Here is a 54,830-nt window from a genome sequence, read left to right as displayed (position 1 = left end):
ACCAGAGCAGCTATCCGGCCCGGCTGGTCGGCGCCTTCCCCGACCGCGACCTCGCCGTGCTGCGCATCGAGGCGCCGGGCGCCAAGCTGCCGGCGATCGCGGTGGGCACCAGCCGCGAGCTGCAGGTAGGCCAGAAGGTCTACGCCATCGGCAACCCCTTCGGCCTGGACCAGACGTTGACCACCGGCATCGTCTCGGCGTTGAACCGCGAGATCGAATCCGTCACCCGCCGCACCATCAAGGGCGCCATCCAGACCGACGCGGCCATCAACCCGGGCAACTCCGGCGGCCCGCTGCTGGACTCGGCGGGGCGGCTGATCGGCGTCAACACGGCCATCTACAGCCCCAGCGGCGCCAGCGCCGGAATCGGCTTTGCCATTCCGGTGGATGAAGTGAACCGCATCGTGCCGCGGCTGATCCGCGACGGTCGCTTCATCCGGCCGGCACTGGGCGTCACGTCGGGGCCGGCCAACCTCGCTCAGGCGCTGGGGGCGCCCAAGGGCGTGCTGCTGCTCAACGTGGCGAACAACAGCCCGGCCGCCGCCGCCGGCCTGCGGCCCTTTGGCCGCGACCGCAGCGGCCGCATCGTGCAGGGCGACGTCATCACCGCCGTCGACGGCCAGACGGTGGCGGACCTGGACGACATGCTGTCCCTCATCGAGCTGCGGCAGATCGGCGAGAAGGTGACGTTGACGGTGTGGCGGGCGGGGCAGACAAGGAAGGTGGTGGCGACCTTGGGCAGCTCCGACTGAGGTCGACCTCGTGAGCTGAGCAGCTCCATGGCGTTTTCTTTGCCAACCTCAGAGAGCCTTCATGCGCGCCGGCAAGGCGCCGCAGATCATCCAGGCCGAGTGCAGCATGTTCGCAGGCCAGGGCTATGCCACGGTTCGCGCCTTCGACAAGCACATGAACAAGATTGCGTCTGCGAGCACGGATGCCTTGTCCAACAGGCGCTGCCAACCCGGGTACAGCTGCGCTTGGACGCACCTGTCGCTGGATACACCCTTTACCGCCTACTCCATCGAAGTCGATGGTGCTGCGTTCCTGCAGTTCGTCGACGACCTCAGCTTCCTGTCGCTGGGGATCGCCCCGGACAGCTCCGAAGGTACGGTGCCGGAGCCCGGTTGGCTGGCACTGAGCCTGGCCGCGCTGGGCGCGTTGGGCTGGACGCGCCCAGCGCCTGGGGCGCGGCCTGCGCGCCGGAGCTCCGCCGTTGTGATTGCGTGCAAGGTCGCAGTCCTCGCAGCCCTTTCCATGGGCGGGGCATCGGCGGATCCCGCCTCGGCAGGATCGGCCTCGACCTTGTCCAGCCACACAATTCCCGCATCCAAGCTGAACATCTAGGCGCCCCATGTCTTCACGCTCGCCCCATCCACTGACGCCGCATGTCGTCCGGACCGAGACCGAGTTGCGGGCTCTGATTGGCGAGCCAAGCGAGGCCGTCTGCGCCAAGATCGCCGACCGCCTCAACGCGATGACCCGCCAGTTCATCGAGCGCTCGCCGCTGGTGTGCGTGGCCAGCAGCGATGCCCAAGGGAACTGCGACATCAGCCCGCGCGGCGACGGGGCGGGCTTCGTCCGCATCCTCGACGACAAGACCTTGTTGATGCCCGAGCGCCCGGGCAACCGCATTGCTGACACCCTGCGCAACATCCTGGCGAACCCACGCCTTGGCCTGCTCTTCACGGTGCCCGGCGTCACCGACAGCTTTCGCGTCAACGGCCGCGCCACGATCACCACTGACACCGACCTGCTCAGTCCCTCCACCGTGGAGGGCAAACGCCCGCTGCTGGGCCTGCTGATCGACATCGATGAGGCCTACACGCAATGCTCCAAAGCCTTCATGAGGTCCAACTTCTGGGACACGAGCCGCTTCGTCAATCCGGCGGTCATGCCAACCGGAGGGCAAGTGCTGCGGGCCATCCGAGGCGAGTCCTTCGATGCGCAGGCGTATGACCGGGAGCGCAATGAGCGCTATAGGCAGCGGGTGGGGTTCTACTAGGACGACCGTTGGTCGATTGGCGGGGAAGAGCTGCAGCAGCTGTACACGCCTGGACAGGTTCGAGGCAGGACACAAAGTGCACCCCGTAAAGTAGCGCCCCCGCCCAAGCCTCCCCATGGCGCCGGGCTCACCCGACCTACAGACAGGATTCCCCATGGGCGCGCAATGGAAAGCCAAGCACAAGGACATCGCCGCCAACGCCAAGGGCAGGCTGTTCGGCAAGCTGGCCAAGGACATCATGATCGCGGCGCGCAACGGCGCCGACCCCAAGGACAACGCGCGGCTGCGGATGGCGGTGGAGCAGGCGCGCAAGGTATCCATGCCCAAGGACACGCTGGACCGCGCCATCAAGAAGGGTGCAGGCCTGACCGGCGAGACCATCCATTTTGAGCAGGCCATCTACGAAGGCTTCGCGCCGCACCGCGTGCCGGTGATGGTGGAGGTGCTGACCGACAACGTGAACCGCGCAGCATCGGACATGCGCGTGCTGTTCCGCAAGGGCCAGCTCGGCACCTCGGGCACGGTGAGCTGGGACTTCGACCACCTGGGCCTGATCGAAGCCGAGGCCGCCACGGCCGGCGCCGATGCCGACAGCGCGGCCATCGAGGCCGGCGCGCAGGACCTGGTGCCCGCGGACGAGGATGGCGTGACGCTCTTCCTCACCGACCCGGCCGACCTGGATCTCGTCAGCCGCGCGCTGCCCGCCCATGGCTTCACGGTGTTGAGCGCCAGGCTGGGCTACCGACCCAGAAACCCGGTCGACCCGGCCAGCCTCACCGCCGAGCAGTTGGAGGAAGTGGAGAGCTTCCTCGCGGCACTCGACGACAACGACGACGTGCAGTACGTCTACGCGGGCTTGGCCGGCTAGCCTCCCGGCGCGGCGCACTGCGCCAGAAGCCATCGCTCGAAGGCCTTCACCGCCGGCCGCGACTTGGCCGCCGGGTCGACGATGAGCCGGTAGGCTCGCGCGGACGCGATACCTGCGCCGAACGGCGTGACGAGCTGACCACTGTCCAGCAGCCCATCCACCAGCGGCCGACGCCCCAGCGCCACACCCTGCCCCGCCACGGCGGCGGCGATGGCCTCGGCATAGCTGGAAAAGCTCAACCGCGCCGCCGGTCGCAGGTCGGCCAGGCCCCAGGCGTTGAGCCAGGGCTCCCATTCGGCCGGCATGCCTGGGCTGTCGCCGTCCATGGCCAGGTGCAGCAGCGTGTGACGGGCCAGGTCAGCCGGCGCGCGCAGCGGCAGGCCCAGCTCGCCCACCAGCAGAGGGCTGCAGACGGGCAGCATGGATTCGGCGAACAGCTGCGTCCCCAAGGCCGCGCCCACCGGGCTGTAGCGGATGGCGACGTCGAAGCCCTCGCTGGCCAGGTTGCGGTTGCCCAGGCCCGCGTCCAGCCGCACGTCTATGCCCGGGTGGGCCCGCGTGAAGGCCGTCAGTCGCGGGATCAGCCACAGCGACGCGAAGCCCGGCGTGGTCGTCAGCGCCAGCACCTGGCGCTGGTGCGGTTCGCGCACCGTGCGCACCGCCACGCGCAACGTGTTCAACGCGGCCGAGCAGGCGGCGAGCAGGCGCTGGCCGTCCTCGGTCAGCACGAGCGCGCGGTGACGTCGCTCGAACAGCGCCACGCCCAACTCCTCCTCCAACGCGCGCATCTGCCGGCTCATGGCCGACTGCGTGACGAAGCGTTCCTCGGCGGCCCGCGTGAAGCTCAGATGCCGCGCCGCCGCCTCGAAGGCGGCCAGCAGCTGCAGCGGCGGGAGATGGTCGACGGGCTTGTTTGCCATGCGCTGGAGGAATGCGAAGCCTTCCGAATCATCGTTTGTCTGCTCTGGAGGATGGCAGCACTATCCACGCCATGCGGCCCCAACGCAAGCATGCCAACCCGGCATGCCAACGGCGCGCAAGGCCGCCCGAGGAGCACACCATGCTGATCGACCCGCCCCTCACCCGGCTGCTTCTGCAACGCGGCCAGACCTCGCGCCTGCCCAAGGCGCACGCCACCCACCTGTGCAGCGCCGCCGGCACGCTGTGGGTCACCATAGACCGCGACCCGCGCGACATCGTGCTGGAGGCCGGCCAATGCTTCACGGTGCGAGGCCGCGAGGGCATCACCGTCAGCGCGCTGAGCGGCCCCGCCGTGCTGGATCTGCGTCCGGCCGCCGCCGGAGCACGGGCGTGAACACGGAGGTCGAGCAGCGGCCGCTGCTCGCCGCGCCGGATCATGAGGCGTGGCCGCTTCGCGGCGGCCGCGCGATCCGGCTGCGCCCCGTCGCCGCGGCGGACGCCGGTGCCGAGCAGGCCTTCTTCCGCGGCCTGTCGCTGGACTCGCGCCACAAGCGCTTCCACGTCGGGCTGCGCGAGCTCAGCCCCACGTTGCTGAGGCTGCTGACCGATGTAGACCAGCGCCTGCACCTCGCCTGGGTGGCCGAGGCACTGGAGCCAGATGCACCGGTCGTGGCCGACGCACGCTATGTGCGCGAGGCAGGGCGGCCCGAGCACGCCGAGTTCGCCGTCGCCGTGGCGGACGACTGGCAGGGCCTCGGCCTGGGCCGCCGCCTGATGGCCCATCTCTCGACCCATGCGCGCGCCCATGGCGTTCAGAAGCTGTATGGCGACGTATTGACAGACAACCGGCGCATGCTGGCGCTGATGCGCGAGCTGGGCGCCCGCTTCACGCCACACCCGGACGGGCCGCAGTTGGTGCGTACTGTGCTGGACCTCGGTCCCGGAGAAGCGGCGATCATGCCGGCATGCGACAACTCCTGATCGGCGGCTGCCTGCTAATGGCCGGCCTGGTGATACTGGGCCTGGTCGCCGGGGAATTCCTGACGCGCCCGGCTCGCGCGACCCTGCCCCAGCTGCCTGCCGGCGTCCGGGCGGAACAGGTGCGCATCCCCTACGGCAACGGCCAGCAGGTCTGCGGCTGGCTCCTGCCCGGCCGTGCCGGCGAGGGCGCCGCGTTGCTGCTGCACGGCGTGCGCGGCAACCGGCTGCAGATGCTGGCGCGCGCAAGCTGGCTGCAGCGCGAGGGCATCGCCAGCCTCCTCGTCGACCTGCCGGCGCATGGCGCGAGCAGCGGCGATCGCATCACGTTCGGCCGCCGCGAGGCCACGGGCGCAGACGCCGCGCTGGCCTGGCTGCGTAACAGGCTGCCCGGCGAGAAGATCGGCGCCATCGGTGTGTCGCTGGGCGGCGCCGCGCTGCTGTTTGCCGAACGTCAGCCCGAGCTGGATGCACTGGTGCTGGAGTCGGTCTACCCCACCATAGAAGACGCCGTGCAGGATCGCCTCGCGATGCGCCTGGGGCAGCTGGCCGGCCGGCTGCTGGCGCCGCTGCTGCTGGTGCAGTTGCCGCTGCGGCTGGACCTGAGCGCGGCGCAGCTGCGGCCCGTGGACGCCATAGCCATGGTCCGCGCGCCGCTCCTGATCGCCGCCGGCACCGCAGACCGGCACACACGCTGGCCCGAGACCGAACGGCTCTTCGACGCCGCGCCGCCGCCCAAGACGCTGTGGCCCGTGAACGGCGCGGCCCATGTCGATCTGCACGACTTCGACGCCCAGGCCTACCAGGCTCGCCTCGGCCCCTGGCTCCACGCACGGCTGCGCAAGCCCCTGCCCTGACGGGGCCAAGGGGCTGGCGGCAAGATGCCGCCATGTCTACCCTGCCCCCGCTTTCCATCCTCGATCTGGCCCCTGTCGTCGAAGGCGCCACCACCCGTGAAGCGCTGCTGAACAGCCTGGACCTCGTGCGCCTCGCCGACGAGCTGGGCTATGCGCGCTACTGGGTCGCCGAACACCACAACATGGAGGGCGTGGCCAGCTCGGCCACGGCGGTGCTGATCGGCCAGCTCGCGGCCGCGTCGCGCCGCATCCGCGTCGGCGCGGGCGGCATCATGCTGCCCAACCATGCGCCGCTGACGATCGCCGAACAGTTCGGTACGCTGGCCGAGCTCTTCCCCGGCCGCATCGACCTCGGGCTGGGCCGTGCGCCGGGCACAGACCGGCCGACGATGCGCGCGCTGCGCCGCAGCCTGGAGAGCACGGGCGAGGACGGATTCCCCAACGACGTGCTGGAGCTGCAGGCCTATCTCGCGCCGGTGGCCGCCGAGGCGCAGGTGCGCGCCGTGCCGGGCCAGGGCACGGAGGTGCCGATCTGGCTGCTGGGCTCCAGCCTCTACAGCGCGCAGTTGGCGGCCTACCTGGGCCTGCCGTTCGCGTTCGCGTCGCACTTCGCGCCGGAGCTGCTGATGCAGGCGCTGCAGATCTACCGCGCGACCTACAAGCCCGGCGTGCGCCACCCCAGGCCGCATGCGATGGTGGGGCTGAACGTCGTCGTCGCGCCGACGGACGAGGAGGCACGCTGGCTGTTCACGTCGGCCCAGCAGCGCTTCCTTGGCATGGTGCGCGGCCGTCGCGGCAAGCTGCCGCCGCCGGTGGCGAGCATGGAGGCGCTGTGGAATCCGATGGAGGAGGCGCAGGTGCAACGCATGCTGTCCGAATCCGTCGTCGGTTCGCCGGAGACGGTACGTGCCGGCCTGGCCGCGACACGCGAGCGCACGCAGGCGGACGAGTTCATCGTGGCCTGCGCGGTGCACGACCACGCGCTGCGGCGGCGCAGCTATGAGCTGCTGGCGCGGCTCGCTACTTGATCCGCTGCTTCTCGAGCTTGCGCGCCAGCGTGCGCCGGTGCATGCCCAGGCGTCGCGCGGTCTCGCTGATGTTGAAGCCGGTTTCGGCCAGCACCTCGTGGATGCGCTCCCATTCCAGCGTCTTGATGGACGCGGTCTGGCGCTCGGTCACCTCCACGTCGGCGTCGCCCTGGCGACGCGCGAACGCGGCCTCGATGTCGTCGGTGTTGGCCGGCTTGGCGAGGTAGTGGCATGCACCCAGCTTGATGGCTTCCACGGCGGTCGCGATGCTGGCATAGCCGGTCAGCACGACGATGAGCACCTCCGGGTCCCAGCCGTGCAGGGCCTGCACGCAGGCCAGGCCCGAGGCGCCGCCGGCGAGCTTGAGGTCCACGACGGCATGGCCAAGTTCCTCGTCCTCGGGCAGCGCATCCAGCAAGGCCTTCATGTCGTCCAGGCCGGTGGCGCGCATGACGCGCCAGCCACGGCGCTCGAAGGAGCGGGTCAGCGTGCGGGCGAAGCTGTCGTCGTCCTCGACGATCAGCAGGAAACGGTCTTCTTCAGCGGCGAGCATCGGGAGGGGATTGTCGAGGCAGCAGCGACGCCAACGGCAGCGTCAGCACGACCTCGGCGCCGCCGCCGTCGCGGTTGCGCGCCTGCAGCCGGCCACCCAGGGTGCGCGCGACGTTGACCGACAGGAACAGGCCCATGCCGCGACCGGGCTGGCCCTTGCTGCTCTGGTAGGGGTCGCCGAAATGCTTGAGGCGCTCGTCGTCGAAGCCGGGACCTTCGTCGAGCACGCTCAGCGTCAGCGTCTCCTCGTCCGGGCAACTGGCCAACAGCGTCAGCGGCGTGCCGGGGGCGGCCTCTGCGGCATTGTCCAGCAGGTTGCCGATGACCTGCTGCAGCGCGCTGTCCGAGATGATCTGTGCATCCGGCAGGTGTTCGCAGCGCACCGCCAGTTCGGCCATCGGATGGGCGGCGCGCCAGCCGTCGGCCAGGCCGTCAATGAAGACCTGCAGCGTCGTCAGTTGCGGCGCTTCGCCGCGCATCTCGCCGGCCGACATCAGGATGCCGGTGACGATGGCCTTGCAGCGCAGGATCTGACGCTGCATCTCGTCGATCTCCTCGCGCAGCTCGGGCTCGGCGGCGAAAGGCGCCATATGGGCCCAGTCGCCCAGGATGACGCTGAGCGTGGCCAGCGGCGTGCCGAGTTCGTGCGCCGCACCGCTGGCAAGCAGGCCCATGCGCAGGATGTGCACCTCCTCGGCCGCGCGCTGTTGCAGCTCGGCCAGCTCGGCATCGCGCTGGCGCAGGTTGCGGTTGATGCGCACGATGAAGACGCTGAGCAGGCCCACGTTGAGCACGAAGCACAGCAGCAGGCCGCCGAGGTAGTTGGGCGACAGCGTCGTCGGCGTGGAGGCGTCCAGCAGCAGCGGGCGGTGCCACTGCATCAGCAGCACGAAGCCCGACACCGTGCTGACGATGACGGCCAGCAGATAGCCCGGCCGCAGCAGCACCGAGGCGACGGCGACCTGCAGCAGATAGAGGTAGATGAAGGGGTTGTCGCTGCCACCAGCCAGGTAGAGCTGGCCCGTCAGCACGCCCACGTCCACCAGCAGCGCGACGCAGAGCTCGATCTGCGACACCGGCTGCGCGAGCCGGTTGCGCCACAGGCTGAACAGGTTGAAGGCGACGAGTATGCCCAGCAGGCTGAGCATCTCGGCCCAGGGCAGCGCGATGCCCAGGCCAGCATGCACGACCAGCACCGTAGCGAGCTGGCCGCCGACGGCCAGCCAGCGCAGCTCGATGAGCTGGCGCAGGTTGGCGCGGCCGGCGCGGCGCTCGGGGGCGACGCCGACGGCTTCGGCGGCAGGCTGGGCGATGACGGGGGCAGGCGTGGTTTTCAAGACGGCGCGCGCCGGCGCTCCTCGCGGACCAGGTAGACGGCCGCGGCGGCGGCCATGGCCGCAAGCGCCAGCCAGGTGATGGCGTAGACGGCGTGATTGTTGGCGAAACGCAGCACCGTCAGGCCGGGGCGCGGCCAGCGCCGCGGCTGGGCGGGGTCGGCGGACTCGTCGACAAAGAAGGGGGCGACCGGGCCGGCAAGGCCCAACTGCGCCGCGATGCCGGCCACGTCGCGCGAGTACCAGCGGCCCGCGGCCGGCTCGTTGCGGCGCAGCGGGCCGCCGCCGGTCTCGGTCAGGCGCAACAGGCCCACCAGCTCGATGGGACCGGCAGGCGCGGCATGGCGCTCGGGCGCGCGCTGCTCGGGCGGCACGAAGCCGCGGTTGACGAGTACCACGCTGCCGTCGTCCAGGCGCATCGGCGCCATGACCCAGTGGCCACCACCCAGCTCCGTCGTGGCCTGCACCAGCACCTCGCTCGGCTCGAAGCGGCCATGCAGGCGCAGGCGGCGGTATTCGTCGGCCTGGGCCACAACGGCAAAAGCCGGTGGCGGCGCCACCGGCTCGGCCTGCAGCCGCCGCTCGACGCGGGCGATGAGGTCTTCCTTCCAGGCCAGGCGCTGGAACTGCCAGGCGGCCAGCGCCAGAAATCCCAGGCTGGCCAGTGCCGCGCTGACGATCAGGACGACGCGCGCGGCACGACCCATGTCAAGGCATGTTGCGCATCGCCGCGGGGTCGGGCGTCGGCATCATGTTGGTGTTCATGTGGAACATGACCCAGACCGAGCCGGCCAGCATGATGGCGACCAGCGCCACCGTGAACAGCAGGGCCAGCATGGACCAGCCGCCCTCGACCTTGGCGTTCATGTGCAGGAAATAGATCATGTGCACGACCATCTGCACGGCCGCGAAGCCGAGGATGACGAAGCCGGTCATCTTGGGGCTGGGCAGCACCTTGCCCATGACGAGCCAGAAGGGGATGGCGGTCAGGATGACGGACAGGATGAAGCCGATCGCATAGCCCTTGAAGCTGACGTGGAAGTCCGCCTCGCCGTCGAGATGGTCATCGCCGTGGTGGGCGTGGTCGTGGTTGGCCGCCATCACAGCGCTCCCATCAGGTAGACGAAGGTGAAGACGCCGATCCAGACGACGTCCAGGAAGTGCCAGAACATCGACAGGCACATCAGCCGGCGGCGGTTGGCGGGCGTGAGACCCAGCTTGCGCACCTGGACCATCAGCGTGACCAGCCAGATGCAGCCGAACGTGACGTGCAGGCCGTGCGTGGCGACCAGCGTGAAGAAGCTGGACAGGAAGGCGCTGCGCTGCGGGCCGGCCCCCTCGTGGATGAGGTGGGCGAACTCGTACAGTTCGATGCCCAGGAAGCCCAGGCCGAACAGGCCCGTGACGGCCAGCCAGGCCAGCAGCTGGCCCTTCTTGCGGGCCTGCATCGCGATCATCGCGAAGCCGTAGGTGATGGACGAGAACAGCAGCAGCGCGGTGTTGGCGGCCACCAGCGGCAGGTCGAACAGGTCGGCGCCCGACGGGCCGGCCGCATAGCTGCGGCCCAGCACGGCGTAGACGGCGAACAGCACCGCGAAGACGAGGCAGTCGCTCATCAGGTAGAGCCAGAAGCCCAGCATGGTGCTGTTGGGCGGGTGGTGCTCTCCACTGCGGTCGTAATAGACCGGCGCGCCGTTCACATGGGTGGCAATGGTTGCAGACATGTCGGGTTCTCCCGGTCAGGCGGCCGCGGCGAGGGCGCGCGTGCGCTCGTCCTCGGTCCGGGTCACCGCGTCGGCCGGGATGTGGTAGTCGCGGTTGTAGTTGAAGGTGTGCACGATGGCGGCGATGACGGTGGCGGCGAAGCCCACCGCGGCGATCCAGTACATGTGCCAGATCAGCGCGAAGCCCATGGCCGTGGCCAGCATGCCGATGACGAAGCCGGCGCCCGTGTTCCTGGGCATGTGGATGGCCACGAAGCCCTTCGTCGGACGCTCGACACCGCGCTGCTTCATGTCGTGCCAGGCGTCCATGTCATGGGCGATGGGCGTGAAGGCGAAGTTGTAGTCCGGCGGCGGCGAGGCCGTGGACCATTCCAGCGTGCGGCCGCCCCAGACGTCGCCGGTCGTGTCGGCCAGCTCCTTGCGGCGCAGGATGCTGACGCCGATCTGGATCAGGAAGGCGGCGATGCCGCAGGCGATGATGGCGCCACCGATCGCGGCGACGATGAACCAGATCTGCAGCGACGGGTCGTCGAAGTGGCTCACGCGGCGCGTGACACCCATCAGGCCCAGCACGTACAGCGGCATGAACGCGACCCAGAAGCCGATCAGCCAGCACCAGAACGACACCTTGCCCCAGAACGCGTCCAGGCGGAAACCGAAGGCCTTCGGGAACCAGTAGTTGATGCCGGCGAAGGCGCCGAACACCACGCCACCGATGATGACGTTGTGGAAGTGGGCGATCAGGAACAGGCTGTTGTGCAGCACGAAGTCCGCCGCCGGCACGGCCAGCAGCACGCCGGTCATGCCACCGATGACGAAGGTGACCATGAAGCCCACGGTCCACAGCATCGGCACATCGAACTTGATGCGGCCGCGGTACATCGTGAACAGCCAGTTGAAGATCTTCGCGCCCGTTGGGATCGAGATGATCATCGTCGTGATGCCGAAGAACGAGTTCACGCTGGCACCCGAGCCCATCGTGAAGAAGTGGTGCAGCCAGACAAGGTAGGACAGGATGGTGATGACCACTGTCGCATAGACCATGGACGCGTAGCCGAACAGCTTCTTGCGGCTGAAGGTGGACACGATCTCCGAGAAGATGCCGAACGCCGGCAGCACCAGGATGTAGACCTCGGGGTGGCCCCAGATCCAGATCAGGTTCACGTACAGCATGGCGTTGCCGCCGAGGTCGTTCGTGAAGAAGTTGGTGCCCAGATAGCGGTCAGCGGTCAGCAGCGCCAGCGTGGCGGCCAGCACCGGGAAGGTTGCGACGATGAGCACGTTGGTGCACAGCGAAGTCCACGTGAAGACGGGCATCTTCATCATGGTCATGCCGGGCGCGCGCATCTTGATGATGGTGGCGACCAGGTTGATGCCCGACAGCGTCGTGCCCACCCCCGCGATCTGCAGCGCCCACACGTAGTAGTCCACCCCCACGTCAGGGCTGGCAAGGATGCCGGACAGCGGCGGGTAGGCCAGCCAGCCTGTCTTGGCGAACTCGCCGATGAACAGCGAGATCATCACCAGGATGGCGCCGCCAGCCGTCATCCAGAAGCTGAAGTTGTTCAGGAACGGGAAGGCCACGTCGCGCGCGCCGATCTGCAGCGGCACGATGTAGTTCATGAAGCCAGTCACCAGCGGCATGGCGACGAAGAAGATCATGATGACGCCGTGCGCCGTGAAGACCTGGTCGTAGTGGTGCGGCGGCAGGAAGCCGGCGTTGTCACCGAAGGCCATGGCCTGGTGGGCGCGCATCATGATGGCGTCGGCGAAGCCGCGCAGCAGCATCACGACGCCCAGCACGATGTACATGATGCCGATCTTCTTGTGGTCGATGCTGGTGATCCAGTCACGCCACAGCGGTCCCCAGAGGCGGAACTTCGTCAGCAGCGCCAGCACGAAGAGGCCGCCCAGTGCCACGGCGGCAAAGGTGCCGACGAGGATGGGCTCGTGGTAGGGGATCGCGTCCCAGCCGAGGCGGCCGAGGATGGGGTGGAGCTGCTCGACAGCAGCCTGGTGTTGTGCAGTGGACATCGGCAGACTCAGTTCTTCGGCGTGGCGGCGGAAGCCGTCTCGATGGGCAGGCCCAGCGGATTGGTGGGCGTGCACAGCCCGGCGACGACGGTGCGCTCGCGCTGCACGCCGTCAGCGTCGCGCCAGGGGCTGCGCATGGTGCTTGCCACGCCGCCCTTGCCGGCACCGCCGGCGGCGTCGATGGCCATCATCTGGCTGGCGCACATCTTCTTGCCGTCGACGCAGCGGTCGACGATGGCGCTCCACAGGCCGGGCTCCACACTGGCGAAGCGGCGCACGGGCTCCTTGGCGCTGGGCTGTTCGAGCTGGAGGTAGTCGGCACGGGTCAGCGCGCTGCCGCCGGTCTTGTTGCCATCGACCCAGCGCGCGAATTCCTCATCCGACAGGCCGTGGAACTTGAAACGCATGCCCGAGAAGCCCGCGCCGCTGTAGTTGGCCGACAGGCCGTCGTAGACGCCGGCCTTGTTGATGACGGCGTGCAGCTGCGTCTCCATGCCCGGCATCGTGTAGATCATGCCGGCCAGCGCCGGCACGTAGAAGGTGTTCATCACCGACGTGGACGTGAAGCGGAAATGGATGGGCCGATCCACCGGCGCAGCCAGCTCGTTGACGGTCGCGACGCCCTGCTCCGGATAGATGAAGAGCCACTTCCAGTCCATGGACACCACGTAGACCTCCAGCGGCTTCACGTCGGCGGCCAGCGGCTTGTCTGCAGCAATGCGGTCCAGCGGGCGGAAGGGGTCCAGCTTGTGCGTGCTGATCCAGGTGATCGCGCCCAGCGCGATGATGATCAGCAGCGGCGCCCCCCAGATGATGAGTTCCAGGCGCGTGGAATGATCCCAGTCCGGCGTGTAGGTCGCCTCGGTGTTGGACTGCCGGTAACGGTATGCAAAGAACAGCGTCAGCGCGATCACCGGGACGATGATCAGCATCATGAGCAGCGTCGAGGTGACGATGAGCTGGGCTTGCTGTTGTGCGATGTCGCCGTGCGGCTTCATCACGACGGCGTTGCAGCCGGCGAGCAGCAGGCCGGCCATCAAGACCGGAATGCGACAAAGGAGAGTCTTATTGGGGTACATCCTGAGAGGCGCGCGAGGGTTAACGATCTTGCGTGCTATGACGGAATGTAAGTTGATTGCGCTAAATCAACGATTGGACATTTTGTCCTAGGCACAGACGGAGACAAGCCCAAATGGCAACCGCAAGCAGTACCCTCCACAGCCCCCAATCCGGGCCTGCAGCCCCCCACGCGGACGAGGACCTGGCCCCCGGCGACATCGCCGTGGGCGTCATCATCGGCCGGGCGTCCGAGTATTTCGACTTCTTCGTCTTCGGCATCGCCTCGGTGCTGGTCTTCCCCCACCTCTTCTTCCCCTTCGCCGACCGCCTGACTGGCACCCTCTACGCGTTCCTGGTCTTTGCGCTGGCGTTCGTCGTCCGACCGGTCGGCACGCTGATCGGCATGTCCATCCAGCGCCATTTCGGCCGCTCGACCAAGCTCACCGCCGCCCTCTTCCTGCTTGGCTGCTCCACGGTCGGCATGGGCCTGCTGCCCAGCTACGCCGATGTCGGCGGCATGGCCATCTTGCTGCTGGCGCTGGCCCGTGTGGGCCAGGGCCTGGCCCTGGGCGGATCCTGGGACGGCCTGCCCTCGCTGCTGGCCCTGAACGCCCCGCCGCACCGGCGCGGCTGGTACGCCATGCTGGGCCAGCTCGGCGCGCCGCTGGGCTTCTTCGTTGCCTCGGGCGTGTTCTTGTACGTCTACGGCAGCCTGGATGCCAAGGACTTCCTCTCCTGGGGCTGGCGCTTCCCGTTCTTCACGGCCTTCGCAATCAACGTCGTCGCACTGTTTGCGCGGCTGCGCCTGGTCGTCACGCACGAGTACGAGAAGCGCATGGAGGAGCATGAGCTGGATCCCGCCTATCTGCGCGAGCTGCTGCCGGCGCAAGGCCACCACATCGCCATCGGCGCCTTTGCCGCGCTGGCCAGCTACGCCCTCTTCCACCTGGTGACGGTGTTCCCGCTGTCCTGGGTGGCGCTGTTCGCCGACCAGGGCGTCGAGGACTTCATGAAGATGGAGCTGCTGGGCGCCGCCTTCGCTGCCGCGGCAATGCCCATGTCCGGCCTCATCGCCGACCGCATCGGCCGGCGCAGCTTCCTGGGGGCACTGGCCGTCGCCATCGGCGTGTTCGCGCTGTTCGCCCCCTTCATGCTGGGCGGCGGCAAGCCGGGCCAGGCAGCCTTCATCCTGGTCGGCTTCGTGCTGCTGGGCCTGTCCTACGGTCAGGCGGCGGGCTCGGTGACGTCCAACTTCCTGCCGCATTTCCGCTACACCGGCGCCGCGCTGACGGCCGACATGGCCTGGCTGCTGGGCGCAGCCTTCGCGCCGGTGGTCGTGCTGTTCCTGTCGTCGCGCTTCGGCCTGGTGTCGGTCAGCGTCTACCTGCTGTCCGGCGTGGTCTGCACGCTGCTGGCGCTGCGGGTGAACAAGCGGCTGCAGGCGGCGGCGGTGGTGCAGGACTGATCCGCACCCCAACCCGGGGCGGGCACATGCCCGCCTTTCTTTTGGCCAAAAAGTTTCCTTTCAAAGAAAGTTTTTATACACTTAGCCGTCAAGGAAACTTTTGAGGCACCATGCCACTGACCCTGCACTCCCATCCGCTGTCCTCCTACTGCTGGAAGGTCTTGATCGCGCTGCACGAGAACGGCACACCGTTCGAGACCCGCCACGTCAACCTGGGCGACCCGGCCGAGCGCGCGGCCTATGCGGGGCTCTGGCCCACCGCCAAGATCCCGCTGCTGGTCGACGGCGAACGCGTCGTGCCGGAGACCTCGATACAGATCGAATACCTGGATCACCACCATCCCGGCCGGCTGCGGCTGCTGCCCGAGGACTTCGATGCGCGCCTGCAGGTCCGCCTCTGGGACCGCATCTTCGACCTGCACGTGATGACGCCCATGCAGCGCTTCATCGCGCAGCAGCTGCGGACGCAGGCCGAGCGCGACGCGGCCACATTGACCGCCACCGTCAACGACCTCGGCATGGCCTACGACCTCATCGAAAGCCGCCTGGGCGAGCGCACCTGGGCCGCAGGCGACGCCTTCACGATGGCCGACTGCGCCGCCGCGCCGGCGCTGTTCTACGCTGCCATCGTGCGCCCCTTCGCGCCCGGGCACCAGAAGCTGGCCGCCTATTTCGAGCGCCTGCTGGCCCGCCCCTCGGTCTGGCGCTGCATCGTCGAGGCCCGCCCCTTCTTCCAGTACTACCCCTTGCGCCATGCCCTCCCCGCACGCTTCCTCGGCTGAAGGGCTGGATCGCCTGTTCGCGGCGCTGGCCGACGGCAACCGCCGCGCCATGGTGGACCAGCTCAGCCGCGGCCCGGCTTCGGTGAGCGACCTGGCCAGGCCACTGGCACTTCGCCTGCCCTCTGCGGTGAAGCACCTGGCCGTGCTGGAGGCCGGCGGCCTCGTGCTGTCCGACAAGGCCGGCCGCGTGCGCACCTATCGCATCGCGCCGGACGCCTTCGGCGGACTGGAGGCCTGGGTGGCCCAGAGAAAGGCCATGTGGCACCACCAGTTCGACGCCCTTGCCGCCCTTCTCGCAGGACAGGACGAATCCAATCCATGACGACGACGCCCACCACCCACACAAGCTTCGTGCTGGAACGCCGCTTCAAGGCCTCAGCCGCCCGCGTGTTCGCCGCCTGGGCCGACCCGGCCACCAAGCTGCGCTGGAACGACTGCCATGCGCAGACGCATGTTCCCGAGTTCAGCATGGACTTCCGCCCCGGCGGCCACGAGATCTACCGCAGCAGGCTGCCGGACGGCACGCGGCTGGCCGTGGACAAGGTCTTCCTCGACATCGCCGAGAACGCCCGCATCGTCTTCGCCTACTCGATGGCCGCGGACGGCCGCGCGCTGTCAGCATCCCTCGTCACCGTCGAGCTTGCGGACACGCCGGGCGGCTCGACGCTGAAGCTCACCGAGCAGCTCGCCTACCTCGACGGTCACATGGACATCGAGCAGCGCCGCCGCGGCACCGAAGAGGGCCTCGACCGGCTGATGCTCGAAGTGGACGCGACCTAGCCCAGCGCCTTGCGCGCGTTCTGGAACATGCGCAGCCACGGGCTGTGCTGTGCACGGTCGCCGCTGGTCCAGCTCATCTGCACATTGCGGAACACGCGCTCCGGATGCGGCATCAGAGCCGTGAAGCGGCCGTCGGCCGTCGTCACCGACGTCAGGCCGCCAGGGCTGCCGTTGGGGTTGAACGGGTAGGCCTCGGTGGCCTTGCCGTGGTTGTCCACGAAGCGCATGGCCGCGATGACCCTGGACGCATCGCCCTGGCGCGCGAAGTTCGCAAAACCCTCGCCATGCGCGACGGCGATGGGCGCGCGGCTGCCGGCCATGTCCTTGAAGAAGACGCTGGGCGAATCCAGCACCTCCACCAGCGCAAGACGCGCCTCGTACTGCTCGCTCTGGTTGCGCGTGAAGCGCGGCCAGGCCTCGGCGCCCGGGATGATGGGCGCAAGCGCTGCCAGCATCTGGCAGCCGTTGCAGACGCCCAGCGCCAGCGTGTCGGAGCGCGAGAAGAAGGCGCTGAACTGCTCGGTCAGCACCGGGTTGAACATGATGCTGCGCGCCCAGCCTTCGCCGGCGCCCAGCGTGTCGCCGTAGCTGAAGCCGCCGCAGGCGACGAAGGCCGCGAAGCTGTCCAGCTTGACCGCGCCGGACTGCAGGTCGCTCATGTGCACGTCGAAACTGTCGAAGCCACCCAGCGACATCGCATAGGCCATCTCGACATGCGAGTTCACGCCCTGCTCGCGCAGGATAGCCACCTTCGGCTTCGCGCCGGTGGAGACGAACGGCGCCTCGGGCGTGAAGGTCAGGTGCACATGCAGGCCCGGGTCGTCGGCCTTGCCGGCAGCGGCGTGCTCGGCGTCCGCGCCGGCCGGGTTGTCCCGCAGCTTGGCGATGCGCCAGCTCACCTCGTCCCAGGTCTGCTGCAACGTCGTCAGGTCGGCGCCGAAGACCTTCTTCGCGTCGCGCCAGACTTCCATCTGCCGCGCCGCGTTGGGCTTGGCAACGACGTGGGAATGCCTGGACAGGCCATGCGTGCGCAGCACCTGCATGACGGCATCGCGATCGGCCGCGCGGACCTGGATCAGCGCACCCAGCTCCTCGCTGAACAGCGCGCGCAGCGTCAGCTCCTCGCGACGGGCGCCGACCTGGGTGGCCCAGTTCTTGGAGTCGCCCATCTCGGCGCGGCTGTCGCTGATGCCATCGCCTTCGGTGACCAGCATGTCCACGTTCAGGCTCAGGCCGGTCTGGCCCGCGAAGGCCATCTCGCAGGCCGCCGCCCACAGGCCGCCGTCCGAGCGGTCGTGGTAGGCCAGCAGCTTGCCGGCGGCGCGCAGCTCGTTGATGGCGTTGACCAGCGACACCAGCAGCTGCGGGTCGTCCAGGTCGGGCACATCGTTGCCGAACTGGTTCAGCGTCTGCGCCAGGATGGAGCCTGCCATGCGGTGCTTGCCCTGGCCCAGGTCGATGAGGATGGCGCACGAGTCCTCGCGCTGCCACTCGGGCGTCAGCGTGCCACGCACGTCGGCGATGCTGGCGAAGGCCGTGACGATGAGCGACACCGGCGCCGTGACCTGCTTGTCATCCCACTTGGTGCGCATCGACAAGGAGTCCTTGCCGACAGGAATCGACACGCCCAGTGCCGGGCACAGTTCCATGCCGACGGCCTTCACGGTGTCGAACAGCGCGGCGTCCTCACCGGCCTCGCCGCAGGCGGCCATCCAGTTGGCGCTGAGCTTCACGCGCGACAGCTCGATGGGCGCGGCCAGCAGATTCGTGATCGCCTCGGCCACGGCCATGCGGCCGGAGGCCGGCGCATTGACGGCGGCCAGCGGCGTGCGCTCGCCCATGCTCATCGCCTCGCCGGCAAAACCCTTGAAGTCGGCCAGCGTGACGGCGCAGTCCGCCACGGGCACCTGCCAGGGGCCCACCATCTGGTCGCGGTGGTTGAGACCGCCCACGGTGCGGTCGCCGATGGTGACGAGGAAGCGCTTGTTGGCGACGGTGGGGTGGCGCAGCACGTCGAACGCGACCTGTTCAAGGCGCGCGCCGGTCAGCTCCAGTACCCCGCCATCGCGGGTCACGCGGGTGACGTTGCGATGGGTCTTGGGCGGCTTGCCGAGCAGCACGTCCATAGGCATGTCGATGGGGTGGTCGTCGCCGGCCAGTTCGTCGACGAGCTTGAGCTCGCGTTCCTCGGTCGTCACACCGACGACGGCGAACGGGCAGCGTTCGCGGTCGCACAGCGACTTGAACAGCTCCAGGCTCTCCGGCGCGATGGCCAGCACGTAGCGCTCCTGGCTCTCGTTGCACCAGATTTCCTTGGGCGCCAGCCCGGACTCTTCCAACGGTACCTTGCGCATGTCGAAGCGCGCGCCCCGGCCCGCATCGTTGACCAGCTCGGGGAAGGCATTGGAGATGCCACCCGCGCCCACGTCGTGGATGGCCAGCACCGGGTTCCCGGCGCCCAGGCCCCAGCAGTGGTTGATGACCTCCTGCGCACGGCGTTCGATCTCGGGGTTCCCGCGCTGGACAGAGTCGAAGTCCAGGTCGGCCGTGTTGGTGCCCGCCGCCATCGACGAGGCTGCGCCGCCGCCCATGCCGATGCGCATGCCGGGGCCGCCCAGCTGGATCAGCAGCGTGCCGGCCGGGAACTCGATCTTCCTGGTCAGGTCCGAGCGGATGGTGCCCATGCCGCCGGCGATCATGATGGGCTTGTGATAGCCGCGGCGCAGGCCGGCCACCGTCTGCTCGAAGACGCGGAAATAGCCCGCCAGATTGGGCCGGCCGAATTCGTTGTTGAAGGCAGCGCCACCAAGCGGGCCGTCGATCATGATCTGCAGCGCCGACGCGATGTGGGCGGGCTTGCCGACCGGGCCCTGCTCCCATGGCTCGTTCAAGCCCGGCAGGTGCAGGTTGGACACCGAGAAGCCCGTCAGGCCGGCCTTGGGCTTGGAGCCGCGGCCGGTGGCGCCCTCGTCGCGGATCTCGCCACCCGCGCCGGTGGATGCGCCCGGGTGGGGCGAGATGGCCGTCGGGTGGTTGTGCGTCTCCACCTTCATCAGCACCTGGGCCTGCTCGGGGCGGGCGACATAGGCCGCGCCGGCCTGGGGCGCGGGCATCCAGCGCTCGATGGCATGGCCTTCCATGACGGCCGCGTTGTCCGAGTAGGCGATGACCGTGTGCTGCGGGTTCAGCTTCTCGGTGTTACGGATCATGCCGAACAGGCTCAGCGGCTGCGCCTCGCCGTCCACCGTGAACGACGCGTTGAAGATCTTGTGCCGGCAATGTTCGCTGTTGGCCTGCGCGAACATCATCAGCTCGACGTCGCTGGGATTGCGGCCCAGCTTCTTGAAGTTGGTCTCGAGATAGTCGATCTCGTCGCCCGACAGTGCCAGGCCGAACTCGACGTTGGCCCGTTCCAGCGCGGCGCGGCCGGCGCCCAGCACGTCCACATGGGCCAGCGGCTCGGCGGTGCGCTCGTCGAACAGATGCTTTGTGTCTTCGCGGCTGAAGCAAGCCGACTCGGTCATGCGGTCATGCAGCAGCGCGGCACAGGCGTTCAGCTCGTCGGGGCTCAGCGGCTTAGCGCCACCCAGCAGGCCGCTCTTGGTCGCGATGCGGTACTCGACGACGCGCTCCACGCGGCGCAAGTCCAGGCCGCAGTTGCGGGCGATGTCGGTCGCCTTGGAGGCCCAGGGGCTGACGGTGCCGAAGCGCGGCGTGACGACGACGAGGTCGCCCTCAACGCCGGCCGCCGCCGGTTCGCCATAGGCCAGCAGCGCGGCAAACCGCTCTTGGGCCTCGGCCTCCAGGGGCTCCTGCGTCCAGACCCAGTGCACCGCGCGGGCGCTGATGCCGGTGATGCGGGCACTGACCTCTTGCAGCCGGGCCAGCAAGGCCTGGGCGCGGAAATCGGAAAGAGCGTTGCCGCCCTCGAAACAGGTCAGATGCGGGTTCAGGGCCATGGGATCCGGGGAGGCTGGGCGCGGGCGGGCGCGCGGGTCTCGGAAGGCACGGCCCCAACGGCGAGGGGCGGCGTGCGGAAGCACGGGATTCTACTGAGGCCCCTTGCACCAGCGGGAAATCAGGGACGGGGGCGCCTGATGCGCCGACTACGATGAGCCGGTCCGACCATCCCATGCCTCGCAGCCATCCCGCCCCCCTGCATCCGCCCGCCGCCGAGTCGGCGGTGATCATGGGGGTCGCCGGCTGCGGCAAATCCACGCTGGCAGCAGCCGTCGCGCAGCGCCTGGGCCGCGACTGGCTGGAGGGCGACCTGCTCCACAGCGAGGCCAGCCGCCACAAGATGGCGCGCGGCGAGCCGCTGACGGACCAGGACCGGTCAGCTTGGCTGGCCAGCCTGTGCCAGCGGTTGCAGCAGCACCCGGGACTGCTGCTGACCTGTTCGGCCCTGAAGCGCAGCTATCGCGACCGGCTTCGTGAAGCCTCGCCCGGCCTGCGCTTCGCCTTCCTCGACATCGACAGGTCCGAGGCCCATCGGCGGGTGTCCACGCGCACGTCGCACTTCTTTGCCGCCAGCCTCGTCGACAGCCAGTTCGAAACGCTGGAGCCGCCCACAGGGGAGCCCGGCGTGCTGCGGCTGGATGCGCAGTGGCCTCCGGGCGAACTGGAAGCCCGGGTGTGCGGCTGGCTGGAGAGGACATGGACATCGCCCGGCGCATGCCCGTGACCCCTGCCGCCACCGCCCCGGCCTTGCGCGCGCCGGCCACGCCGGCGGCGTGGCCGCGAGCGAAGCCGCGTCCTCAGCCCGCCTGCATGCGGCCGACGACGTCGCGCACCTCGGCCAGCAGGCCGGGCACGTCGATGGTCGTGGGCTGGCGATCTCGCAGCAGCTGGCGGCCGCCCACCCAGACGTTGCTGACCTGCTCGCGGCCGGCCACGTAGACCAGTTGGGCCGCCGCGTTGTAGACCGGCTGGCATTCGACGCTGTCCAGCGACACGGCCACGCAGTCGGCCAGCTTGCCCACCTCCAGCGAGCCCAGGTCGTCGGCGCGGCCCATGGCCTTGGCGGCGCGGATCGTCGCCATCTCCAGCGCGGTGCGCGCCGAGGCCACCGTCGGGTCGCCGGTGATGCCCTTGGCCAGCAAGGCCGCCGAGCGGATCTCGCCGAACATGTCCAGGCGGTTGTTGGACGCCGCACCGTCGGTGCCCAGGATGGTGTTGACGCCGGCAGCTTCCAGCGCCTTGAGCGGCATCACGCCAGAGGCCAGCTTGAGGTTGGAGTTGGGGTTATGCACCAGGTGCACGCCCTTCCTGGCCATCAATTCGATCTCGGCCTCGTCGAGGTGGACCATGTGCACGGCGATCATGCGCTCGTTGAACAGGCCCAGCTTGTCCAGCCGCGCGATGGGGCGCATGCCATGGGCCTTGAGGCCGTCGGACACCTCGCCCGCCGTCTCGTGGATGTGGCAGTGCATCTGGATGTCCAGCTTCTCGGCCAGGTCGCGCAGCTTGATGAAGGTCTCGTCCGACACGGTGTAGGGCGCATGCGGAGCGCTGGTCCAGTCCAGCAGCTTCTCTCCCTTGTACTGCTCGTAGGCAGCCACGCCCTTGGCGATGTAGTCGTCGGGACCCGAGGCATAGCCGGTAGGGAAGTCGATGACGTTCATCGACACGGCGGCGCGCACACCCGAGTCCACGGCGGCACGGGCCATCGCGGTCGGGAAGAAGTACATGTCGTTGATGTAGGTCGTGCCGCTGCGCAGCCCCTCGGCGGCCGCCAGCTTGGAGCCGAGGTAGGTCCAGCCCTCGCTGACCCACTTCTTCTCCAGCGGCCAGATGTGGTTCTGCAGCCAGTCCATCAGCGGCACGTCGTCGGCGACGCCGCGCAGCAGCGTCATGGCCGAGTGCGCGTGGCCGTTGATGAGGCCGGGGATGAGAATCTGCTCGGGCAGCTCGACGCGCTCGGCCTGCGGGTACTTGGCGATCAGGTCGGCGCGCGGGCCCACGGCGGCGATGCGCTCGCCGTCGATCAGCAGCGCGTGGTTCTCCAGCGTGTTCTCGCCGGGCTTCATGCTCAGCAGCCAGCGGGGCAGCAGCAGGGTCTGGGACATTTCTCGTTCTCCTGGTGGGATTCAGTTCATTGCGAGCAGTTGCTCGACTTCGGCGCGACGCGGCATCGCGTCCTGCACGCCGGCGCGCGACACGGCCAGCGCCGCGGCCGCCTGGGCAAAGGCCAGCGCGTCGGCAATCGGCTGGCCCTCGGCCAGGGCCGTGACGAGGGCGCCGACGAGGGTGTCACCGGCACCGACCGTATCGACGGCCCTCACCTCGCGCGCGGGCACGCGGCGGGCGCCATCGGCGTCGACCCAGCACAACCCTTCGGCACCCAGGGACACGAGCACGGCCGCCGGGCCCTTGGCCCGCAGGACATGGGCCAGGGTCTCGGGCGAGGCCGCAGCGCCGCCCAGCGTCGTCACCAGGGCCTGGGCCTCCAGCGCGTTGACGACTAGCAAGTCGACATGGGGCAGCAGGGCCTCGCAACCGGGACGGAAGGGTGCGGCGTTCAGCAGCGTCTTCACGCCTGCCGCATGGGCACGTTCGAAGGCGCGGGCCACGCTGGCCAGCGGCAGCTCCTGCTGGGCCACCAGCCAGCGCAGGCCGTCCAGGCGCAGCGCCTCGACCTGATCCAGCGGCAGCGTGCCATTGGAGCCGGCGACGGTGACGATCTGGTTCTCCGCATCCTCGGCGCCGACGACGATGAGGGCCACGCCGGGCACCTCATCGACAGGCTGCGCGATGGCCTCCGTGTCGACGCCCTCGCCCTGCAGTTGCGCCACCATGGCCGCGCCGTTTTCCAGCAGGCCCACGCGCGCCGCCAGCGCCACGCGCGCGCCAAGCCGCGCAGCGGCCACCGCCTGGTTGGCACCCTTGCCGCCCAGGCAGGAGCCGAAGCGCTGTCCGCGCAGCGTCTCGCCCGGCAGCGGCAGGCGCGGCGCATGCACGATGAGGTCGCGGTTGACGCTGCCGAGGACAAGGATCTCTGGTGCGGTCATCAAGTCTCCAAAAGCAAGAAACCCCTCGGGGTGACCGAGGGGTTCGCGGATGAGGCGAGAGCCGATCAGCGCTGCGAGATGGGCTTGACGTCGCGCGGGGTGGCGCCGACGAAGAGCTGGCGCGGGCGGCCGATCTTGTACTCGGGGTCGCCGATCATCTCATTGAGCTGGGCGATCCAGCCTACCGTGCGGGCCAGCGCGAAGATGGCAGTGAACAACGGCACCGGGATGCCGATGGCGCGCTGCACGATGCCCGAGTAGAAGTCCACGTTCGGATACAGCTTGCGGGCGACGAAGTACTCGTCTTCCAGCGCGATCTTCTCCAGCTTCATGGCCAGCTCGAACAGCGGATCGTTCTGCAGGCCCAGCTCGTTCAGCACCTCGTGGCAGGTCTCGCGCATCAGCTTGGCGCGCGGGTCGTAGTTCTTGTAGACGCGGTGGCCGAAACCCATCAGCTTGACGCCGGAGTTCTTGTCCTTGACCTTGCCGATGAAGTCGCCGATGCGGGCCACGCCGCCCTGCTTCTGGATGTCGCCCAGCATGTTCAGGCAGGCCTCGTTGGCGCCGCCATGCGCGGGGCCCCACAGGCAGGCCACGCCGGCCGCGATGGCCGCGAACGGGTTGGTGCCCGACGAGCCGCACAGTCGCACCGTCGAGGTGGACGCGTTCTGCTCGTGGTCGGCGTGCAGCGTGAAGATGCGGTCCATCGCGCGCACCAGCACGTCGTTGGGCTTGTACTCCTCGCAGGGCGTGGCAAACATCATTCGCATGAAGTTGCCGGCGTAGCTGAGGTCGTTCTTCGGATAGATGTAGGGCTGGCCGATGGTGTACTTGTAGGCCATGGACACCAGCGTGGGCATCTTGGCGATCAGGCGGATCGCCGCGACTTCGCGGTGCTCGGGGTTATTGATGTCGGTGCTGTCGTGATAGAAGGCCGACATCGCGCCCACCAGGCCCGTCATGACGGCCATCGGATGGGCGTCACGGCGGAAGCCGCGCAGGAAGAACTGCATCTGCTCGTTGACCATGGTGTGGTGCATCACACGGTCTTCGAAGCTGGCCTTCTGGGCCGCGTTGGGCAGCTCTCCGTACAGCAGCAGATAGCAGGTCTCGAGGTAGTCGCAGTTCACCGCGAGCTGCTCGATCGGGTAGCCGCGGTACAGCAGCTCGCCCTTGTCGCCATCGATGTAGGTGATGGTGGAGTTGCACGACGCCGTCGACAGGAAGCCGGGGTCGTAGGTGAACTTGCCGGTCTGGGCGTAGAGCTTGCGGATGTCGATGACATCGGGGCCGATGCTGCCCTTGTAGAGCGGCAGGTCCATCGAGGGGCTGCCGTCGGAGAACGACAGGGTGGCTTTCACGTCGGACGGGGTCATGTTTCAGTCCTTTGGTTCTTGAAAAGCATCAGGTGCGCAGGTCGGCGAGAACCTCGCGCACCGCGGCGGTGTCAACCTCGCCGCTGGGCTCCTTGCGGCGCAGCAGCAGGTCGAGCAGGTCGTTGTCGGCCAGGTCCATCAACATCGTCAGGCCTTCGGCTTGCGTGATGCTGATGCCGGAGCCGGCATGTCGCGTAAAGAATCGTTCGATGAAGAGGTCGTTCTCCAGCAGGCCCCGACGGCAGCGCCAGCGCAGCTTGGACAGCGCGCGCTCGTCGATCAGGGCCGTGGCGAGGTCGCTCATCGTCGTCAGACCGCGCGGCGGACCATCAGTTCCTTGATCTTGCCGATGGCCTTCGTGGGGTTCAGCCCCTTGGGGCAGACGTCCACGCAGTTCATGATGGTGTGGCAGCGGAACAGGCGGTAGGGATCCTCGAGGTTGTCCAGGCGCTCGGCCGTGGCTTCGTCGCGGCTGTCGGCGATGAAGCGGTAGGCCTGCAGCAGGCCGGCAGGGCCGACGAACTTGTCGGGGTTCCACCAGAAGCTGGGGCAGCTCGTGGAGCAGCTCGCGCACAGGATGCACTCGTACAGGCCGTCCAGTTCCTCGCGCTCGACGGGCGACTGCAGGCGCTCCTTCTCGGGCGGCGGGTTGTCGTTGACGAGATAGGGCTTGATGGAGTGGTACTGCTTGAAGAACTGCGTCATGTCGACGATGAGGTCGCGCACGACGGGCAGGCCCGGCAGCGGCTTCAGCGTGATGACGCCCGGCAGCGTACGCATGTTCGTCAGGCAGGCCAGGCCGTTCTTGCCGTTGATGTTCATCGCGTCCGAACCGCAGACGCCTTCGCGGCAGCTGCGGCGGAAGGACAGCGACGGGTCGACCGCCTTCAGCTTGACCAGGGCGTCCAGCAGCATGCGCTCATGGCCATCCAGCTCGACCTCGAGGGTCTGCATGTAGGGCTTGGCGTCCTTGTCGGGGTCGTAGCGGTAGATCTGGAAGGTGCGCTTCATTTCTCTTGTCCTTGTCGACCCGGCTTAGAAGGTACGGACCTTGGGCGGAACGGATTCAACGGTCAGCGGCTGCAGGTTCACCGGCTTGTAGTCCAGGCGATTGCCTTCGGAGTACCACAGCGTGTGCTTCATCCAGTTCGCATCGTCGCGGTTCGGGTAGTCGTTGTGCGCATGGGCGCCACGGCTCTCGGGGCGGGCGGCGGCAGAGACCATCGTTGCCTGTGCGGCTTCGATCAGGTTCTCGACCTCCAGTGCCTCGACGCGTTCGGTGTTGAAGACCTTGGACTTGTCCTTCAGGCCGATGCCGCCGACACGCTTGGCGACCTCCAGGATCTTCTGCACGCCTTCGTCCATGCTGGCCTGCGTGCGGAACACGCCGGCATGCTTCTGCATGGTGGCGCGGATGTCGTTGGCGACGTTCTGCGCGTATTCGCCGCTGGTGGACGACTCCAGGCGCGCCAGGCGGGACAGGGTCTTGTCGGCCGCGTCCTTGGGCAGGTCCTTGTGGGACTTGGTCTTCAGGTTGAAGTCGACGATGTGATTGCCGGCCGCGCGGCCGAACACGACCAGGTCCAGCAGCGAGTTGGTGCCCAGGCGGTTGGCGCCGTGCACCGACACGCACGAGCACTCACCCACGGCGTAGAGGCCGTTGATGATGTCGTTGTGCTTGCCGTTCTTCGGGATGACGACCTGGCCGTGCACGTTCGTCGGAATGCCACCCATCTGGTAGTGGATGGTGGGCACCACGGGAATCGGCTCCTTCGTGATGTCGACGTTGGCGAAGTTGTGGCCGATCTCCAGCACCGAGGGCAGGCGCTTGGCGATGGTGTCCGCGCCCAGGTGGGTCATGTCCAGCAGCACGTAGTCCTTGTTGGGACCGCAGCCTCGACCTTCCTTGATCTCCTGGTCCATGGAGCGGGACACGAAGTCGCGCGGCGCCAGGTCCTTCAGCGTCGGGGCATAGCGCTCCATGAAGCGCTCGCCGTTGCTGTTGCGCAGGATCGCTCCCTCGCCGCGGCAGCCTTCGGTCAGCAGCACGCCCGCGCCGGCCACGCCGGTGGGGTGGAACTGCCAGAACTCCATGTCTTCCAGCGGAATACCAGCGCGCGCCGCCATGCCCAGGCCATCGCCGGTGTTGATGAAGGCGTTTGTGGAGGCCGCGAAGATGCGGCCGGCGCCGCCGGTGGCCAGCAGCACGGTCTTGGCCTGCAGGATGTGGACCTCTCCGGTCTCCATCTCCAGCGCCGTCACGCCGACGGCGTCGCCCTCGGCGTCGCGGATGATGTCCAGCGCCATCCACTCCACGAAGAAGTTGGTGCGGGCCTTGACGTTCTGCTGGTACAGCGTGTGCAGCAGCGCATGGCCGGTGCGGTCGGCCGCGGCGCAGGCGCGCTGCACCGGTTTCTCGCCGTAGTTGGCCGTGTGGCCGCCGAACGGGCGCTGGTAGATGGTGCCGTCGGCATTGCGGTCGAACGGCATGCCGAAATGTTCCAGCTCGTAGACAACCTTGGGCGCCTCGCGACACATGAACTCGATGGCGTCCTGGTCACCCAGCCAGTCCGAGCCCTTGATGGTGTCGTAGAAGTGGTAGTGCCAGTTGTCCTCGGACATGTTGCCCAGGGACGCGCCGATGCCACCCTGCGCGGCCACGGTGTGCGAGCGGGTCGGGAAGACCTTGGACAGCACGGCCACGTTGAGGCCGGCCAGCGACAGCTGCAGCGAGGCCCGCATGCCGGAGCCACCGGCCCCGACGATGACCACGTCGAACTTGCGGGTCGAAATCTTTGCCACCGTCATCACAGTCTCCACAGCACCTGGATTGCCCAACCGGCACAGCCGAGCAGCCACACGATAGAAATCACTTGCAGGGCCAGTCGGATGCCGACCGGCTTCACATAGTCCATCCAGATGTCGCGCACGCCCACCCACGCGTGGTAGGCCAGCGCGAGGATGGCGACGAAGGTCAGCACCTTCATCCATTGCGGCGCGAAGACGCCGTACCAGTGGTCGTAACCCAGTTCACCGGGCATCAGGAAGCGGACCAGCACCGCCACGGTGAACAAGGCCATCAGCACGGCGGTGACGCGCTGGGCAAGCCAGTCACGCAGGCCGTAATGCGCGCCGACGACGAGGCGCTTGGAGCCGAAAGTGCTCATTGTTGTTGTCCTTGCAGGTTGGCTCAGTACAGACCGAACAACTTGGCGCCCAGCAGCGCCGTGAGGGCGATGCTCAGCGCCAGCGTGAAGACCGCCGTGCTATGGCCCTGGGCCTTGCTGACGCTGTGCGTGGCGTCCATCCACAGGTGGCGCACGCCGGCAATGAAGTGGTGCAGATAGGCCCAGATCAGCCCCAGCACGACGAGCTTGACGAACCAGGCCGGCAGGCCCGCCGCGCCCGCGACGAAGACGTTGGTGAACCCGTCGTAGGAGATCTCCGAGCTCAGGCTGGCATCCAGCATCCAGACGACGAAGGGAAGCAGCACAAACATCACCACGCCGCTGACGCGGTGCAGGATGGAGACGATACCGGCGGGAGGCAGCCGGTAACCGACGATTTGCGTGATGTGAATATTTCGGTATACGGGTCTTGTCTTGGCGCTATCCGTCATGGTCGAGCCTGCGTGCGGGGTGAAACCAAACGATTCTAGGCCCAAGTGTTAACCCGGGCCGGCGCCATGCTGCACTGCGCCATCGTCAGCCTCAGTTCAAGTCATTGCGGTAATGGTCGGCAACGGTGTGGTACAGGCCGCGCCGCAGCTCGACCGGCCGGTCGCCATAGGTGCAGGCCAGGCGCTCCACGCTGAGCAGCGGCTCGCCCTCGGGCACCTGCAGCAGGCGAGCGGCCTCGGGCGTGGCGGAGACGGCGCGCAGCTTCTCCTGCGCCCTCACCATGTGGACGCCGAAGCGCGCCTCGAAAAGCGCATAGAGCGTGCCGGCATGGGCCGCGATCACCTCCGCCGTCAACCCCTCGAAATGCCGCTCCGGCAGCCAGAGCTCGTCGAGCACGACCGGCCGGCCGCGCCGGTGCAGCAGCCGACGCACCTCGATGACGGGCTCCGCCGTGCGCAGGCCCAGGGCGCGGGCAACCTCGGCCGTGGCGCGCATGCGCCGGCAGCCGAGCAGTTCGCGCGTGAAACCGCTGGCCTCGTCGTCGGCCACCAGGCGCAGGAAGCGGAACTGCTGGCCCGGCGCCGAATGGGTGGACACGAAGGTGCCGCTGCCCTGGCGGCGCTCGACGAGGTTCTCGGCCGCCAGTTCGTCCAGCGCCCGCCGGACGGTGCCGGCACTGGCGCCGAAGCGCTCCGCCAGCGCCGGCTCGCTGGGCAGGGCATCGCCCGGCCGCCACTCGCCGGCGGCCAGCGCCGCGACGATGAGCTGGCGGATTTGCTCGTACAGGGGCGCAGGCGTCTTGGGCATGGGTGCATTGCAGCACAGGGTATGCCCGTACACTCGCCGGGATTCGCCCAGCTTTTCAACTGCCCCTTCGGAGACTTCCATGAGCAAGAAACCCGTTCGCGTCGCCGTTACCGGCGCCGCCGGCCAGATCGGCTACGCCCTGCTGTTCCGCATCGCCTCAGGCGAAATGCTGGGCAAGGACCAGCCCGTCATCCTCCAGTTGTTGGAGATTCCCGACGAGAAGGCTCAGAACGCGCTGAAGGGCGTGATCATGGAACTCGAAGACTGCGCCTTCCCGCTGCTGGCCGGCATCGAGGCCCACAGCGATCCGATGACCGCCTTCAAGGACACGGACTACGCCCTGCTCGTCGGCGCCCGCCCGCGTGGCCCCGGCATGGAGCGCGCCGACCTGCTGGCCGCCAACGCCCAGATCTTCACGGTGCAGGGCAAGGCCTTGAACGCAGTCGCCTCGCGCAACGTCAAGGTGCTGGTGGTCGGCAACCCCGCCAACACCAATGCCTACATCGCGATGAAGTCGGCCCCTGACCTCCCGGCCAAGAACTTCACCGCCATGCTGCGCCTGGACCACAACCGTGCCGCCTCGCAGATCGCGGCCAAGACGGGCAAGGCCGTGGGCTCCATCGAGAAGCTCGCCGTGTGGGGCAACCACTCGCCGACGATGTACGCCGACTACCGCAACGCCACCATCGCCGGCCAGTCGGTCAAGGACCTGATCAACGACGAGCAATGGAACCGTGAAGTGTTCCTGCCCACCGTCGGCAAGCGCGGCGCGGCCATCATCGCCGCGCGCGGCCTGTCGTCGGCGGCTTCGGCTGCCAACGCCGCCATCGACCACATGCGCGACTGGGCCCTGGGCACCAACGGCAAGTGGGTCACGATGGGCATCCCGTCGGGCGGCGAGTACGGCATCCCCAAGGAAGTGATGTTCGGCTACCCCGTCACCTGCGAAGGCGGCGAGTACAAGATCGTCCAAGGCATCGAGATCGACGCGTTCTCGCAGGAATGCATCAACAAGACGCTGAAGGAACTGACGGACGAGCAGGACGGCGTCAAGCACCTGCTGTAAGCCCACCCCCTCGACAGCGGCATGAAAGACTGGAACCCCGATCTCTACCGCCGCTTCGAGGACGAGCGCACCCGCCCTGCCCGCGACCTGCTGGCGCGGGTGCCGCTCACATCACCATGCCGGGTCGTCGACCTCGGCTGCGGCCCTGGCAACTCGACCGAGCTGCTGTTGGAGCGCTTCCCAGACGCCGAAGTCATCGGCATCGACAACTCCGCCGCCATGCTGGACAGCGCCCGCGAACGCCTGCCTGGCTGCCGTTTCGAGCTGGCGGACATCGGCGCCTGGGCGCCCGATGACGGCGTCGACCTGATCTACGCCAACGCGTCGCTGCAATGGGTGGGTGACCACGAGGCGCTGCTGCCGCGTCTGCTGGGCCTGCTGGCGCCCGGCGGTGTGCTGGCCGTGCAGATGCCGGACAACCGCGACGAGCCCACACACCGCGCGATGCGCGAACTGGCCGCGCAAGCCCCCTATGCCGCACTGATCGGCGACGCAAGCCGGCTGCGCACCGAGTTGCTGGGCCTGGACGGCTACTACGACCTGCTCGCGCCGCTGGGCAGCGTGGACCTCTGGCGCACGGCCTACCAGCATCCCATGGACTCGCCGGCGCGTATCGTCGAATGGGTGCGCGGCACCGGCCTAAAGCCCTTCATCGACCCGCTGCCCGAGGCCGAGCGCGCGCGATTCCTGGTCGCCTACGAACAGCGCATCGCCCAGGCCTACCCACCACGCGCGGATGGCCGGCTGCTGCTGGCCTTCCCTCGCCTCTTCTTCATCGCCCGCCGCGCCGCCGCCAAGCCATGACTGCATCGCCCGCCGTCCACCCTCGCGACGCCTTGTTCGAGGAAAGCACGACCGCCCCGCGCCTGCTGCCCGTCGTCGACCACTACTGCGGTGTCGAGGCCCGCATGCGCAAGAGCCTCGCGCTGCAGGCCGAGCTGGGCCCCGTCTTCGACATCACGCTGGACGCCGAGGATGGCGCCCCGGTCGGTGGCGAGGCCGAGCACGCACTGCTGATTGCCGAGCTGGCGACGAGCCGCGCCAACCGCTTCGGGCGCGTCGGCGCCCGCGTCCACCCCTGGGGCCACCCGGCATTCGAAGCCGACGTCGACACACTGATCGCCAAGGCCGGCGCCCGCCTGGCCTATCTGATGATCCCCAAGCCCGAGGGCGGCGACGACGTGGACCGCGCCGTCACCGCCATCGACGCTGCCTGCGCGCGCCATGGCCAGCCCAGGCTGCCGCTGCAGGTGCTGATCGAGACGCACGGCGCGCTGCGCGAGGTCTTCCGCATCGCCGCCCATCCCCGCATCGAATCGCTGTCCTTCGGCCTGATGGACTTCGTGTCGGCCCACGGCGGAGCCATCCCCAAGGCGGCGATGGAGCTGCCCGGCCAGTTCGAGCATCCACTGGTCGTGCGCGCCAAGCTGGAGATCGCCGCGGCGGCCCACGCCTCTGGCAAGACGCCTTCGCACTGCGTCGTCACGGAGTTCCGCGACACAGCCGCACTGGCCGCCGCGGCCACGCGCGCCGCGCGCGAGTTCGGCTACACCCGCATGTGGAGCATCCACCCCGACCAGATCCGCCCCATCGTCGACGCCTTCGCGCCCGCCGCCGACGAGATCGCCGAGGCCGCTGACCTGCTGCTCGCCGCGCAGGCCGCCCACTGGGCACCGATCTCGTTCCGCGACCGACTGCACGACCGAGCCAGCTACCGCTACTTCTGGACCGTGCTGGAACGCGCCGAGCGCACCGGCCGCCCACTCCCGGCCGCGGCCCGCCAAACCTTCTTCCCCGCCTCCATCGGGTAAAGCACGGGCCTGGGCAGGAGATGGCGCGCCGGACAATCCTCACACCTGCTCACGCCTGGCCGGCCCGGTCTCGGCCATGATGCGCCGCCCCATTTCACTCCGCTCCTTCCGCCCCACCCCGATGCCGTCCCCCTCCCTCCGCGGCTGCGCCGCCGCCCTCATCCTCTGCGCCACCCTCCCCGCCCTGGCCCAGACCCCGCCGGCCAAGGCCGCCACCAAGCCTGTCGCCAAGGCTGCACCCAAGGCTGCCGCTAAGAAGACGCCCGCGCCGCCGCCCGAGCCGGCGCTGGCCGAGGCCGACGCCCCCCAGCTCGCCGCTGCCGAACGCGCCTACATCGGCGACTACGCCTGCGAGTTCAAGGAGCACGTCCACATCGACAAGCATCCCAAGGTGGCCGGCTACATCAACGTCGCCTGGAAGAAACAGGTCATCACGATGAAGCCGGTGCTGTCGTCCACCGGCGCCCTGCGCCTGGAAGACGTGACCGGCCGCACGCTGATGATCCAGATCGCCAACAAGTCCATGTTGCTGGACACCAAGATCGGCCAGCGCCTGCTGGACGACTGCGTCCACCCCGAGCAGGAGAAGCTGGTCGCCGCCGCCAAGGCCGCCAAGATCGCCGACCCCGAGGCCGAAGCGGCCGAGCAGGCGCGCAGCGGCCTGGGCATCACGCCCACGGCCGGCAAGTGAGCCGCCTCGATTGAAGCCCCCGGCCCAGGTATGTAGAATGCGTACATACTTTCTGATGCATACCTGAGCCACCGGCCTACCGGCGGCCAGCCGCTGGAGGCCCCATGGAAGCCATCGTTGCCGAACGCGGGCAGATCACGCTGCCCAAAGCCGTCAGAGACGCCCTCGGCCTGACCAAGGGCACCACGCTCAAGGTCGAGCTGGACGGCGGCCGCATCATCCTGCGCAAGAACGTCGACGACGCGATCTCGCGTCTGCGCGGCCGCTTCAAGCTCGACGGCTTCGCCAACACCGACGAGGCCATGCGCGCGATCCGCGGCCACGCGCCCGGCGACCCCTACCTGCCGCCCGAACCGGACGAGGGAGACCCCGCGCCTTGATCGCCGCCGACTCCTCCGTGCTGATCGACCTGATCGCCGGCGACGATGAGGCCTGCGCCAGCGCTGCCGAAGCCGTGCGCCAGGCGCTGCACATCGGTCCCGTCGTGCTGTGCGAGGTGGCGCTCGCCGAGGTGTGTACCGCCTTCAAGGGCGGCACCGACGTGCTGCAGTTCCTCGAGGAGCTGGGCATACGCTTCGACGCGATGGAGGCCAAGTCGGCGCTGCGCGCCGGCGAGATGCAGCGCCGCTACCGCCAGCGCGGCGGCAACCGCAGCCGCACCGTGGCCGACTTCCTGATCGGCTCCCACGCCATGATGCAGTGCGACGCCCTCATCACGCGCGACGCCGGCTTCTACCGAGACTATTTCAAAGGACTGAGGGTGGTTGTACCGCCCTCGGCCTGACCCACTGCTTCAACGGAGAAACACATGCTTCAAGCCTATCGCCAACATGTCGCCGACCGCGCCGCCCTCGGCATCCCGCCCCTTGCGCTCGACGCGAAGCAGGTCGCCGAACTGATCGAACTGATCAAGAACCCGCCGGCCGGCGAAGATGCGTTCCTGCTGGACCTCCTGACCCATCGCGTGCCCCCGGGCGTGGACGACGCCGCCAAGGTCAAGGCTTCGTTCCTGGCCGCCGTCGCCCATGGCGATGTCAAGGTCGGCCTGATCTCCAAGGCCCTGGCCACGGAGCTGCTGGGCACCATGGTGGGCGGCTACAACGTGCATCCGCTGATCGAGCTGCTGGACGACGCGGATGTCGCGGCTCAAGCCGCAGCGGGCCTGAAGAAGACCCTGCTGATGTTCGACTACTTCAACGACGTCGCCGCCAAGGCAAAGGCCGGCAATGCCAAGGCCAAGGAAGTGATGCAGTCGTGGGCCGACGCCGAGTGGTTCACCTCGCGCCCCGAGGTCGAGAAGAAAATCACCGTCACCGTCTTCAAGGTGCCCGGCGAGACCAACACCGACGACCTGTCGCCCGCCCCCGATGCCTGGAGCCGCCCGGACATCCCGCTGCACTACCTGGCCATGCTGAAGAACACCCGTTCCGACGCGGCCTTCAAGCCCGAGGAAGACGGCAAGCGTGGCCCGATGCAGTTCATCGAGGACCTGAAGAAGAAGGGCCACGTCGTGGCCTACGTCGGCGACGTCGTCGGTACGGGCTCTTCGCGCAAGTCGGCCACCAACTCTGTCATCTGGGCCACGGGCCAGGACATCCCCTTCGTGCCGAACAAGCGCTTCGGCGGCGTCACGCTGGGCGGCAAGATCGCCCCCATCTTCTTCAACACGCAGGAAGACTCCGGCTCGCTGCCTATCGAGGTCGACGTGTCCAAGCTGGAGATGGGCGACGTCATCGACGTGCTGCCCTATGACGGCAAGCTGGTGAAGAACGGCGAGACCGTCGCCGAGTTCAAGCTCAAGAGCGATGTGCTGTTCGACGAAGTGCGCGCCGGCGGCCGCATCAACCTCATCATCGGCCGCTCGCTGACCGCCAAGGCGCGCGAGTTCCTGGGCCTGCCCGCCTCGACGCAGTTCCGCCTGCCGCAGGCACCCGCCGAAACCAAGGCCGGCTTCACGCTGGCCCAGAAGATGGTGGGCCGCGCCGTCGGTCTGCCGGAAGGCCAGGGCGTTCGTCCCGGCACCTACTGCGAACCCAAGATGACGACGGTCGGCTCGCAAGACACGACCGGCCCGATGACCCGCGACGAGCTGAAGGACCTGGCCTGCCTGGGCTTCTCGGCCGACCTCGTCATGCAGTCCTTCTGCCACACGGCCGCCTACCCCAAGCCCGTGGACGTGAAGACCCATCGCGAGCTGCCCGCCTTCATCAGCAACCGTGGCGGCGTGGCCCTGCGCCCGGGTGACGGCGTCATCCACAGCTGGCTGAACCGCCTGCTGCTGCCCGACACGGTCGGCACCGGCGGCGACTCGCACACCCGCTTCCCCATCGGCATCAGCTTCCCGGCCGGCTCCGGCCTCGTGGCCTTCGGCGCCGCCACTGGTGTCATGCCGCTGGACATGCCTGAGTCGGTGCTCGTGCGCTTCAAGGGCGAGATGCAGCCGGGCGTGACGCTGCGCGACCTCGTGCACGCCATCCCGCTGTACGCCATCAAGGCCGGTCTGCTGACCGTCGCCAAGGCCGGCAAGAAGAACGTCTTCTCGGGCCGCATCCTCGAGATCGAAGGCCTGCCTGACCTGAAGGTCGAGCAAGCGTTCGAACTGTCCGACGCCTCCGCCGAACGCTCGGCCGCCGGCTGCACGATCAAGCTGAATCCGGCACCGATCAAGGAGTACCTCACCTCCAACATCGTGCTGATGAAGAACATGATCGCCGACGGCTATGCCGACGCGAAGACGCTGCAGCGCCGCATCGAGAAGGTCGAGGCCTGGCTGGCCAAGCCCGACCTGCTGGAAGCCGACAAGGACGCCGAGTACGCCGCCGTCATCGAGATCGACCTGGCCGACATCAAGGAGCCCATCCTCTGCTGCCCCAACGACCCGGACGACGCCAAGACGCTGTCCGACGTTGCCGGCACCAAGATCGACGAGGCCTTCATCGGCTCCTGCATGACCAACATCGGCCACTTCCGTGCGGCGGCCAAGCTGCTGGGCGGCCAGCGCGACATCCCGGTCAAGTTGTGGGTGGCCCCGCCGACCAAGATGGACCAGAGCGAGCTGATCAAGGAAGGCCATTACGCCGCCTTCGGCACGGCCGGCGCGCGCACCGAGATGCCGGGCTGCAGCCTGTGCATGGGTAACCAGGCCCAGGTGCGCGAGGGCGCGACCGTCGTGTCCACGTCGACCCGCAACTTCCCCAACCGCCTGGGCAAGAACACCAACGTGTTCCTGGCATCGGCCGAACTGGCCGCCATCGCGTCCAAGCTGGGCCACATCCCGTCGGTGCAGGAGTACCACGAGGCAATGGGCATCATCAACAAGGACACGGCCAGCGTCTACAAGTACCTGAACTTCGACCAGATCGAGGAGTACGCGGAGACCGCCAAGACCGTGGCCGCCTGACGCTGCCAGGCCAGCACCTCAAAGCCCCCGCCGGCCAGCAGCCGGCGGGGGCTTCTTGGTTTCTGGGGCTCGGTCGGCCGGTGTGTACACCCATCGGGTCAGCGCGGCTTCTCGGTTAAATTACACGCGGCACCCAGGGACGGGGTTTGTAGGGGGAGCGCAGTGGGACGACCGACGCACGGGCTGCCCCCTGGGCGACGAAGCCAATGCAGCCGATGTGCCAGCCCCGCCTGGCGCAACGGCTGCATCGAAGTCGCCCGCATGACCCGAGTCGCGGCGGCTCCGCGGCCGGCGTGACACCAAGCGCAGCGACTGGCGCGACGGTCGAGCCGCGGCGAGCACTTCCAGGCGGCCCGGCTTCGGGCTTGGCGGGCGGCTGAGAGGGCGATCTGGCCGGCACCGCGCGAAGCGCCCACTGCAGCCGGCCTGTTCGTCACGCGGGCCCGTTCACGCGCAGCGGGAAGGATGCAGGCCCGCAGTTCTCAGCCACGGGAGGGCCGCATCGGACGAAGCTGAACGCTTTCCTCAGGCGCTCGCGGGCCTTCGCCGGACAGCGCGACGACGATGCACTGGGCCAGGTCGGTTGCAAGCCGCACCGCGGATTTGATCACTAAGTCGGCACGCCCCACTGCGACGTAACGATCAGCCGCTCGAAGCACTGCCGCGAGCTGTCCCGCAGCCTCGGCAACCTCCGCTTGCGCCCGACCCATCGCCACGATGAGCCTCAGCACCTGAACCAGCCGGTCGGCCTCTGCGAGCTGTTGCAAGAGCCGGCGCTGCCATGGCCTGGACGGCGGAAGCGCGGTGAAGATCGCCTGCACCAGCTCGGCCAGATCGGCAACCAGCCTGCTTGCTGCATCCGAGTCCTGCTGCCTGGCCCTCGTCGATTCGCCCGCAGGGTGACAGAAGGGTCTAACTTTGGTGATGCCCACTGAGCCGGATGAGCCGCACAGCGGCGCAACAACCGGCTGTTACCCGCCCGCCGCGCGCGTTTCCCAGAATCGCTGCTCCACCATTCAAGGAGACATCGATGGGCAAGAAACTGCTGCTGCTGGCCGGCGACTACGTGGAGGACTACGAGATCATGGTGCCCTTCCAGGCGCTGCTGGCCGTGGGTCATCGAGTCGATGCCGTCTGCCCGGGCAAGAAGGCGGGCGACTTCGTCTTCACCGCCATCCACGACTTCGAGGGCGCCCAGACCTACTCCGAGAAGCCCGGCCATCGCTTCGTGCTCAACGCCAGCTTCGATGCCGTGCGGGCCGCCGACTACGACGGCCTGGTGATCCCCGGCGGCCGCGCGCCCGAATACCTGCGTACGGTGCCCGGCGTGCTGCCGCTGGTGCAGCATTTCGCGCAGGCCGGCAAGCCCATCGCGGCCATCTGCCATGGCGCCCAGTTGCTGGCGGCAGCAGGCGTCATCCGCGGCAAGAAGGTCTCGGCCTACCCGGCCTGCGCGGCCGAGGTGGAACTGGCCGGCGCCAGCTACGCCAGCATCCCGGTGGACCAGGCCGTCACCGACGGCCAGTTGGTCACGGCGCCCGCCTGGCCGGCCCACCCAGCCTGGATCGCGCAGTTCCTGGCCGTGCTGGGCACGCGCATCAGCCACTGAGCCACGAGGACAATGCCGCCAGGAGGTGTCCCATGTGCCAGGTCTTCATCAGCGCCAGCCCAGAGTCCTACGAGTCGCGCACGCGCTCGGTGCGCCTGCATGGCGTGGTCACCAGCATCCGGCTGGAGAACCTGCACTGGGAGGTGCTGGACGAGATCGCCGCGCGCGACGGCATGAGCGTCACGCAGCTGATCGAGAAGCTGTACGACGAGCTGGTGCAGGCGCGCGGCGCGGTGGGCAACTTCGCGTCCTTCCTGCGCGTGTCCGCGCTGCGCTACATGGCGCTGCTTGCGCGCCAGCGCATCCCGGCAGACCTGAACGTGCCCATACGCTCGCTGGACCCCGCCGCCGTGCTGGCGGACCTGCCGCCCGGCTGGGTACGCACGCCGGGCCGCGTGGAACTGCCACGCGCCGACGCCTGAAAACATTCAGGGGCCTCACGGCCCCTGCTTGCTGGTCACACGGAGCGCCCCGGGGGCGCTTCGCTCACACCACGCCCTGGGCCAGCATGGCGTCGGCCACCTTCACGAAGCCGGCCACGTTGGCGCCGTCGATGTAGCTGACGCTGCCATCGGCACGGGCGCCGTGCTTCAGGCAGGCGGCGTGGATGCCCTGCATGATCAGCAGCAGCCGCGCGTCCACCTCTTCGCGCGTCCACGACAGCCGCATCGCGTTCTGGCTCATCTCCAGGCCTGATGTGGCCACGCCGCCGGCATTGCTGGCCTTGCCGGGCGCGTAGAGCACGCCCGCCGCCTCGAAGGCCTTGGCGGCCTCGATGGTCGAGGGCATGTTGGCGCCCTCGGCCACGCACAGCACGCCGTTCCTGATCAGCGTTGCCGCATCCTGGGCGTCCAGCTCGTTCTGCGTGGCGCAGGGCAGCGCCACGTCCACCGGCACATGCCAGGGGCGCATACCGGCCTCGAAATGCGCATCGGCGCGACGCGCGTAGTCGCCCACGCGGCCGTAGTGGTGGTTCTTCACGTCCATCAGGATGGCCAGCTTCTCCGGCGTGAAGCCGGCCTCGTCGATGACCGTGCCGCTGGAGTCGGACACGGTGACCACCTTGGCGCCCAGCTGCATCGCCTTCTCGACTGCGTACTGCGCCACGTTGCCCGAGCCGGACACCGATACGCGCAGCCCCTCGAACGAACGGCCGCGGGTCTTGAGCATCTCCTGCGCAAAGTACACCGTGCCGTAGCCCGTCGCCTCGGGACGGATGAGCGAGCCGCCGAAGCTCAGGCCCTTGCCGGTGAACACGCTGGCGGCGCTGTTGGTCAGCTTCTTGACCATGCCGGCCATGAAGCCCACCTCGCGGCCGCCCACGCCGATGTCGCCGGCCGGCACGTCCGTGTCGGGGCCGACATGCCGGAACAGCTCGGTCGCGAAGGCCTGGCAGAAGCGCATGACCTCGGTCGGGCTCTTGCCCTTGGGGTCGAAGTCCGAGCCGCCCTTGCCGCCGCCCATGGGCAGCGTGGTCAGTGCGTTCTTGAAGGTCTGCTCGAAGGCCAGGAACTTCAGCACCGACAGATTCACCGACGGATGGAAGCGCAGACCACCCTTGTAGGGGCCGATGGCCATGCTGTGCTGGATGCGGTAGCCGCGATTGACGTGCACGTTGCCATGGTCATCGAACCAGGAAACTCGGAACATCACTATGCGCTCCGGCTCCACCAGGCGGTCCAGCAGGCCCTGCTCCGCATAGCGCGGATGCGCCTCGATGAAGGGCCACAGGCTTTCCATGACCTCGGTCACCGCCTGCATGTACTCGGGCTGGCCGGGATTGCGCTGGGCGACATGCTCGAGGAATTGACCTAGGGACGCGTATTTCATGGAAAGCAGCTCTCGGGACAGGAGTGGCTGGACGCCGCCACAACAGCCCGCCATGTTAAAAACACATGACCCCATGCACCATCTTGGGTGACCAACCCCGGTTTCGCACCAGAAATAGGCGTCGCCGGGAAACGATGTCGAAAACCATTCATCTCTGAACTTTGTTCATTCAAGCCTGAACTTTTCCGGGTGGATAGGCTCCCTGCGGCACGCACCGAAACTTGCACACGAGAATGCGTGAGCCCGCTACCATGGGGCATGAACGTCACCTTCTCCCTTGACGACGAACTCGTGGGTGCTGCGAAGTCCGTGGCTGCCCGCCACGGCACGTCGGTGACCGCCCTGGTTCGATCAGCGCTCGAGCATCAAGTGGCTGTTGAAGCGGACTTGTCCGCGAGTGGGGCGTCGGGGGTTATGCAGGCGCTGATTGACTACTCGCTCGGTCGCATCCCCCGCGCGATGGCGATGCAGGCTCTGGGGCTGGATGACTACGGCGCGCTGCTTTCGATGCTCAACGCCGCTCACCTCCCACATCCCCTTGTGCCGCTGAGTACTCGCCAGAAGATGGCAGCCCAGATGGTGGCAGTGTTGAAGGCGACCGAGCCAGGCACGTAATGAGCTCCCGCATCAGGATCGTCCTGCCGGACACGGGACCGCTGATCTCGCTGGCCCATGGTCAAGCGCTCGAGCTGCTGCTGGCCTTCAAGGCCGATGTTCGGATCGTGCTGACTGATGTGGTCGAGTACGAGGCGACCCACCGCGCGGCCGACCTGCCGGACGCGAATGCAATCCGTCAGTTTCTCCATGAGCAAGCGCATCGGATTGAGGTGCTCCCAACGACGATTGGCTCGCTTGCCCTCGCGGACTTGAGACGCCTAGAACAGGCCGGACTGCCGGCAGCCCTGTCAAAGGACATTGGCGAGCTATCGATCACCAATTTCGTGATGTCGCTGCGCACCGTCAACCCGGGTGATCCGACCCTCGTTCTTGTCGAAGACGATTGGTTTGCGACGAATGCCTATGCTGTGCCCGGCAACGTCCATCTGCTGTCGACTTCGGCCTGGTTGGATGGCCTTGAGCAGCAAGGCTTGATTCGGAGTGCAGCCGAGGTGCGTACCCAGATCCAGGCCAATCGTCCGCACTTTCGGGCTGACTTCAAGCTCGACCAAGCTGCGGAGAAGAATCCCAAAGGCTCCGATTGGCGAGGCGCGCTGCGAAGCGACGCGCTCGCCACGGTGTGGGACGCTGCCCCCGGAAAAGGCCAATGCATCGGACCCGTCGTCGCCATGTCGGACACTGAAATCATCCAATCCGTTGGCCGAGGAAAGCATGTGGTCTGGCCCCGATCGGTGTTGCGTGTCGACACCTTGGCGGTGGGCGAAACGGTTACTGTCGACGAGAGCGGCGCGGTTACCTGATGCGGTTCGTGGGGGAGAGCCCGTTCAGCCACTCGGCGCTCGACATGAAGACCTACGCCATGGCGGTCCTGAAGACGGGCTATCGCGACAGCACCAAGCGAAACATGCCCGGCAGCTGGTTTGACAAGCTGCCCCATACCCACGTGGCGCTCGACGATGCCATCGCGCAGGGCGCACTGTTCTGCAACATGCTGAAGGCGAACCACGGCGCGTGACGGCGGGATTGGTTCTCCCCGGACACCCCTGCGCTGTTGGCGCAACCAGCCGGTGTCTGGCGCCAAGGCCAGCGTCAAACGCTCCAGAGAAGGCTTGACACGGTCGCTTGCCCCCTCCGCATGCGGTTCCGCAGCACCGTCTATTGCGGCGCGAGAACTGGCTGCCTGCCCTTGCTGATTGCGACCGGCGACGTGTAGTTGCCTTGCGCAGCAGAAGGCGACCGCCTGATGACCGGCTCTGCGCAAAAAAGCGGCCCGAGTTTCCTCAGGGCCGCTCGCACAGGGGATGGATCCGGCTCAGGCCTTGATGTCCAGCAGCGCGCCGGTGGTGTTGATCTGCGTCTGCAGCACCTTCAGGTTCGCGACGAAGGCGTAGGCCGCCGACTGCTGCTCGACAACCTCGTTGGCCGGGTTGATCTCGCGCTCGGGCACCTGGTCGACGTTCGTCGGCTCGGGGCTGAGGCGGGCCTGATTGCTGGTCGCCAGGTTCGCGATGTTGGCCGCCGACGCGCGCAGGCGCTCGTTCGCGGACGAAATGCCGGACAGGGCGGTGGAGAAGGCGACGGTCATGGGTGTTCCGCTTGAGGCGCTTCGACTGCTACATCGACCACGCCGCAGCGAACTTTAGAACATTTGGCAAAAAACCCCTCATTTCCGCGGACCGCGCCGCCGCAAAGCGTGAAATCAGCCCGCCAGCTCCTCGTAGCCGCCGGCGGACACGAAGACCCGCACGCTGTCGCCGCCCGCCGCCTTGGCCTCGGTGCAGGCCAGCGCGCCGGCGCCCAGCACGGCGTCCACGGTCGCCAGCGTCGGCTGGATCTGCACGACGCCCAGTGACGCCTTGACCCGAGTGCGGTGCAGGCCCCAGCGCAGCCGGTAGGCGGCAACGGCGGCGCGCACCTTCTCGGCAATGATCTGCGCGTAGTGCTGGTCGCAGTCGGGCAACAGGATGGCGAAATGGTCGTCCTCCAGCCGCGCGACAAGGTCGGAGGCGCGCACCTTGCCGATCAGCATCTGGCCCAGGCCGTAAAGGAAATGGTCGCCCACCTCGGCACCCATGCTCTTGATGACCTCGCCGAACCGGTCGACGTCCAGCCACAGCATCGATACCGGCTCGCCGCGGCGGCTGCCGACATGCTCGGCCAGGCGGCGCTCGAACTCGCGCCGGTTGGTCAGCTCCGTGACCGTGTCATGCTTGGCCGTCCAGGTCGGCTGCAGGCGCTGGGCGCGGGCGGCCGTCACGTCCGCCACGACCCACAGCACCTCCCCGGCCGGGGCCTCCCAATGCACGGGCGTGGCCTGCAGCCGGCCCCAGAAGCGGTGACCGTCGCGCTTCACGTACTCGATCTCCTCGTCCAGCGGCCGGCCGACCGCGAAGGCCGCGGCGGCACGCTCGTGCAGGGCGGTATGGGCCAGGTCGGTCGTGTGGACCACGCGTGTGTCCTGGCCGGTCAGGTCGCTGTCGTCGCCAAATCCGAAGAGGTGGTTGAACTCCTCGCTGACGATCTCGAAACGCTGGCCGTTGACAAAGGCGACGGCCGTCGGCGCGCGCACCAGCAGGGCCCGCAGGCGGGCGGCGGTGATGTCCTCGCTGCGGACGTGGGGGGCGCTGCTCATGGGTATCTCCGGGTCAAGCTCTGGCTCCAGAGCCCGACTATCGCAGGACTGCTGACTTTCGACCATGACGCACATCACGGGGTTAGAGTCCGGCTCCTTGCCGCAACGCGGCGCCACGACAAGACGCCACGATGCGCTCGCTCCCCGCTTGTCTTTTCGCCCTGCTGGCCGGTTTCGCCCAAGCCCAGCAGCCTAGCGAAATCCCTCAGGGCCTGCGCGACGCGACGCCGCGCTGGCACGCGCTGACCGGCGCACGGCTGGTGCTCGCACCGGGCCAGGTCGTCGAGAACGGCACGCTGGTCATGAAGGACGGCGTCATCGTCGCCGTAGGCGCCGGCGTGAAACCGCCGGCCGGCGCCAAGGTCTGGCAGCTCGCGGGCCGCACCGTCTACGCCGGCTTCATCGACGCGGCCAGCAGCCTCGGCCAGGGTCGCGTCGAGCCACCGCGCGGCCAGGGCCTGACGCCGGGCCGGCGCTGGGTGCGCAGCGAGTACCGCCAGGCCGCGGCGCTGGACCTCAGGCCCGACGATCTGCGCGCCGCGCGCGAGCAAGGCTTCACGACGGCGCTGTCGCTGCCGCCGGCCGGCGCGGTGTTCCGCGGCCAGAGTGCGCTGATCAGCCTGCGCGACCACGCCGATGCGCGCGGCCTCGTGCTCGCGGCCGACGTGGCCCAGCACCTGGCCCACGAGTACAACAGCTTCGATTTCGAAGCCGGCGCCCGCCCGACCGCGTTGGGCTACCCGACCTCGCTGATGGGCAGCATCGCGCTGGAGCGCCAGACGCTGCTGAATGCGCGCTGGGCTGCCGGGCCGGCGCCAGCGGGCGAGCGGCGCGAGTTCAATGCCGGCCTGGCCGCGCTCGCACCGGCGCTGGGCGGCAGGCAGCCGGTCATCCACGAGGCACTGGACGAGGAAGACCTGGCCCGCATCGCCAGCCTGCGCGACGAGTTCGGCCTCAAGGTCATCGCCCAGGGAACCGGCCACGAATACCGCAAGGCGACACAGCTGAAGGCATTGGGCCTGCCCGTCATCCTGCCGCTGGCCTACCCGGCCGCGCCGGAGGTCGAGCAGCCCGAGAGCGCGCTGGACGTGCCGCTGCAGCTGCTGCAGCACTGGGAACGTGCGCCCGGCAACGCAGCGGCGCTGCAGGCGGCGGGCGTCGAGTTCGCCATCTCGACGCAGGGGCTCAAGGACCTGAGGAAGGAGTTCTGGCCACGGCTGCGGCAGGCCGTGCAGCGCGGCCTGCCGCCCGAGGCGGCGCTGGCGGCGCTGACGACGACGCCGGCCCGGCTGCTTGGCCAGCCGCGCCTGGGCCGCCTGGCGCCGGGCCAACTGGCCCACGTCGTCGTCGCCAGTGCCGACCTGTTCACCAGCGAGCAGGCCGAAATCGAGATCGCCTTCGTCGACGGCCAGCCGCTGCCGACCGAGGCCTGGGAGCGCTTCGACGTGCGCGGCCGCTGGGCGGTGACTCCCGCCGGTGGCGCCGAGCAGAGCTGGCAGTTCGACGGCACGCGCGCCAAGCCGACGCTGCGGGTCGATGGCAAGGCCTGCGAACTGCAGCAGCGCGGCCGCGAACTGCTGCTGCGCTGGCCCTGCGACGGCGGCGCCAGCCTGCGCCTGGAAGGCCGCGGCCAGGTGCTGAGCGGTGCGCTGACGCTGGCCGACGGCCGCACGCAGGCCTGGACGGCGAAGCGCGTCGCACCCTTCGATCCGCCCGCCCCCCAGCCCGCGCCCGCCGCGGCGCCCTCGCCGGCCACCTTCCCCGCCGGCGTGTTCGGCCGGGTCTCGCCGCCCGACCGCCCAGCCGCCGTCCTGGTGCGCAACGCTTCACTCTGGACCAGCGCCGCCGCCGGCAGGCTTGAAGCCACCGACCTTCTGGTGCGCGACGGCCGCATCGCCGCCATCGGCAAAGGCCTCACGGCACCGGCTGGCGCCGTCGTCATCGACGCGGCCGGCAAGCACCTGACGCCCGGCCTCATCGACGCCCACTCGCACACCGCCATCCACCGCGGCATCAACGAGTTCGCGCATTCGGTCACCGCCGAGGTCCGCGTGGCCGACGTCATCGACCCGACCGACATCAGCCTCTACCGCCAGCTCGCTGGCGGCGTGACCAGCGCCAACCTGCTGCACGGCTCGGCCAATGCCATCGGCGGCCAGAACCAGGTCATCAAGCTGCGCTGGGGCCAGGACGCCGAGGCGCTGAAGTTCGCGGGCGCCCGGCCCGGCATCAAGTTCGCGCTGGGCGAGAACGTCAAGCGCGCCAACTTCCCCGCCGTCGACGGCGACCCGCGCTACCCGGCCACGCGCATGGGCGTCGAACAGGTCATGCGCGACGCCTTCCTGGCCGCGCAGCGCTACCGCGAGCAGCGCAAGGCGGACCCGAACACCCGCCGCGACCTGCAGATGGAGACCCTGGTCGAGCTGCTGGAGAAACAGCGCGTCATCCACATCCACAGCTACCGCGCCGACGAGATCCTGATGTTCGCCGCGCTGGCCAGGGAGTTCGGCCTGGAGGTCGCCACCTTCCAGCACGTGCTGGAGGCCTACAAGGTCGCTCCCGAGATCGCCGCGCTGGGCGCGGGCGCCTCGGGCTTCTCGGACTGGTGGGGCTACAAGGTCGAGGTGCAAGACGCCATCCCCTACAACGGCGCGATGACGCAGAAGGCCGGCGTGCTGACCAGCTTCAACTCGGACAGCGACGAACTGGCGCGCCGCCTCAACACCGAAGCCGCCAAGGCACTGCGCTATGGCGGCAAGGCCTGGGGCATGAGCGAGGTGGAGGCGCTGAAGCTCGTGACCCTCAACCCGGCCCGGCAACTGCGCATCGACCAGCGCGTCGGCTCACTGGAGGTGGGCAAGGACGCCGACTTCGTCATATGGAGCGCCCATCCCCTGTCCAGCACCGCCAAGGCCGAGCAGACCTGGATCGACGGCCGGCGCTACTTCGACCTGGGCGAGGACGCGCGGCTGCGCGAGCGTGACCGCACGGAGCGCGCCCGCCTCGTGGCCCTGGCACTGCCCGAGCGCGCCAAGGCCGCCGCACCGCCGGAAGGCCGCCCGCCGACGCCGCTCGCCGCAGCGCTGGACCAGCTCGAGCTGCAGCGCTGGCTGCACCAGATGAACCGGGACCGCCAGAGCTACTTCGGCGGCGACGCCTGGCACGAATGCACTCAGGACATGTTCTGACATGAAGCTCGCACTCATCACCGCCCTGCTGGCCGCCGCCCTCGCCGCCCAAGCCACGCCCAACACGCCGCCCCCGCCACAACGCGAACCGCTGCTGCTGCGCAACGCGACGCTGCACCCCGTCAGCGGCCCGGCCATCGCCCATGGCAGCCTGCTCATCGACGCCGGCAAGATCCTGGCGATCGGCGGGGCCGAGCTGGCCGCGCCGGCCGGCGCCCGGACCATCGACCTCGGTGGCCTTCATGTCTACCCCGGCATGATCGCGGCCGACACCAACCTGGGCCTGGCGGAGATCCGCTCGGTCAACGCTTCCACGGACAGCGCCGAGGCCGGCGCGCTCAACCCCAATGCCCGCGCGCTCGTCGCCTTCAATGCCGACAGCGAGCTGCTGCCCGTCACGCGGGGCGGTGGCGTGCTGGCGGCCCTGTCCGTGCCCGAGCCCGGCCGCATGGGGCTGATCTCCGGCACCTCGGCGCTGCTGCAGCTGGAAGGCTGGAACTGGCAGGACATGGCCCTGGTGCCCGAGGTGGGGCTGCACATCAGCGTGCCGCGGCTGCGGCTCAACGGCGCACTCTTCCCGGGGCAGCCCGAGGCGCGCCTGGCCGAGATCCGCCGCTCCACCGAGGCCCGGCTCAAGCTGCTTGACGACGCCTTCGAGTCGGCCAAGGCCTATGCGCTGGCCCGCGCCGCCGACCCGGCCACCCCCATCGACACGCGCTGGGAGGCAATGCGCCCGGTCCTGCCCGCAGCGCCCGGCGCCGCGCCGGCCCGGCCGGTCGTCATGCATGCCGACGACCTCGCGCAGATCCGCTTCGCGCTGGACTTCGCCGCCCGCCATGGCCTGAAGCTCATCATCAGCGGCGGCGCCGATGCCTGGCGCGTGGCCGACACGCTGCGCGAGCGCGACGTGCCGGTCATCATCAACGGCTTGCTGCGCCTGCCGATGCGCCGCGACGACCCGCCCGACGCCCTCTTCGCGCTGCCGGCCAGACTGGCCGCGGCCGGCGTGCGCTACTGCATCGCCGAAGGCGGGCGGGATTCGACGAATGCGCGCAACCTGCCCTTCGAGGCCGCGCATGCGCGCGCCTTCGGTCTGTCCGACGACGACGCGCTGAAGGCCGTCACGCTGTACCCGGCGCAGATCCTCGGCATCGCCGACCGGCTCGGCTCCATCGAGGTCGGCAAGCTCGCCAACCTGTTCGTCTCGGACGGCGACCCGCTGGAGCCGGCGACGCGCATTGAGCGCGTCTTCATCCAGGGCCGCGAGGTCGAGCTGAGCGACCGGCAGACGGCGCTGCGCGACAAATACATGAGGCGCTGAACCTAGGGTGCGATCTGCTCGGCGTAGTCGTACAGCGCCGACAGGATCTCCTCGCCGCGCTCGTCGGCCGTCTCGCCCAACTGGTCGATGCGCTCCATGAAGGCGGCCAGCGTTTGCGCGCCGCCCTCGCCTTCGTGCAGCCGCGCGCCGCAATGGGCCTGCCAGCGCTCGGTCTCCTCGGCCGACAGCGCCTGCGGGAAGTTGCGCGCGCGCCAGCGGAACACCAGCTCGTCCAGCCGGCCGTCCTGGAAAGCCAGCTTGCCCTGCGCCGCCCGCTCGGCGAGTTGCTCCGGCGGTGTCGCGCGCACGCGGTTCAGCGCGCGGCGGTCCTCGTTGCCGATGAAACCGCCGTAGAGATCCTCGTCCACGTCGGCCGGCGGGAAAGGCTCGCGCTGGAAGACATCGCCCCACAGGCCGTCCAGCTGCCGCCCCCGCTCGGCCAGCAGCCGCGCGTTGGCGAGCTGGGCCTCGACGTCGAGGCCCCAGCGCTGGGCCATGGCCGGGCTGAGCGTCTTCAGGTTGCCGATGACGATGGGGCTTTTGTTGACGTGGATGGTCTTGATGGGCAGCCGCGTCACGCCTTCGGGCAGTTCGTCCTGCTTGGTGAACATGCGCCGGCGTATGGCCTCGGCGTTCAGCGTCAGCAGCTCGTCGGGCGACACCGAACAGTCCCACACGATCAGCTCGTTCTTGTTCGTCGGGTGCGGTGCCAGCGGCCAGACCATCGCGATGCAGCCGCGCTCCGGGCCGTACATGCCGGACACATGCAGAAAAGGCTTGCCGACGCCGATCTCGTCCCACACCGCCTGCTTGGTGCGCAGCCTGAGACAGAAGTCCCACAGCTTGGGCTGGGCCTGACGCAGCTTGCGCGCCAGTGCAACGGTGGCGCGCACGTCTGACAGCGCGTCGTGCGCAGCCTCGTGGCTGACACCGTTGGCGACGGTCAGGTGTTCCAGCTTGAAGCTGGCGCGGCCGTCCTCATGCCTGGGCCAGGCCAGACCGTCGGGCCGCAGCGCGTAGGCACAGCGCACGACGTCCAGCAGGTCCCAGCGGCCGCAGCCGTTCTGCCATTCGCGGCCATAGGGATCGATGAGGTTGCGCCAGAACAGGTGGCGCGTGACCTCGTCGTCGAAGCGGATGGAGTTGTAGCCCACGCCGACGGTTCCCGGCAGGGCCAGCACGGTCTCGATGGCGGCAGCGAACTCGTGCTCGGGCACGCCCCGCTGCTGGCAATGCTGGGGCAGGATGCCGGTCAGCAGGCAGGCCTCGGGGTCGGGCAGGTAGTCGGGCGAGGGCTGGCAGTACAGCATCAGCGGCTCGCCAATCTCGTTCAACTCGGCGTCGGTGCGCAGGCCGGCGAACTGCGCGGGCCGGTCACGGCGCGGCACGCGGCCGAAGGTCTCGTAGTCGTGCCAGAAAAAGCTCATGTCGCTCATGCCCGCACCATAACCCACGCCCACCGCAGCCACCGGCGCCAGGGCCGGCAAGCCGCCTGGCGCGCGCCGGTGCCGCAAAGCGCCTGACCGGAGGCTGACCTCGCCGACACCCAGCGGACAGCCAGGCTTGCTACCGTCACCCCATGCGCATCCTGCTTGTCGAGGATGACGGCACGCTCAGCCGCGTCGTCAGCCGCAGCCTGACGGACCAGGGCCACCACGTGGACCTGGCGGACACGGTCGAGCAGGCGCGCTGGCTGTGGCGCATGCAGGCATTCGACGCCGTGCTGCTGGACCTGTCCCTGCCCGACGGCAACGGGCTGCAGGTGCTGCGCGACGCCCGCGGCCGTGGCGACCGCACGCCGGTGCTGGTGCTGACGGCGCGCAACCGCACCGAGGAGCGCATCGCCGGCCTGGATGCCGGCGCCGACGACTACCTCGGCAAGCCCTTCGACCTCGCCGAGGTCGAGGCGCGGCTGCGCGCGCTGGTGCGCCGCCGGCTGGACCTGGACGACCGCGTCAGCGTCGGTGACCTGAGCCTGGACCGCCGCACGCAGCGCCTGTATGTCGGCGGCGAGCCGCTCGCGCTGCCGGCGCGCGAGTTCGCCGTGCTGTGCGAGTTGCTGACTCCGCCCGGCCGCGTCGTCAGCAAGGCGGCGCTGTCGGACAAGCTCTCGGGCTTCGACGACTTGCTGGCCGCCAATGCGCTGGAAGCCTTCATCTCCCGGCTGCGCAAGAAGCTGCAGGGCAGCGGGGCCGAGATCCGCACGCTGCGCGGCCTGGGCTACCTCATCGAGGCCGCCGTGTGAGCACGGCGCGCGCCTCGCTGCGCAGCCGGCTCGTCCGCCACGTCACGCTGCCGCTGCTGCTGACCTGGGGCCTGGGCTCGGCGCTGGCGCTGGGCATCGCGTCCTACTTCACGCAGCGCGCCTTTGACCGCTCGATGCTGGACGACGCCTACCTGCTGTCTGCCCACCTCGCGCAGCGCGACGGCCGCTGGGTGCTGGACATGAGCGAGAACGACATCCGTACCGTGCTCTACGACCAGAGCGAGCAGGTCTACTTCTCCATCGTCAGCCACGACGGGCGCCTCATCGCGGGCCACGCCGGCCTGCGCGCGCAGCCGGCCGACGACGGCGGCGACTCGCACTACACGGACCTGCGCTACCAGGGCCAGGAATTGCGCGCCGTCGTGCTGAGCCGCGACACGCCGCCGGCGCAGATCGTCGTCGCGTTGACGACTTCCAGCCGCCGCGCGCTGCTGCGCCGGCTGGTCGCCTACTCCGTGGTGCCGCAGGTGCTGCTGCTGCTGGGCCTGATGCTGTGGCTGCGCCGCGCCGTCACGCGCGATCTGCAGCCGCTGTCCAGGCTGCAGGAACTCGTCGAGACGCGCGACGCGGCCGACCTGTCGCCGCTGCCGCGTGCGCTGCTGGAGGGCGCCGCATCGCGCGACGTGCACGGCCTGGCCGGTGCCATCGACGCACTGCTGGGCCGCGTGGCCCAGGGCGTGGCGGCGCAGCGCGAGTTCGCCGGCGACGTGGCCCATGAACTGCGCACGCCGCTGGCTGGCATACGCGCGCTGGCCGAGTACGGCCTGTCGCAGCGCGACCCGGCGCAGTGGCGCGACCAGCTTCACGCCGTGCTGCTGAGCCAGCAGCGGGCCAGCCGCATGGTGGATCAGTTGCTGGCCATCGCGCTGGCCCAGGAGGCGGGCGCCGCCATCCAGTTGCGGCGGCTGGACCTGGCCGCCGCAGCGCGCGACCAGCTGCTGCGCCGCCTGCCCGCGGCCGACCGCGCCGGTGTCGAGCTGGAGGCCAGCGGGCTGGACGAGCCCGCCTGGGTCAGGGCGGATGCGGGGCTGGTGGACGGCCTGCTGGTCAATCTACTGGACAACGCGCTGCGTTACGGCCACCGGGCGGGCGGCGGGCGCGTCTGGATCGAGCTGGCGCACCGCGACGGGCACCAAGTGCTGACCATCTGCGACCAGGGGCCAGGCATAGACGCGGCCCAGCGCGAGCTGCTGACGAACCGCTGGCGCCAGGGCCTGGACGGCCACGCCCAGCGCCTGGGCGCCGGCCTGGGCCTGGCCATCGTGCAGCGCTATGCCGACCTGATGCAGGCCGAGTTTCGACTCGAGGACGGCGGTGGCCCCGTGGACGCGCCGGGGCTGCGCGCCAGTGTCGCCTTCCGGGTGGCCGACTGAGGTTTCAGCGTTTCCTGACGACGATGCTGCCGATGGAGTAGCCGGCGCCGAACGAGCAGATGACGCCCGTCTCGCCTGCCTTCAGGTCCGCGTGGTGCTCGTGAAAGGCGATGATGGAGCCGGCCGACGCCGTGTTGGCGTACTCGTCCAGGATCAGCGGCGCGACGTCGCTGCCCGCGTCGGCACCGACCAGCTTCTTGATGACGAGCTGGTTCATGCCCTGGTTGGCCTGGTGCAGCCAGTAGCGGCTCGCCTGCGTGGGCTCCAGGCCCAGCTTGGCCAAGTGCGCCTCGATGTGGGCGGCAGCCATGGGCACCACTTCCTTGAAGACCTTGCGGCCCTCCTGGTAGAAGGTCAGGTCACGGGCATTCGGGTCACGGTCCTCGGCGCGGTTCATGAAGCCGAAGTTGTTGCGGATGTTGCTGCTGAACTGCGTCGCAAGCTGGGTGCCCAGGATCTCCCACTGGTCGGGCCCCGTGGCCGTGTCGGCTCGCTCGACGACGAGGGCCGTACAGACGTCGCCGAAGATGAAGTGGCAGTCGCGGTCGCGCCACTCCAGGTGGGCCGACGTGATCTCCGGATTGACGACCAGCACGCACTTGGAGGCGCCGGAGCGGACCGCGTTGAAGGCCTGCTCCAGCGCGAAGGTGGCCGACGAGCAGGCCACGTTCATGTCGAAGCCGTAGCCGCCGGCGCCCAGCGCCTGCTGGATCTCGACGGCCATGGCCGGGTAGGCCCGCTGCATGTTGGCGCTGGAACAGAGCACGGCGTCGACGTCGGCGCCGCTCTTGCCGGCCAGTTCGAGCGCCTTGCGGGCGGCGTCGACGGCGATCTCGGCCATCAGCGACAGCTCGTCGTCGCCACGCGGCGTGAAGCGCGGGTACATGCGGGCGGGGTCCAGCACGCCCTCCTTCTCGATGACGTAGCGCTGCCTGATGCCCGAGGCCTTCTCGATGAACTCGACGCTGGAATGCGTCAGCGCGGCACGCTCGCCGGCCGCGATGGCGTCGGCATGCAGCGCGTTCTGCCGATCGGCATAGGCGTTGAAGGCCTCGACCAGCTCGGCGTTGGTGATGACGTGCGGCGGCCGGTACAGGCCGGTGCCGCTGATGACCACGGCCGGGAATGAAGCTTGCATAAAGTAATCCGCCGCTGCTGAGCTACGAAGGCTGAAATCTTATCGGGCCATGCTGCGGCCTTCACTCAGCACTAGTCTGGAGCCCTTATGCACGAAGACAGCCCGCTCCCGCCCGACGACGCCCTGCGCCTGGCCCTGCACAACGAGGTGCACGCGCGGCCGCCGGCGCGCATCCGCCTGCCGGCCGTCATCGTCCACATCGCGGTTCTGAACGACGGCGTCTCGCGCGCTGACGAGCATGCCCACCTGCGGCAGCTGCCGGGCCAGCATGAGCTCGCGCCGGAGGCCTTGAACGCGAACTTCCTGCGCCTGCGCTGCGGCGAGTTCCTCCTGAAATGGGAGCGGCACGCAGAGTTCACACGCTACTCCGTGGTGCAGCCGCTGCCGGCCGACGCAGAGGCCAGCGCGCAGACGCTGGACGGTCTGCCCCTGCGCGCGGCGCCGGACTGGCTGGGCCGCATTCCCGGGCGCACCTTCGCGGCCATCAAGCTCGTCATGATCGAACGGCCGCTGACGTTCGCGCCCAGCGCCCTGGCCGAGGCTCGCAACTGGTTCGGAGCGCATGCGGTCGTCGCGTCGACCATGGGCGGCCATTCGCTGGTCGTGACCGACTTCTGCCTGCGCGCCACCGGCTTCGAGCACATCGTCGTGCTGGCCGAGCCGGGCACGCCCGAGACCCGCGCCGGCCGCATCTGCCAGCGCCTGCTGGAGCTGGAGGCCTACCGCCTGATGGCGCTGCGCGGCCTGCCGGCGGCCAAGTCGCTGGGCGCCACGCTGGCCGAGGCCGAGGCGACGCTTGCCGGCGTCACCGCGCGGCTGGAGCAGCGCGGCGCCTCCGAGGCGGAACTGCTGGACGACCTGATCTCCACGGCCGCGCGTGTCGAGCATGCGACGGCCGAGCACCAGTACCGCTTCGCGGCGACCCAGGCCTACCACGCCATCGTCGAGGCCCGCCTCGACGAGCTGCACGAGGGCAAGGTGGCCGGCACGCAGACGCTGGGCGAGTTCATGCAGCGCCGCCTGTCGCCGGCCATCGCCACCGTCAACGCGACGGCCCAGCGGCTGGCCGGCCTGTCACAGCGCATCGAGCGTGCCAGCGCGCTGCTGCGCACCCGCGTCGACATCGCGACCGAGGCGCAGAACCAGCAATTGCTGGCGCAGCTCGGCCACGGCCAGCAGACGCAGCTGCGCATGCAGGCCACCGTGGAAGGCCTGTCGATGGCGGCCATCACCTATTACGTCGTCAGCCTGCTGCTGTACGGCTTCAAGGCGCTGAAGACCGAGGGCTGGCTGCCAGTGGCGCCGGAGCTGGCGGCAGGCCTGGCGATCCCCGTCGTGCTGGCTGGGGTCTGGTGGACGACGCGGCGGATTCACCGCCGCTTTTTAGGGCATTGAGCCAGCCGCGTAGAATCAATCACCGGGCCCAAATTTTGGCGTCCGGTTTTTTTTGCCCGCTCGAAAAGCGGAAGGAAGCCGGCAGAGCCAAGTCAAGCGCTCGCAGCCCAGGTCGTGCACTGCCTCAACGCACGCCGCTCTTGCGAACTTGAATCATGGAAATCTTCGACTACGACAACATCCTGCTGCTGCCGCGCCGCTGCCGCGTGGACAGCCGCTCCGACTGCGACACCTCGGTGCAGTTCGGCCCGCACCGCTTCAAGCTGCCAGTGGTGCCGGCCAACATGAAGACCGTGGTGGACGAACCCATCACCGAGTTGCTGGCCCGCGAGGGCTACTTCTACGTGATGCACCGCTTCGACCTCGACAGCCTCGCCTATGCCAAGGGCATGCGAGACAAGGGCCTGCTCGTGTCGCTGAGCGTGGGCGTGAAGCCGGCCGACTACGAGCTCATCGACCAGCTGGCCGCCGAGGGCGTCGGCGCCGACTATCTGACCATCGACATCGCCCATGGCCATGCCGAGAGCGTGCAGCGCATGATCGCCCACATCAAGCAGCGCCTGCCCGAGGCCTTCGTCATCGCCGGCAACGTCGGCACGCCCGAAGGCGTCATCGACCTGGAGAACTGGGGCGCGGACGCGACCAAGGTGGGCGTGGGCCCGGGCAAGGTCTGCATCACGCGGCTCAATACCGGCTTCGGCACCGGCGGCTGGCAGCTGTCGGCGCTGAAATGGTGCTCGCGCGTGGCCACCAAGCCCATCGTGGCCGACGGCGGCATTCGCCACCATGGCGACATCGCCAAGAGCGTGCGCTTCGGCGCCAGCATGGTCATGATCGGCTCGCTGTTCGCCGGCCATGAAGAGTCTCCCGGCACCACGGTGGAGGTCGACGGCAAGCTCTACAAGGAGTACTACGGCTCGGCGTCGGACTTCAACAAGGGCGAGTACCGGCACGTGGAGGGCAAGCGCATCCTGGAGCCGGTCAAGGGCAGGTTAGGCGACACGCTGCGCGAGATGCAGGAGGACCTGCAGAGCTCCATCTCCTATGCCGGCGGCACGCAGCTTGCGGACCTGAAGAAGGTGAACTACGTGATCCTCGGCGGCGAGAACGCGGGCGAGCACCTGTTCATGTAGCACCGGCAAGCGCTCCGGCGCTTCGGCTCAGAGCCTGAGAAGCATTTGATTGCCGTTAGCCGAGTGGCCGGCGAGCCATGGGATGCAGTTGCCCGCGATGTGCTGGCGGATTCGGGTGATCGGGGTCGGCGCAGGGCCTACAGGGGCCGCCCCGCGGGCCTT

The 54,830-nt window shown here is 68.7% G+C and carries 54 protein-coding genes and 1 pseudogene (1 of these 55 running past the window's edge); 31 read left to right on the top strand and 24 right to left on the bottom strand.

Going from position 1 to position 54,830, the window contains the following annotated elements:
• From JOY88_RS12425 to JOY88_RS12410, 4 genes are all read left to right on the top strand, one after another.
• Positions 1 to 752, top strand: the 3' portion of a protein-coding gene (locus tag JOY88_RS12425) for a S1C family serine protease (protein ID WP_524539216.1). 319 nt of this gene lie to the left of the window's left edge; 752 of the gene's 1,071 nt are visible here — the last part of the coding sequence; the start codon falls outside the window, past its left edge; its stop codon occupies positions 750 to 752.
• Positions 753 to 813: 61 nt separating this feature from the next.
• Positions 814 to 1,344, top strand: a complete 531-nt coding sequence (locus JOY88_RS12420; RefSeq protein WP_293502827.1) for a hypothetical protein — start codon at positions 814 to 816, stop codon at positions 1,342 to 1,344.
• Between the two features lie 7 nt (positions 1,345 to 1,351).
• Entirely contained in the window at positions 1,352 to 2,002 is a 651-nt protein-coding gene (locus tag JOY88_RS12415) for a pyridoxamine 5'-phosphate oxidase family protein (protein ID WP_293502825.1), read from the top strand.
• A gap of 154 nt (positions 2,003 to 2,156) precedes the next feature.
• Positions 2,157 to 2,870: a YebC/PmpR family DNA-binding transcriptional regulator gene (locus tag JOY88_RS12410; protein WP_293502823.1), complete on the top strand. Its 714-nt coding sequence runs from the start codon at positions 2,157 to 2,159 to the stop codon at positions 2,868 to 2,870.
• Here the strand turns inward: JOY88_RS12410 and gcvA are convergent.
• Positions 2,867 to 3,790, bottom strand: coding sequence for a transcriptional regulator GcvA (gene gcvA, locus JOY88_RS12405; protein WP_293502822.1), 924 nt, complete (start codon positions 3,788 to 3,790; stop codon positions 2,867 to 2,869). The genes JOY88_RS12410 and gcvA overlap by 4 nt on opposite strands.
• Before the next feature lie 140 nt (positions 3,791 to 3,930).
• Between gcvA and JOY88_RS12400 the strand changes: the two genes are divergently transcribed.
• From JOY88_RS12400 to JOY88_RS12385, 4 genes are read left to right on the top strand one after another with little or no spacing between them, the layout of a single operon-like run.
• Entirely contained in the window at positions 3,931 to 4,185 is a 255-nt protein-coding gene (locus tag JOY88_RS12400; RefSeq protein WP_293502820.1) for a DUF2917 domain-containing protein, read from the top strand.
• Positions 4,182 to 4,772, top strand: coding sequence for a GNAT family N-acetyltransferase (locus JOY88_RS12395; RefSeq protein WP_293502818.1), 591 nt, complete (start codon positions 4,182 to 4,184; stop codon positions 4,770 to 4,772). The genes JOY88_RS12400 and JOY88_RS12395 overlap by 4 nt, the downstream gene beginning before the upstream one ends.
• Complete coding sequence (locus JOY88_RS12390; protein WP_293502816.1) at positions 4,757 to 5,626, top strand: alpha/beta hydrolase; 870 nt, start codon at positions 4,757 to 4,759, stop codon at positions 5,624 to 5,626. The genes JOY88_RS12395 and JOY88_RS12390 overlap by 16 nt, the downstream gene beginning before the upstream one ends.
• Positions 5,627 to 5,667: 41 nt before the next feature.
• Positions 5,668 to 6,654, top strand: a complete 987-nt coding sequence (locus JOY88_RS12385) for an LLM class flavin-dependent oxidoreductase (RefSeq protein ID WP_293502863.1) — start codon at positions 5,668 to 5,670, stop codon at positions 6,652 to 6,654.
• Here the strand turns inward: JOY88_RS12385 and JOY88_RS12380 are convergent.
• The 7 genes from JOY88_RS12380 to cyoA are packed head-to-tail and all read right to left on the bottom strand — an operon-like array spanning position 6,647 to position 13,335.
• A complete protein-coding gene (locus tag JOY88_RS12380; protein WP_293502814.1) occupies positions 6,647 to 7,207 on the bottom strand; it encodes a response regulator transcription factor in 561 nt (186 codons plus the stop codon). The genes JOY88_RS12385 and JOY88_RS12380 overlap by 8 nt on opposite strands.
• A complete protein-coding gene (locus JOY88_RS12375) occupies positions 7,194 to 8,543 on the bottom strand; it encodes an ATP-binding protein (RefSeq protein ID WP_293502813.1) in 1,350 nt (449 codons plus the stop codon). Before JOY88_RS12375 ends, JOY88_RS12380 begins: the two co-directional genes overlap by 14 nt.
• A complete protein-coding gene (locus JOY88_RS12370; protein ID WP_293502811.1) occupies positions 8,540 to 9,247 on the bottom strand; it encodes an SURF1 family protein in 708 nt (235 codons plus the stop codon). The genes JOY88_RS12375 and JOY88_RS12370 overlap by 4 nt, the downstream gene beginning before the upstream one ends.
• A 1-nt stretch (position 9,248) precedes the next feature.
• On the bottom strand, positions 9,249 to 9,641 hold the full coding sequence (gene cyoD, locus JOY88_RS12365) for a cytochrome o ubiquinol oxidase subunit IV (protein WP_293502810.1): 393 nt from the start codon (positions 9,639 to 9,641) through the stop codon (positions 9,249 to 9,251).
• Complete coding sequence (cyoC, locus tag JOY88_RS12360; RefSeq protein ID WP_293502809.1) at positions 9,641 to 10,264, bottom strand: cytochrome o ubiquinol oxidase subunit III; 624 nt, start codon at positions 10,262 to 10,264, stop codon at positions 9,641 to 9,643. Before cyoC ends, cyoD begins: the two co-directional genes overlap by 1 nt.
• Before the next feature lie 15 nt (positions 10,265 to 10,279).
• Positions 10,280 to 12,298, bottom strand: a complete 2,019-nt coding sequence (cyoB, locus tag JOY88_RS12355; protein ID WP_293502808.1) for a cytochrome o ubiquinol oxidase subunit I — start codon at positions 12,296 to 12,298, stop codon at positions 10,280 to 10,282.
• Between the two features lie 8 nt (positions 12,299 to 12,306).
• Complete coding sequence (gene cyoA / locus JOY88_RS12350; protein WP_367269798.1) at positions 12,307 to 13,335, bottom strand: ubiquinol oxidase subunit II; 1,029 nt, start codon at positions 13,333 to 13,335, stop codon at positions 12,307 to 12,309.
• A 155-nt stretch (positions 13,336 to 13,490) separates the two neighbouring features.
• Here cyoA and JOY88_RS12345 point away from each other — a divergent pair, with 155 nt between their 5' ends.
• From JOY88_RS12345 to JOY88_RS12330, 4 genes are all read left to right on the top strand, one after another.
• Positions 13,491 to 14,822, top strand: a complete 1,332-nt coding sequence (locus JOY88_RS12345) for an MFS transporter (protein ID WP_293502805.1) — start codon at positions 13,491 to 13,493, stop codon at positions 14,820 to 14,822.
• Between the two features lie 110 nt (positions 14,823 to 14,932).
• Entirely contained in the window at positions 14,933 to 15,604 is a 672-nt protein-coding gene (locus JOY88_RS12340) for a glutathione S-transferase family protein (RefSeq protein ID WP_293502803.1), read from the top strand.
• Positions 15,576 to 15,926 (top strand): ArsR/SmtB family transcription factor, encoded by a 351-nt coding sequence (locus tag JOY88_RS12335; protein WP_293502801.1) that lies wholly within the window; start codon positions 15,576 to 15,578, stop codon positions 15,924 to 15,926. The genes JOY88_RS12340 and JOY88_RS12335 overlap by 29 nt, the downstream gene beginning before the upstream one ends.
• The gene (locus JOY88_RS12330) at positions 15,923 to 16,384 is read left to right on the top strand and encodes an SRPBCC family protein (protein ID WP_293502799.1); all 462 of its coding nucleotides are present in this window, start codon (positions 15,923 to 15,925) and stop codon (positions 16,382 to 16,384) included. Before JOY88_RS12335 ends, JOY88_RS12330 begins: the two co-directional genes overlap by 4 nt.
• Here the strand turns inward: JOY88_RS12330 and purL are convergent.
• The gene (gene purL / locus JOY88_RS12325; protein ID WP_293502797.1) at positions 16,381 to 20,343 is read right to left on the bottom strand and encodes a phosphoribosylformylglycinamidine synthase; all 3,963 of its coding nucleotides are present in this window, start codon (positions 20,341 to 20,343) and stop codon (positions 16,381 to 16,383) included. The two genes, JOY88_RS12330 and purL, sit on opposite strands and share 4 nt — an antisense overlap.
• Positions 20,344 to 20,516: 173 nt before the next feature.
• On the opposite strand from purL, the gene JOY88_RS12320 reads away from it, so the two are divergent.
• Positions 20,517 to 21,068 carry a gluconokinase gene (locus tag JOY88_RS12320; RefSeq protein ID WP_293502795.1) on the top strand — a complete coding sequence of 184 codons (552 nt, stop codon included), beginning with the start codon at positions 20,517 to 20,519 and terminating at the stop codon, positions 21,066 to 21,068.
• Between the two features lie 73 nt (positions 21,069 to 21,141).
• On the opposite strand, the gene JOY88_RS12315 is transcribed toward JOY88_RS12320, so the two are convergent.
• From JOY88_RS12315 to JOY88_RS12275, 9 genes are all read right to left on the bottom strand, one after another.
• A complete protein-coding gene (locus tag JOY88_RS12315) occupies positions 21,142 to 22,452 on the bottom strand; it encodes a TRZ/ATZ family hydrolase (RefSeq protein ID WP_293502793.1) in 1,311 nt (436 codons plus the stop codon).
• A gap of 21 nt (positions 22,453 to 22,473) precedes the next feature.
• A complete protein-coding gene (locus JOY88_RS12310; RefSeq protein ID WP_293502791.1) occupies positions 22,474 to 23,394 on the bottom strand; it encodes a ribokinase in 921 nt (306 codons plus the stop codon).
• 65 nt (positions 23,395 to 23,459) lie between these two features.
• Positions 23,460 to 24,770, bottom strand: coding sequence for a citrate synthase (gltA, locus tag JOY88_RS12305; protein WP_293502789.1), 1,311 nt, complete (start codon positions 24,768 to 24,770; stop codon positions 23,460 to 23,462).
• Between the two features lie 28 nt (positions 24,771 to 24,798).
• On the bottom strand, positions 24,799 to 25,074 hold the full coding sequence (locus JOY88_RS12300) for an FAD assembly factor SdhE (RefSeq protein WP_293502787.1): 276 nt from the start codon (positions 25,072 to 25,074) through the stop codon (positions 24,799 to 24,801).
• A gap of 5 nt (positions 25,075 to 25,079) precedes the next feature.
• Positions 25,080 to 25,781 carry a succinate dehydrogenase iron-sulfur subunit gene (locus tag JOY88_RS12295; protein ID WP_132569703.1) on the bottom strand — a complete coding sequence of 234 codons (702 nt, stop codon included), beginning with the start codon at positions 25,779 to 25,781 and terminating at the stop codon, positions 25,080 to 25,082.
• 24 nt (positions 25,782 to 25,805) lie between these two features.
• Positions 25,806 to 27,578: a succinate dehydrogenase flavoprotein subunit gene (gene sdhA / locus JOY88_RS12290; protein WP_293502781.1), complete on the bottom strand. Its 1,773-nt coding sequence runs from the start codon at positions 27,576 to 27,578 to the stop codon at positions 25,806 to 25,808.
• Positions 27,578 to 27,937, bottom strand: coding sequence for a succinate dehydrogenase, hydrophobic membrane anchor protein (gene sdhD / locus JOY88_RS12285; protein ID WP_293502779.1), 360 nt, complete (start codon positions 27,935 to 27,937; stop codon positions 27,578 to 27,580). The genes sdhA and sdhD overlap by 1 nt, the downstream gene beginning before the upstream one ends.
• Before the next feature lie 23 nt (positions 27,938 to 27,960).
• Positions 27,961 to 28,389: a succinate dehydrogenase, cytochrome b556 subunit gene (gene sdhC / locus JOY88_RS12280; RefSeq protein ID WP_293502777.1), complete on the bottom strand. Its 429-nt coding sequence runs from the start codon at positions 28,387 to 28,389 to the stop codon at positions 27,961 to 27,963.
• Positions 28,390 to 28,480: 91 nt separating this feature from the next.
• Positions 28,481 to 29,197, bottom strand: coding sequence for a GntR family transcriptional regulator (locus JOY88_RS12275; RefSeq protein WP_293502775.1), 717 nt, complete (start codon positions 29,195 to 29,197; stop codon positions 28,481 to 28,483).
• Positions 29,198 to 29,276: 79 nt separating this feature from the next.
• On the opposite strand from JOY88_RS12275, the gene JOY88_RS12270 reads away from it, so the two are divergent.
• From JOY88_RS12270 to acnB, 7 genes are all read left to right on the top strand, one after another.
• Positions 29,277 to 30,263 carry a malate dehydrogenase gene (locus JOY88_RS12270; RefSeq protein ID WP_293502773.1) on the top strand — a complete coding sequence of 329 codons (987 nt, stop codon included), beginning with the start codon at positions 29,277 to 29,279 and terminating at the stop codon, positions 30,261 to 30,263.
• A 21-nt stretch (positions 30,264 to 30,284) separates the two neighbouring features.
• The gene (gene tam / locus JOY88_RS12265) at positions 30,285 to 31,067 is read left to right on the top strand and encodes a trans-aconitate 2-methyltransferase (protein ID WP_293502771.1); all 783 of its coding nucleotides are present in this window, start codon (positions 30,285 to 30,287) and stop codon (positions 31,065 to 31,067) included.
• Complete coding sequence (locus tag JOY88_RS12260; RefSeq protein ID WP_293502769.1) at positions 31,064 to 32,074, top strand: HpcH/HpaI aldolase/citrate lyase family protein; 1,011 nt, start codon at positions 31,064 to 31,066, stop codon at positions 32,072 to 32,074. Before tam ends, JOY88_RS12260 begins: the two co-directional genes overlap by 4 nt.
• Before the next feature lie 121 nt (positions 32,075 to 32,195).
• Complete coding sequence (locus tag JOY88_RS12255; RefSeq protein WP_293502767.1) at positions 32,196 to 32,765, top strand: hypothetical protein; 570 nt, start codon at positions 32,196 to 32,198, stop codon at positions 32,763 to 32,765.
• A gap of 104 nt (positions 32,766 to 32,869) precedes the next feature.
• Positions 32,870 to 33,145, top strand: a complete 276-nt coding sequence (locus tag JOY88_RS12250; protein WP_293502766.1) for an AbrB/MazE/SpoVT family DNA-binding domain-containing protein — start codon at positions 32,870 to 32,872, stop codon at positions 33,143 to 33,145.
• Complete coding sequence (locus tag JOY88_RS12245; RefSeq protein WP_293502764.1) at positions 33,142 to 33,549, top strand: type II toxin-antitoxin system VapC family toxin; 408 nt, start codon at positions 33,142 to 33,144, stop codon at positions 33,547 to 33,549. Before JOY88_RS12250 ends, JOY88_RS12245 begins: the two co-directional genes overlap by 4 nt.
• Positions 33,550 to 33,573: 24 nt before the next feature.
• Positions 33,574 to 36,165 (top strand): bifunctional aconitate hydratase 2/2-methylisocitrate dehydratase, encoded by a 2,592-nt coding sequence (gene acnB / locus JOY88_RS12240; RefSeq protein ID WP_293502762.1) that lies wholly within the window; start codon positions 33,574 to 33,576, stop codon positions 36,163 to 36,165.
• A gap of 482 nt (positions 36,166 to 36,647) precedes the next feature.
• Here the strand turns inward: acnB and JOY88_RS12235 are convergent, their stop codons facing one another.
• Entirely contained in the window at positions 36,648 to 37,097 is a 450-nt protein-coding gene (locus tag JOY88_RS12235; RefSeq protein WP_293502760.1) for a hypothetical protein, read from the bottom strand.
• 98 nt (positions 37,098 to 37,195) lie between these two features.
• Here JOY88_RS12235 and JOY88_RS12230 point away from each other — a divergent pair, with 98 nt between their 5' ends.
• Entirely contained in the window at positions 37,196 to 37,774 is a 579-nt protein-coding gene (locus JOY88_RS12230) for a DJ-1/PfpI family protein (protein ID WP_293502758.1), read from the top strand.
• A 32-nt stretch (positions 37,775 to 37,806) separates the two neighbouring features.
• Positions 37,807 to 38,196, top strand: coding sequence for a ribbon-helix-helix domain-containing protein (locus tag JOY88_RS12225; protein WP_293502756.1), 390 nt, complete (start codon positions 37,807 to 37,809; stop codon positions 38,194 to 38,196).
• A gap of 64 nt (positions 38,197 to 38,260) precedes the next feature.
• Here JOY88_RS12225 and gdhA read toward each other — a convergent pair whose 3' ends face one another.
• Complete coding sequence (gene gdhA / locus JOY88_RS12220) at positions 38,261 to 39,604, bottom strand: NADP-specific glutamate dehydrogenase (RefSeq protein ID WP_293502754.1); 1,344 nt, start codon at positions 39,602 to 39,604, stop codon at positions 38,261 to 38,263.
• A gap of 258 nt (positions 39,605 to 39,862) precedes the next feature.
• Between gdhA and JOY88_RS12215 the strand changes: the two genes are divergently transcribed.
• The 3 genes and pseudogenes from JOY88_RS12215 to JOY88_RS12205 form a co-directional block, all read left to right on the top strand.
• A complete protein-coding gene (locus tag JOY88_RS12215) occupies positions 39,863 to 40,219 on the top strand; it encodes a hypothetical protein (RefSeq protein ID WP_293502752.1) in 357 nt (118 codons plus the stop codon).
• A complete protein-coding gene (locus tag JOY88_RS12210) occupies positions 40,219 to 41,022 on the top strand; it encodes a hypothetical protein (protein ID WP_293502750.1) in 804 nt (267 codons plus the stop codon). Before JOY88_RS12215 ends, JOY88_RS12210 begins: the two co-directional genes overlap by 1 nt.
• A pseudogene (locus JOY88_RS12205) lies at positions 41,016 to 41,237 on the top strand (exonuclease); the annotation flags it as partial. The gene JOY88_RS12210 and the pseudogene JOY88_RS12205, both read left to right, overlap by 7 nt.
• 297 nt (positions 41,238 to 41,534) lie before the next feature.
• On the opposite strand, the gene JOY88_RS12200 reads toward JOY88_RS12205, so the two are convergent.
• On the bottom strand, positions 41,535 to 41,807 hold the full coding sequence (locus JOY88_RS12200; RefSeq protein ID WP_293502748.1) for a flagellar basal body rod protein: 273 nt from the start codon (positions 41,805 to 41,807) through the stop codon (positions 41,535 to 41,537).
• Positions 41,808 to 41,921: 114 nt separating this feature from the next.
• Positions 41,922 to 42,854, bottom strand: a complete 933-nt coding sequence (locus tag JOY88_RS12195) for a GGDEF domain-containing protein (RefSeq protein WP_293502746.1) — start codon at positions 42,852 to 42,854, stop codon at positions 41,922 to 41,924.
• Positions 42,855 to 42,985: 131 nt separating this feature from the next.
• Here JOY88_RS12195 and JOY88_RS12190 point away from each other — a divergent pair, with 131 nt between their 5' ends.
• Together JOY88_RS12190 and JOY88_RS12185 are read left to right on the top strand one after the other, a co-directional pair.
• The gene (locus JOY88_RS12190) at positions 42,986 to 46,042 is read left to right on the top strand and encodes an amidohydrolase family protein (protein ID WP_293502744.1); all 3,057 of its coding nucleotides are present in this window, start codon (positions 42,986 to 42,988) and stop codon (positions 46,040 to 46,042) included.
• A 1-nt stretch (position 46,043) separates the two neighbouring features.
• The gene (locus JOY88_RS12185; RefSeq protein ID WP_293502742.1) at positions 46,044 to 47,363 is read left to right on the top strand and encodes an amidohydrolase family protein; all 1,320 of its coding nucleotides are present in this window, start codon (positions 46,044 to 46,046) and stop codon (positions 47,361 to 47,363) included.
• A 2-nt stretch (positions 47,364 to 47,365) separates the two neighbouring features.
• Here the strand turns inward: JOY88_RS12185 and sbcB are convergent, their stop codons facing one another.
• Entirely contained in the window at positions 47,366 to 48,799 is a 1,434-nt protein-coding gene (gene sbcB, locus JOY88_RS12180) for an exodeoxyribonuclease I (protein WP_293502740.1), read from the bottom strand.
• Positions 48,800 to 48,942: 143 nt separating this feature from the next.
• On the opposite strand from sbcB, the gene JOY88_RS12175 reads away from it, so the two are divergent.
• Positions 48,943 to 49,608, top strand: a complete 666-nt coding sequence (locus tag JOY88_RS12175) for a response regulator transcription factor (RefSeq protein WP_293502738.1) — start codon at positions 48,943 to 48,945, stop codon at positions 49,606 to 49,608.
• Entirely contained in the window at positions 49,605 to 51,002 is a 1,398-nt protein-coding gene (locus JOY88_RS12170; protein ID WP_293502736.1) for a sensor histidine kinase, read from the top strand. The genes JOY88_RS12175 and JOY88_RS12170 overlap by 4 nt, the downstream gene beginning before the upstream one ends.
• Before the next feature lie 4 nt (positions 51,003 to 51,006).
• On the opposite strand, the gene JOY88_RS12165 is transcribed toward JOY88_RS12170, so the two are convergent.
• Positions 51,007 to 52,140 carry a beta-ketoacyl-ACP synthase III gene (locus tag JOY88_RS12165; RefSeq protein WP_293502734.1) on the bottom strand — a complete coding sequence of 378 codons (1,134 nt, stop codon included), beginning with the start codon at positions 52,138 to 52,140 and terminating at the stop codon, positions 51,007 to 51,009.
• 87 nt (positions 52,141 to 52,227) lie between these two features.
• Here JOY88_RS12165 and JOY88_RS12160 point away from each other — a divergent pair, with 87 nt between their 5' ends.
• Both JOY88_RS12160 and JOY88_RS12155 read left to right on the top strand, forming a co-directional pair.
• Positions 52,228 to 53,535 (top strand): DUF3422 family protein, encoded by a 1,308-nt coding sequence (locus JOY88_RS12160; protein ID WP_293502732.1) that lies wholly within the window; start codon positions 52,228 to 52,230, stop codon positions 53,533 to 53,535.
• 155 nt (positions 53,536 to 53,690) lie between these two features.
• A complete protein-coding gene (locus JOY88_RS12155) occupies positions 53,691 to 54,668 on the top strand; it encodes a GMP reductase (RefSeq protein ID WP_293502730.1) in 978 nt (325 codons plus the stop codon).
• The last annotated feature ends 162 nt before the right edge of the window (positions 54,669 to 54,830 follow it).

This window comes from Roseateles sp., from assembly GCF_019237615.1.
Taxonomy (GTDB): Bacteria; Pseudomonadota; Gammaproteobacteria; order Burkholderiales; family Burkholderiaceae_C; genus Pelomonas.
Note: the sequence above shows the minus strand (reverse complement) of the source record. Positions and strands in the feature narration are given on the sequence as shown.

Bases quoted from the DNA above. Each gene is read 5' to 3' on its own strand.
- JOY88_RS12185 (WP_293502742.1), top strand. From the start codon at position 46,044: ATGAAGCTCGCACTCATCACCGCCCTGCTGGCCGCCGCCCTCGCCGCC.
- cyoD (WP_293502810.1), bottom strand. From the start codon at position 9,641: ATGGCGGCCAACCACGACCACGCCCACCACGGCGATGACCATCTCGAC.
- JOY88_RS12230 (WP_293502758.1), top strand. From the start codon at position 37,196: ATGGGCAAGAAACTGCTGCTGCTGGCCGGCGACTACGTGGAGGACTAC.
- JOY88_RS12190 (WP_293502744.1), top strand. From the start codon at position 42,986: ATGCGCTCGCTCCCCGCTTGTCTTTTCGCCCTGCTGGCCGGTTTCGCC.
- purL (WP_293502797.1), bottom strand. From the start codon at position 20,343: ATGGCCCTGAACCCGCATCTGACCTGTTTCGAGGGCGGCAACGCTCTT.
- JOY88_RS12195 (WP_293502746.1), bottom strand. From the start codon at position 42,854: ATGAGCAGCGCCCCCCACGTCCGCAGCGAGGACATCACCGCCGCCCGC.
- JOY88_RS12335 (WP_293502801.1), top strand. From the start codon at position 15,576: ATGCCCTCCCCGCACGCTTCCTCGGCTGAAGGGCTGGATCGCCTGTTC.
- JOY88_RS12415 (WP_293502825.1), top strand. From the start codon at position 1,352: ATGTCTTCACGCTCGCCCCATCCACTGACGCCGCATGTCGTCCGGACC.
- JOY88_RS12210 (WP_293502750.1), top strand. From the start codon at position 40,219: ATGAGCTCCCGCATCAGGATCGTCCTGCCGGACACGGGACCGCTGATC.
- JOY88_RS12380 (WP_293502814.1), bottom strand. From the start codon at position 7,207: ATGCTCGCCGCTGAAGAAGACCGTTTCCTGCTGATCGTCGAGGACGAC.
- cyoA (WP_367269798.1), bottom strand. From the start codon at position 13,335: ATGGCCGGCCTGCTGCTCGCCGGCTGCAACGCCGTCGTGATGAAGCCG.
- JOY88_RS12165 (WP_293502734.1), bottom strand. From the start codon at position 52,140: ATGCAAGCTTCATTCCCGGCCGTGGTCATCAGCGGCACCGGCCTGTAC.
- JOY88_RS12160 (WP_293502732.1), top strand. From the start codon at position 52,228: ATGCACGAAGACAGCCCGCTCCCGCCCGACGACGCCCTGCGCCTGGCC.
- sdhA (WP_293502781.1), bottom strand. From the start codon at position 27,578: ATGACGGTGGCAAAGATTTCGACCCGCAAGTTCGACGTGGTCATCGTC.
- sbcB (WP_293502740.1), bottom strand. From the start codon at position 48,799: ATGAGCGACATGAGCTTTTTCTGGCACGACTACGAGACCTTCGGCCGC.
- cyoC (WP_293502809.1), bottom strand. From the start codon at position 10,264: ATGTCTGCAACCATTGCCACCCATGTGAACGGCGCGCCGGTCTATTAC.
- sdhC (WP_293502777.1), bottom strand. From the start codon at position 28,389: ATGACGGATAGCGCCAAGACAAGACCCGTATACCGAAATATTCACATC.
- JOY88_RS12345 (WP_293502805.1), top strand. From the start codon at position 13,491: ATGGCAACCGCAAGCAGTACCCTCCACAGCCCCCAATCCGGGCCTGCA.
- JOY88_RS12260 (WP_293502769.1), top strand. From the start codon at position 31,064: ATGACTGCATCGCCCGCCGTCCACCCTCGCGACGCCTTGTTCGAGGAA.
- JOY88_RS12390 (WP_293502816.1), top strand. From the start codon at position 4,757: ATGCGACAACTCCTGATCGGCGGCTGCCTGCTAATGGCCGGCCTGGTG.
- JOY88_RS12340 (WP_293502803.1), top strand. From the start codon at position 14,933: ATGCCACTGACCCTGCACTCCCATCCGCTGTCCTCCTACTGCTGGAAG.
- JOY88_RS12225 (WP_293502756.1), top strand. From the start codon at position 37,807: ATGTGCCAGGTCTTCATCAGCGCCAGCCCAGAGTCCTACGAGTCGCGC.
- JOY88_RS12155 (WP_293502730.1), top strand. From the start codon at position 53,691: ATGGAAATCTTCGACTACGACAACATCCTGCTGCTGCCGCGCCGCTGC.
- JOY88_RS12410 (WP_293502823.1), top strand. From the start codon at position 2,157: ATGGGCGCGCAATGGAAAGCCAAGCACAAGGACATCGCCGCCAACGCC.
- JOY88_RS12175 (WP_293502738.1), top strand. From the start codon at position 48,943: ATGCGCATCCTGCTTGTCGAGGATGACGGCACGCTCAGCCGCGTCGTC.
- JOY88_RS12215 (WP_293502752.1), top strand. From the start codon at position 39,863: ATGAACGTCACCTTCTCCCTTGACGACGAACTCGTGGGTGCTGCGAAG.
- JOY88_RS12300 (WP_293502787.1), bottom strand. From the start codon at position 25,074: ATGAGCGACCTCGCCACGGCCCTGATCGACGAGCGCGCGCTGTCCAAG.
- gltA (WP_293502789.1), bottom strand. From the start codon at position 24,770: ATGACCCCGTCCGACGTGAAAGCCACCCTGTCGTTCTCCGACGGCAGC.
- sdhD (WP_293502779.1), bottom strand. From the start codon at position 27,937: ATGAGCACTTTCGGCTCCAAGCGCCTCGTCGTCGGCGCGCATTACGGC.
- JOY88_RS12250 (WP_293502766.1), top strand. From the start codon at position 32,870: ATGGAAGCCATCGTTGCCGAACGCGGGCAGATCACGCTGCCCAAAGCC.
- gcvA (WP_293502822.1), bottom strand. From the start codon at position 3,790: ATGGCAAACAAGCCCGTCGACCATCTCCCGCCGCTGCAGCTGCTGGCC.
- acnB (WP_293502762.1), top strand. From the start codon at position 33,574: ATGCTTCAAGCCTATCGCCAACATGTCGCCGACCGCGCCGCCCTCGGC.
- JOY88_RS12295 (WP_132569703.1), bottom strand. From the start codon at position 25,781: ATGAAGCGCACCTTCCAGATCTACCGCTACGACCCCGACAAGGACGCC.
- JOY88_RS12315 (WP_293502793.1), bottom strand. From the start codon at position 22,452: ATGTCCCAGACCCTGCTGCTGCCCCGCTGGCTGCTGAGCATGAAGCCC.
- JOY88_RS12275 (WP_293502775.1), bottom strand. From the start codon at position 29,197: ATGCCCAAGACGCCTGCGCCCCTGTACGAGCAAATCCGCCAGCTCATC.
- JOY88_RS12270 (WP_293502773.1), top strand. From the start codon at position 29,277: ATGAGCAAGAAACCCGTTCGCGTCGCCGTTACCGGCGCCGCCGGCCAG.
- JOY88_RS12320 (WP_293502795.1), top strand. From the start codon at position 20,517: ATGCCTCGCAGCCATCCCGCCCCCCTGCATCCGCCCGCCGCCGAGTCG.
- JOY88_RS12400 (WP_293502820.1), top strand. From the start codon at position 3,931: ATGCTGATCGACCCGCCCCTCACCCGGCTGCTTCTGCAACGCGGCCAG.
- JOY88_RS12370 (WP_293502811.1), bottom strand. From the start codon at position 9,247: ATGGGTCGTGCCGCGCGCGTCGTCCTGATCGTCAGCGCGGCACTGGCC.
- JOY88_RS12310 (WP_293502791.1), bottom strand. From the start codon at position 23,394: ATGACCGCACCAGAGATCCTTGTCCTCGGCAGCGTCAACCGCGACCTC.
- JOY88_RS12200 (WP_293502748.1), bottom strand. From the start codon at position 41,807: ATGACCGTCGCCTTCTCCACCGCCCTGTCCGGCATTTCGTCCGCGAAC.
- cyoB (WP_293502808.1), bottom strand. From the start codon at position 12,298: ATGTCCACTGCACAACACCAGGCTGCTGTCGAGCAGCTCCACCCCATC.
- gdhA (WP_293502754.1), bottom strand. From the start codon at position 39,604: ATGAAATACGCGTCCCTAGGTCAATTCCTCGAGCATGTCGCCCAGCGC.
- JOY88_RS12255 (WP_293502767.1), top strand. From the start codon at position 32,196: ATGCCGTCCCCCTCCCTCCGCGGCTGCGCCGCCGCCCTCATCCTCTGC.
- tam (WP_293502771.1), top strand. From the start codon at position 30,285: ATGAAAGACTGGAACCCCGATCTCTACCGCCGCTTCGAGGACGAGCGC.
- JOY88_RS12420 (WP_293502827.1), top strand. From the start codon at position 814: ATGCGCGCCGGCAAGGCGCCGCAGATCATCCAGGCCGAGTGCAGCATG.
- JOY88_RS12330 (WP_293502799.1), top strand. From the start codon at position 15,923: ATGACGACGACGCCCACCACCCACACAAGCTTCGTGCTGGAACGCCGC.